Source organism: Natrialba hulunbeirensis JCM 10989 (assembly GCF_000337575.1).
GTDB classification, from domain to species: Archaea; Halobacteriota; Halobacteria; order Halobacteriales; family Natrialbaceae; genus Natrialba; species Natrialba hulunbeirensis.
Genome location: NZ_AOIM01000033.1, coordinates 1 through 46,867, shown reverse-complemented (window position 1 = coordinate 46,867; position 46,867 = coordinate 1). Strand labels below are relative to the sequence as shown.

Here is a 46,867-nt window from a genome sequence, read left to right as displayed (position 1 = left end):
GAGATGTGTATAAGAGACAGGAGTGGTCGTGGGTGTCGCCGCGGTCGAGTGTTAGCAGTCGTAGTGCTCGGGACGACGCGATGCGAGCGCGTCATCGTACGGTGTCAGCTCCTTCTTGCGCGCTCGAGTGAGGGTACACGTCGCCGTGAGCGCGTGCTCGCCGTCGACTGGTGCCGGACCAGCGAGCGGGAGCCCGTTCGGATCGAGAATAACGCTCTGGCCTTCGAACATGACGCCGCGTTCTGTGCCTGCACGGTCTGCACAGGCCACGAAGACGCGGTTCGCATTCGCGTGGGCGAGCGCCTGGTGTGCGCCGATCGTCCAGCCGCCGGGTCGGGTCCCATCCGCGGGTCCCGGAACCCAGTTAGTCGGCACGGCGACGAGGTCGACGCCTGCTTTCGCTTGCGTCACCGTCAGTTCCGGAAACCAGAGATCGTTACAGATCTGGACGCCGAGCCGGCCAAACGGCGTGTCGACGACCGTGACTTCGTCGCCGGCGGTGAACCAGCGATGCTCCTCGTTCCACAGGTGGAGCTTTCGGTAGACGGTCTCGACGCCGTCAGGCGAGACGACGAGGGCGCTGTTGTAGTATTGGACGTCTGTGTTTGTGTCTGTGTCTATATCTGCGTCTACGTCCTCGTCAGCCTCCACAGCTTCGGGAAAGCCGCCGACGATCCAGGTGTCCGTCTCGGCCGCAACGGCGGTCCACGCGTCGGCTGTTTCGCCGTCGCGCGGTTCGGCCATCGCAGCTAGTTCGGCTTCCGATTCGAAGACGTAGCCCGAGGTTGCGAGTTCGGGGAGGACGATCAGATCGGCGTCCGCGTGCTCACGGACGACTGTGACCGTGTGCTCGCGGTTGCGCTCGATCTCGCCGAACACGGGTCTCGTCTGTGCGACGACGATCTGCGCGTCGGTAGCGGCCGCCGGTTCGTCCGCGGCCAAGCCCGGTTTGGTATCCGGGTCCGCACCCGAACCCGAACCCGAACTCGCATTCGTCATTACTCCCAGATCCCTCCGGAGAAGCGGTCAATCGCCGTCATCACGACCACAGTGAGGGCGATGAAGACCACACTGGCGGCCGCGATGGTCGGCGAGTAGCCGTACCGAAGCGAGTTGAAGATCTCGATCGGAATGGTGTTGACGAGGAACAGCGACAGCAGCCAGGCGATGATGTACTCGTTCAACGAGAGGATGAACGCGAACAGCGCACCCGAGATCACGTTCGCTCGGATGAGCGGGTACGTGATGGTCCGTAGCGTTCGCAGCGACGACGCGCCGAGGTTCATCGCAGCTTCCTCGTAGGTCCGGTCGATCTCGTCTAACCCCTGTGAGACCAGGATGAACGGGAACGGCGCGTAGAAGATCCCGTGTGCGACGATGATGCTCGTCCGCGAGCCGGCGATGCCGAGCTCGAGGAAGAACACCAGGAACGCGACCCCGATGATCACCGGCGGCACGAGAATCGGCAGCACGCCGAACGTCCCGTAGATCGAACTCCACTTGTAGTCGAATCGGTCGAGGGCGAACGCGAGTCCGCCACCAATCGTCGTACTCAGAAGCGCTGCGGCCCCTGCGATGGCGAAGCTGTTGACCAGCGCAACCATCCACGATTCACTCGTGAAGAACTCGACGTACCACTGCATGGAGAACCCACCCGGCGGGAACGTCAGGAACTGTTCGGGAGTGAACGAGACGGCGATGATGATCGCGAGTGGGACGGCAATGAACGCCATCGCAGCCGCGACGTACACACGGAACGTCACCCAGATCACTGACTCGCGGGTGTTCGCGTCGACGCGGGTGACGACGGAGTCGATCGCGCTCCCGATCTGACCGGCGACGGCAGTCAGTCCGATTGCCGACGCGGCGTTACCAAAGCCGCCGCGAACCTTCGCGAGCGGGCTGGTTCCCGTCGAGCCAGCCTGCTGAGAGCCGCCGTCGGTCGCGACCTCTTCGCTCCCACCGAGGCTTCCCGCGGTGACGTTCGTCACGCGGATGAGCGCCCAGAGGAACACCATCACGACGAGGATCAGGCCGATACTCATCGCGGCGGCGAACGGGTAGTTACTCTCGCTCATGATCTGCTGTTCGATCAGCACCGGCAGCGTCCGTTCGGCGGAGCTACCGAGCAGTCGCGGCAGCACGTACGAGCCGAGCGCGAGGATGAAGACGAGCGCAGTGCCGCTCGTAATCCCGTTCTTCGAGAGGGGGAGCGTCACACGGCGGAACGTCTTCACCGACCCCGCACCGAGATTCTTCGAGGCCTCGAGTAGCTCGCCGTCGATGTTCCGAATGCTGCTGTAGAGCGTGAGGACCATGAACGGCAGGAAGACGTACACCATGCCGACGACCAGTCCCCAGTAGCCCGGATAGAACGACTGTGGCTCGGAGAGAATCCCGGTTGCAACGCCGATCGAACTCAGGACGCCGCCGGAGGCCAGAATGACCTGCCAGGCGTACGCGCGGATGACGTACGTCACCCACAGCGACGAGATAATGGTGATAAGCAGCAGGCTACGCAGCCACGGTCGGTCCATCCGTGCGAGATAGTACGCGATCGGATAGCCAAGCAGCAGCGAGAAGATGGCTGTCACGAGCGCCAGTTCGATCGTCAGCCACATCTGGCTGAGATAGAGTCCGGGCTCGATGAACGGCCAGGACGACGTAAAGTCGACACTGACGAAGCGGAGGTAGTTCTCGAACGTGAACCCGAATTCGTACTGTCCGCCGGGAATGTTCACCCAGAAGCTGAAGACGAACAGCAGACACAGCGGGATGAAGAAGACGGCGACGAGCCAGAACAGCGGATACGACAGCGCGTACCACTTTGCTCTCGCTTTCAGGCCCGCACGTCCGGAATCGCCTCCGTCTGTGGCGTCACTACCGCTTGCAGCGTCACTACTGGTCGCTGTTCCACCGTCGGCTACGAGTTCGGGGGCAGCCTCGGTGGCGGGGGTGGTGTCAGTGTCAGCGCTGGTGTCGGTATCGGAACCCATCTATGCCCCCACGAGTCGACAGTCGTCGGCCGCGACGGAGACCGCCACTCGGTCTCCGGGGCCTCGTTTGTCCATCCCACTTCGCCGAACGACGGTGATTTCGCGGCCGCTGTCGGTTTCGAGATGGAATTCGACGCTACTACCGAGGTGTCGCTTGAAGGTAATCTCTCCCTCGAAGACGGTCGTGCCACCAGCGTTCGTGCCGCCGTCTGCGCTGGCAACATCGGCGTTGCCGGCGGTCCCGTCGTCGAACCGGAACCGCTCCGGACGGATGACGACCGAGGTGTCGTCGCCGGCCGAGACGCCGTTCTGTACCACAGCCTGTATGGAGACATCGTCGCAGTCGACCATCGCATAGCCGTTCTCGACCGACGAGACGGTCCCATCGAAGATGTTGGCCGTCCCGAGGAAGTCCGCGACGAAGCGCGAGTTAGGGTCGTTGTACACCTCTTCCGGTGGGCCGACCTGCTCGAACTGACCGTCGTTCATCACGGCCAGACGGTCCGACATCGTCAGCGCCTCCTCCTGATTGTGCGTGACGAAGACGGTCGTGATGCCGATCTCCTGTTGAATGCGGCGCAGTTCGACCTGCATCTGCTCGCGCAGTTGCTTGTCGAGGCTCGCAAGCGGCTCGTCGAGCAACAGTGCTTTCGGCTGCGGTGCGAGTGCACGTGCGAGCGCGATACGCTGTTGCTGGCCGCCGGAGAGTTGGTCTGGCGTGCGGTCGCCAACACCCGGTAGTTCGACGAGTTCGAGCATCTCCTCGACGCGGGCATCGATCTCCTCGGTGGTGTAGTCGCCGTCGGCTTCCATCCCGTAGGCGATGTTCTCGTGGATGGTCATATGCGGGAACAGCGCGAAGTCCTGGAAGACCATCCCGGTATCACGCTCGTACGGTGGTGCGTCGGTCACCTCGTTCCCGTCGATGTGAACACTTCCGTCAGTTGGCGTCTCGAAACCGGCGATCGTTCGGAGGGTCGTCGTCTTCCCACAGCCAGACGGGCCGACGAGCGTCACGAACTCGCCGCTCTCGATGTCGATATCGACACCTTTGACTGCGAGAACGCCACCCGGATACCGTTTCTTTACTCCTGCAAGTGAAATTCCACTCATGAACAATTAGATTAGCTCGATTGGCTTAGCCGATGATGAACTGTTCCCAGCGCTCACTAACCCAGTCCTCTTCCTCGACGTAGAGTTCGTACTTGGGCGTGATCGCTTCGTCAGGTCCTGGCCCGGCGATCTCCTCGTAGAAGTCGTCGTCAATCTCGGAGTACTCGCGTTCGACCGTCGGACTCGTGTACAGCCCCTGTGCGAGTTCGTCCTGCACCGAAGGCTGGCTCGCGTAGTCGATGAACTCGCGCGCCTCCTCCTTGAGGTCGGACGTCTCGAGTGTGACCCAGAGCCCGGAGTCGAGGATCGATCCTTCTTGGACGAAGTTCGACTGGACCGGCGCGCCGTCGTCCTGCATGACTCGCGTAATGTCACTGTAAAGCATCCCTGCTGGCACTTCGCCGTCACGGAGTCGCTGCTGGAACTCCGCTTCGTTCTCGTACCAGAAGTTCGCCTGATCCGTGACGCCCTCGAGTTCCTCGAATACTTCCTCGACACCGTCGCGGTCGTCGAGAATGTCCTGGCCGTCGAAGTGCACTTCTGCGGTGACCTCGAGCAGGAACGAGTTCGACGCGTAGCCGAGGAGACCGAGGGTGTCCTCGTACTCCTCGTCCCAGAGCGCCTCCCAGGAATCGATTGGCTCCTCGATGACGTCCGTGTTCTGGACGAGGTTGATGTACCACGACAGCGCACCGATACTCGAGATGCCGCCGTCGGCCTCACCGACGAGGTCGTCGCTGATGTACTCGAGGTTCTCGAACTCGTCGTCGTCCCAGATGTGCCACAGATCGGAGTTCAGTCCCTGGAGGACACCGGTCTGTGCCATGATCGCGACGTCGACTGGCGCGTCGCCGGCACCGACGGCGTTCTCGTACTGCGTGAGCGCTTCTTCGGAGGTCGGTTGTGCCTCCGATTCGACGCTGATGTCGGTTTCGTCCTCGAATGGGGCGAAGAGGTCCTCGTCCATGACGTCCTGGAACACGCCGCCGTAGACCGCAACGGTTAGCGTGTCGTCCCCGCCGTCGAGCATTCCTGTACAGCCTGCGAGTCCTCCGAGGGCAGCGACACTCCCCGCTGCCGCCGTCGATCGAAGGAACGTCCGTCTCCCGTGCGTGTTTTCTGCTGGCATACAATTGCCACCTACTCCACGTATCCTTGCTATCCCTACATAAACCTTCCCACAGTGCGTGGTGACGTGTCTCTTAGCGACACTGTTTCCCATCTCTCCTGTATTGTTTTAACTGCCTCACCAACTGACGAGCCGTTCGTTACCGTCTGCGTACGACTCGCCTCACGATTGCCACATATATGTCAATTATATTTTAGGTCGTCGCGATCGTGTACCCGAGCCAGCGTTTCCCACTCCGTCGCGATCCCCTCCTCGACACAGCGGGCGATGAGACACTCGGACAGCCCGACACACGTTAGCGAGGCGAACGCCCAGCCCGGTTCATCCCAGGGAAACGGACCGGGTTCGCGCGGCCGCCGCACGTCGACCACACCGCCGAGTTGGCGGCGAGTGGCGACTGCGAGTTCGTGTGCGCGATCGTACTTCGCGAGCGGGAACTCGCGATTGTCGGCGACGAGAAGCCCTGGCTCCCCTGCAAGCGCCGAGCCGACCGTCGTGCGACGCGCCTCTATCAGCAACGATACCATGTCGACCGTTGCCCGTTCGTCCCCGATCACGTCGGTAAACCGCCTGATCGCACCGCCGTGGGCGGCCGGCTCCGGATCGTCGTAGGGGACGCTCTCCGGATCCGCGTGGTACTCGACGACACCAGTCGTCTCGAGATCCGTGTCGATCCCCTCGTTGAGCAACACGCCGTCGATCGTTACACTGGAGGGCGCGGCGATCTCGAGGAACTCCGCACCGTCGCGCTCGACCGACTCGAGTGCTGTCGTGGCTGGTCCCAGCGGTGAGTCGTCGATCGTCGCGATGATCGATTCGACGTCCGACCGGTTTGCTGCCGGCACGGTAACGGTACCGACGACGATGTCCCCCTCGTCAGTGTCTGGATCATATGTCACGTGACTTGTCAGGTCGGCGAGGCGCTCGCGGACCTGTTCGACGCGGCCACTGACGCCGCCGCGGTCGAGCTCTGCACGGCCGGCAACTGTCAGCCGCCTCCCTTTTCCACCTGCTTTCTCAGTCAATCCGCTCTCATCGAGGTCGGCGAGCGTAAGCCGGACCGTTCGCTCCGTGATCGAATAGCCGCGCTCGCGGAGATGGGTGGTTAGGTGAACGCTCCCAATTGGTTCGTGAGCCGCGAGCAAACGGAGGATATCGTACGTTCGTCGATCCGGATCGCTCGTCATCGTTCGATACCTACTGTGCGTCGGATAAATGCGTGGCGAGATCCGCGAAGGCGTCGATGTGTGTGTCGATCTCGTCGGTCGTGTGCTGGACGCTGATCGTCCACTGCTGGGAGGCGTCGTGCGGGTGAGGGATGACGCCGCGGTTGAGCATGCCGAACCAGTAGGCCTCGTGGAACTCCTCGTCGACGTGCTCCCAGTCGCGGAACGTCCGCACGCGTTCGTCCGTGAAGTACACCATTCCCTGCGAGCCTGCGGTGACGACGTAGCCGTCGATGTCGGCGTCGGCCATCACGTCGCGGTAGCCGTCCGCCAGGCGTTCGGAGAGTTCGGTGACGTGATCGTATGCGTCGTCCGTGAGGATCTCCCGCAGCGTGACGCCGACCGCGCGCAGCGAGAGCGGGTTCCCGTTGTAGGTACCGTAGTGTGCCGCACCGGTCGCGACGCCCTTCTCGAGATCCGCCGCGACCAGTTCCATGAGTTCTCGCTTGCCGCCGAACGCACCGACGGGATAGCCGCCGCCGATTGCCTTCGCGAGCGCGACCAGATCCGGCTGGACGCCGTAGTACTCGGCCCCGCCGCCGGGCGCAATCTTCGCGCCGGTCTTGACCTCGTCGAAGATCAGGACGGCACCGAACTCGTCGGCCAGTTCGCGCAGCCGGTGGAGGAAACCATCTTCCGGTTCGACGACGCCGAGATTGAAGCAGGCCGGTTCGACGAGAATCCCCGCAACCTCATCCTCGTGGGTGCGAAGCAGTCGCTCGACGCTCGCTGCGTCGTTGTACTGGGCCAGGAGGATGTTCTCGGGGACCGACTCGGGAATTCCACGGGACTCCCTGATCGGCGTTGGATTGTTGGCCGGTCCGGCCTGGTCGAGCGGCGGCATCTTGCTCACGAGCGCCGGATCGTGCGCACCGTGGTACGCGCCTTCCATCCGGATGATCTTCTCGCGGCCGGTCGCCGCCCGTGCGAGGCGCATCGAGTGCATCACCGACTCGGTGCCGCTGTTCGTAAATCGGACCTGTTCGATCGCCTCCCAGCGGTCGATGAGTGGCTGCGCCGCGAACTCGATGAGGTCGCTCGGTCGCGTGTACAGCGTCCCATCATCGATCTGCTCTTTCGTCGCTTCGGACAGTGCTGGATGCGTGTGCCCGACGAGCTGGGTCCCGTTGTTCAGCGCGAAGTCCAGGTACTCGTTCCCGTCGACGTCATGAATCGTCGTCCCCGTCGCTCGCTCGGCGTGTACGGGATACGGATCGTACGCACGATACGTGCTGCAAACGCCTGCAGGGACCAGTTCTCCCAGGTCCTCGGCAAGCGCCGCTGAGCCTGGTGTTTGCTCCTGATACTGTTCGTGCTCGCTCGCGAGTAACTCCGCGGCCGACGTGTCGGATGGTCGTTCTGGCTCGGTCATCAAATCCCGGAAATATACTTCCGGTTCTAGGGTCAACGATTCCCGTCTCAAATATAGCTTTCGGCGATGCGGCCCTCGCTCGCCGTACTCGACACGGTGTACTCGACAGTGGACTCCTCATTCGCAGCTCAGCGGCCAATTAGCACTACTGTGAGCCGATCCTGTCTGTCACTAAAACCGCTTTTTCACCTTACGCTGCCTATAACTAATCGCCGGCCATTGGTGTAGATGCGCCTCGATCACGCCGCCAACGCGTTGGTGTCGTGTACTCGAGGACGATCCGATCATCCCCCCACGATCGCCCCCATCTCACATCCCCTGACCATCGGTTGCCCCGCCCACTCCCCGCTGGTCCCTCGCTGCCCCCACTGCCCTCCCCATCCACCACCCACCACCAATCACCGACCGCCACCCCGCTGGCGCATTCGCTGTCCTCCTCCGTGCCTATTCATCACCACACTTCCACGTACCGCCACGTTGAGCGTCTCCTGACCACTGTGGTCGTCGGTACTACTGTACTACGGCGACACGACGATTGACTCGAGTACCGTTCCGTCTGGTTGGCGTAGTTCGCCGGTGAGTTTTGGGTCGTCGCCGTCGCCGTCACCGCCATCGTCACCGTTGTCCGTCTCCTCGAGAACGATAAACCCAGTCCGATTCCCACGGGGCTGGGCGTGACTGCCGGGATTCATCAGTAGACAGTCCTCGGTCTCGATCACCGTCGGCCGGTGGGTGTGGCCCGAAACGACGACGTCGGCGTCGCGCGAGCGGCCGAACATCGCGAGCCCCATCTCGCCGCCGTCGCGGCGGTGGGTGACGGCGAACCGGACGCCGCCTGCCTCGACGACGCGTGCCGTTGGGAGGCGGTCGCGAACCGCGGCGCTGTCTGCGTTGCCGTGTACTGCGAACAGCGTGTCGCACTCGCGCTGGAACGACTCGAGTGCGGCCGTACTCGTGAAGTCGCCAGCGTGGATGACGGTGTCTGCCTCGCGCGCTGCGTGCAGCGCCTCGCCGGTTAGTTCGTGGCCGCTGTTGCTGTGCGTGTCGGAAAAAATCGCGATCATACTGCACCTTCACCCGCACGCGGGACGTTCCTTTCGACTCTGTTGACGCAACCGACGCGCCCAACACACTTGTTCTCCACTCGTCTCCCGCGTCGCTCTCGTCCTCTCCTGACGCTTAGTGCTCGCCGTCGTCGTACACCGCCACGATTGTCGACCCTGGTGGCCGCTCGTTTAGCACCGCTGTCACCGTCGTCTCCGCCAGATCCACGGTGGAGTCGAGTGTTTCCCAGCCCCCGTCAGTCTCCACGGCAACGGCTACGTCCGTCGGACTCGCACCCGGCGGTAACCCTGTTGGGTCGTAATCGACTTCGATCCGCATCGCACTCACCCCGGCAAGCCCGTCCAGTCCGACCAGTTCGACCGGCTCCGCGAGCGCGTCTGCAGGGACGTCCGCCGGCGAGCAGCGCACGCTGTCGTCGACGCCAAACCCGTCCGGTACATCACTCGCGACGACGGCCGCGCGAGCGCCGCCGAACTCGAGTGCGAACTCTGCGGTGTCACTGGATCGGTATCCGGGAATGGACATGGTCGACTCGAAGAGCGGGATGTACATGGCGCTGTAGCGCGCAGGTGCTGGCTGTGGTGAGTGCTACCATTCCCTGTCTTCTCGTGTGGTGTGACCGATAGCCGTCCCTGGCTGAGACGAATCCTTTTATCGGAGCGGGAACCAATCACGTATCGTGTCCGAGACAGCCGGGTACATGCGCTTTTTCCCGTACGATCAGCCGTACGAGAACCAGCGCGAGGCCATGGACCGCATCCACAACGCGCTCGTGCGCGGGCAAAACGTCCTCTTTGAGGGAGCCTGCGGGACCGGCAAGACCCTCTCGTCGCTCGTCCCTGCCTTAGAGGTCGCCCGCGAGGAGGACAAGACGGTCGTCATCACGACCAACGTCCACCAGCAGATGCGCCAGTTCATCGCCGAAGCGCGCGCGATCACCCGCGAGGAACCCATCCGCGCCGTCGTCTTCAAGGGAAAGGGCTCGATGTGCCACATCGACGTCGGCTACGAGGAGTGTCAGACCCTGCGGGACAACACCCGCGCCGTCGTCGACGCCGAACAGGACAAACAGCAACTCGAGCGCCGCCAGCGCGAACTCCTGACGGAGAGCCAGCAGGGCGACGGCGGCGCGGCCGACGCCCGCTCTGCCGTGATGGACGAACTCGAGTCCATCGAGGAGCGCCTCGACGATCTGGAAGACCAGAACGTCTGTGACTACTACCGGAACAACCTGACCGAAGACACCGACGAGTTCTTCGGCTGGCTCTTCGAGGACGTGCGGACGCCCGACGAGATTTACGAGTACGCAGAGCAGCGCCACCTCTGTGGCTACGAACTGCTGAAGGAGGGTATCGAGGGCGTCGACCTGGTCGTCTGTAACTACCACCACCTGCTCGACTCGACCATTCGCGAGCAGTTCTTCCGCTGGCTCGGCCGCGACCCCGAGGACGTCATCGCCGTCTTCGACGAGGCCCACAACGTCGAAGATGCCGCCCGCGAACACGCCACCCGGACCTGCTCCGAGCGGACGTTCGAGTCCGCGCTGGACGAACTCGCGGACTCTGACGATCCGCGCGCCGAAGACGCCGTCAACGCCCTCTCGGCGTTTCACCGCGCGCTCGTCGAAACGTACGAGGACTCCTTTGGCTTCGGCGAGCGCGAACGCATCGGCGAAAACTGGGACGACGTTCCCATCGCGAACGAGGGCCGTCGGGACGACCTGACACTCGAGTTCCTCCAGCGCTACGAGGGTCGCGGCATTCAGGAGGACCTCGAGGCCGCGATGAAACTCGGTCAGGAACTGGATGCGGAGTACGAGGAGGCCTACCGCGAGGGTGAGACTGCGACCCGAACGGAATGTCAGACCCTGCAGGCCGCCGCCTTCGTCAGCGCGTGGATGAACGAGGGCTCGAAGGAGGGGCTGTACCCCGTCGTCTCCGTTACCCGCGACGTGGGGACGGACGAGGTCTACGGTCGCGCGGAGATCTACTCGTGTCTGCCACGGCAGGTGACGGGACAACTGTTCGAGGAGGTCTCGGCGACAGTGCTCATGAGCGCGACCTTACAGCCGTTCGACGTGACCGAGGACGTACTCGGCCTCGAGAAGCCGGTGACGATGGCCTACGGGTTGCAGTTCCCCGCGGAGAATCGCCGGACGTACGCCGTCGAGACGCCGCCGCTGTTCTCCTCGGACCGGGACGACCCTGCGGTTCAGGAGGACGTTACGGAAACCATCAACGACGCCGTTCGCATGACGCCCGGCAACACGCTCGCTTTCTTCCCGAACTACGGCGAGGCGAGCCGGTACGCGGAGCGACTCGAGTCCCAGTCCCGGTCGAACGTGACGGTCTATCTCGACGAACCGGGGCAGTCGGTCGAGGAGCTTCGACAGGAGTTCATCGCCGACGATGGGGCCGTCCTCTGTACCTCCCTGTGGGGGACGCTCGCGGAGGGTGTGAGCTTCGACGGCGACGACGCACAGACGGTGCTCGTCGTCGGCGTGCCGTACCCCCATCTGGACGACCGCGCAGAGGCGGTCCAGGAGGCCTACGACGCGGCCTTCGATGGCACCGAGACGGGCTGGCGCTACGCCGTCGAGATTCCGACCGTTCGCAAAACGAGGCAGGCGCTCGGGCGCGTCATCCGTTCGCCCGAAGATGTCGGCGTTCGCGCGCTGCTCGACAGACGCTACTCGAAGCAGGCGAAGTCGGATCTCGGCAAGTACAGCGTTAACAGCACCTTCCCGCACGAAGAACGCGAGGAACTGCTCGATATCGGGCCGGAAAAACTCAAGTTCGCGATGCTCAACTTCTACGGCGACCACGACTGCTACGACGGTGACGCGCCCGCGCCCTGAACAGTAGTGTTTCTCGCTGGCCGATCACTCGATCGTGACGTGACCCTTGCCGCCAGTCACTCGATCGTGACGTGACCCTTGCCGCCAGTCACTCGATCGTGACGTGACCCTTGCCGCCAGTCACTCGATCGTGACGTGACCCTCGCCGCCGATTAGCATGACAGCGTGGGTGCCGTCGTCCTCGACCGTCACCTCGAACGTCTCCTCGTCCTCGATCGTACGCGTCTCGACGATACCGTTCTCGGTGTGGTCGAGTCGGAAGCCGACTCCCTCACGCTCGAGATCCGAGTCGTTGTCGAGCGGAAAGACTTCCTCGACCTCGACGCTCACTGTCAGCTCTGATCCCGCGTCCGAGTCGAATTCGACCACTTCGTCCTCGCCGAGCGACGCGTCGACGCCACCGCCGAGGAGGCTGCTACAGCCCGCGAGCGGCACTGTTGCAAACAACGCCAGGATAGACCGTCGGTTCATACTCACGCAACTCGTGACCAGGGCTGAATAACTTCTGGCCGTCTTCCATCAGGCCGGCAACGACACCCGACTCACCGGGAGCTTGTACGCGCCATCCCAGAACTCGAGTTCGGTTACCGTCCAGGTCACCGGTTCGATGTCGCGCTCGGCCAGCCGCTGTGCTGTCTCGAGGTTACCACCGCGCGCGAGCGTCACGTGTGGGACGTAGTCCTCGCCCTCGAGTCCCTCGACATGGTCGAACTCAGCGAGCAACTGCTCGTGGATGGATTCGAGTCCGGGGCTCTCGACGGCGAGGTAGACGACGGGCGCAGAACCCAGTGGCGGGTCTTCGAAGTAGTCGATCCCCGTGATCTGAGCCTCGACGGCGGGCGCGCCCTCGAGTGCACGGTGGGCGCGACGCTGAAGCTGAGAGACGTGTGGGGCGTCGCCGAGTCGTTTGAGCAGACAGGAGTGGTCCTCGCGGACGGTTTCGAAGCCGACGAGGCTGGGGTAGAGCTGGTCGGCGAGCTGGCGAACGCGGCCGGGAACGGGGACGTTGACGCTATACACGCGAGTAGCCGGCTGTAGTCACGGCAGTTGCTTGAGGGTTGTGTTGGCGGTCGTGTTGTGATTCAGGCCGATCGGGATCGATCGGAGCTGACTGGAGCCGACTGGAGCTGACTGGAGCCGACCGGACCCGTGACGAGGGGACTCCTCAGAGTCGATCGAGCAGCCACAGCACGATGAGCACGAGAATTGCGAGCATGACCAGCGGCTGCAGCAGGCCGATAATGCCGCTAATCAACGCGCTAAGGACCTCGATGACGAGGAGGACGGCCACCAGGACGAGAACGATCTTCAGGAGCGTCTCGACTGCGAGCGCGCCGCGTGCGTCGTTCATACATTCGTTTTGGGCTACCAGTTTGAAAAGGACTCCGCTACCGCGGTCGGAAAGACCTATTTAGTCGGCACCGGCAGTTGTAGGTAATGGACGGAAGGGGGCTGCGGGCCCTGGTGTGCGGACTCATCGTCGTTGGGTGTGTGCTTGCCGTCGTCTGGTCCATTCCGGTCGCTGTGGTGGCGGATGCTGGATCCGGGACAACACAGGCGTTCCAGGCTGTACACGACGACGACCAGCTCGGAATACAGGGTACCGAGCACGGACAGCTGCTGGTACAGGAAAACGATGACGAGAACGGTGGGGACGATGCGGATGGGATCGGCAACGACGATGGCGAAGCCGATGACGACATCCCAGAACCGGCCGAGGTCGGCCAACTCGACAACGCAACCGACGTCCACATCAGTGTCTCGCTCTACGAAAACCGCTCGGCGATGTTCACCGTCGACTACCGGTTCGAAGACGCCGAATCCGAAGAGTGGCAACAGCTCCGAGAAGACGTCGAGGCAAATCCCGATGCGTACGTCGAGTACGAACTCGAAGACTGGGACTCGATCCGTGCCGACGGCGAGAACGAAACCGACCGCGAGATGTCGATCTCGAGTGGCTCTGTCACGACGGATACCAGTTCGACACCACAGGAGCTCGGTCACGTGACCTTCTCGTTCGAGTGGTCCTCGTTCGCCTACGTCGAACTGAATCAGATGGAGGCTGGCGACGCTCTCGTAGATTTCACCCTCGTTGAAGGGCGCTCACTGCAGGTGTTCCCACCGGAGGGCTACGTCATCAACGATGTCGAACCCACGCCTGACGACCCGCGCGAGGACTCGATCCGCTGGAACGGCGGCGAGACGGAGTTCATGGAGGGCCAGCCCTGGATCGTCATGATAGAGAACGGCGATAACGAAACGGAGCCGACCGACGCCGAGGACGGCCCTGCAATGCCGTGGCTCATCGTTGGTATCGCACTCGGCGCGCTGGCTGCTGCTGGGGCAGGTGGCTGGTGGTACAAACGCCGAAGTAAGACGGCTACGCCACCGGTTGGCGCAGCCGGCGACACCACCGACACTGACACTGGTGGGCGCCCACCAGCGTCGTCTGATCCAGCACCATCTACGGACGCCGGCGCAGCCGGGAACACCGACACCACCGAACCCGACGACCCGGTGTCGAACGGCCCACCACCCGAACTGCTGAGCAACGAAGAACGCGTCCTCCGGCTGCTCGAGACACACGGCGGGCGCATCAAACAGCAACAGGTCGTCTCGGAACTCGAGTGGACCGAGGCCAAGACGAGTCAGGTCGTCGGCGGGCTGCGCGAGGACGACGAGATCGACGTCTTCCGGATCGGCCGGGAAAACGTGCTGGCGTTGCCCGACGACGAGGACGACGAGTAGCTCCCTCCGTCACACCGCTGTTATTGTTCGCTGGTATCCTCCACATGCTGTTGTGCCTCTCGTTTAGAGAGGTGCTCGTCCTAACCGGCCGTCTCGTGCAACATTTGCCCGACACGAGGCTTTAATACGGCTCAAGTACGTACAGGTGTGCAATGACGCAGTCTGCCGGACCCGCACCTGCGTTCGCTTCCTTCGGGACCGGCGGGGCTGTCTCGCCGCGACCACGACGACCGCGACCGGGCCTTTGAGCCCATTCTATCCCTTATCCCCTCGTCCCCGACTGTTTACAAACTCGATAGGTATTTCCTATTTTCCTGGTTAGCGTCCGCTCTACTACTAATTTTCAGAACTTTAGATAGTGAAATTTAAGTACCTCCCTCGGGTTGATTCGGGTACGATATGACACGCGTTGCACTTGCGTTCTCGGGCGGACTCGACACGACTGTCTGTGTCCCGCTGCTCGAGGAAGAGTACGGATACGATGAAGTCATCGGCGTCACCGTCGACGTCGGCCAGCCAGCCTCGGAGTTCGAGGAGGCAGAAGAGACCGCCGAAGCGCTCGATCTCGACCACTACGTCGTCGACGCCAAAGCCGAGTTCGCCGACCTCTGTTTCGATAGCGTTCGCGCGAACGCGACCTATCAGGGCTACCCGCTCGGGACGGCGCTCGCACGCCCAGTAATTGCCGAGGCGATTCTCGAAGTCGCCGAAGAACAGGACTGTACCGGTATCGCCCACGGCTGTACCGGTAAGGGGAACGACCAGCTCCGTTTCGAGGCCGTCTGGCGCGACTCCGACCTGGAAGTCATCGCGCCCGTGCGTGAACTCGGCCTCACGCGCGAGTGGGAACAGGAGTACGCCGCGGAGAAAGAGCTCCCCGTCGAGGGCGGCAGCGGCGGCGACTGGTCCGTCGACACCAACCTCTGGAGTCGCTCCGTCGAGGGCGACGAACTCGAGGACCCGAGCTACGTTCCCTCGACCGAGATTTACAACTGGACGGACGAGCCGTCCGGCGAGACCGAAGAGATCGAACTCAGCTTCGAGCAGGGCTACCCCGTCGCGATCGACGGCGAGGAGTACGAACCGGTTGCGCTGATCGAGTACCTGAACGAACTCGCCGGCTCCTACGGCGTCGGCCGTACGGACTCGATGGAAGACCGCATGCTCGGCCTCAAAGTGCGCGAAAACTACGAGCACCCCGCCGCGACGACGCTGCTCAACGCCCACGAGGCGCTCGAAGGCCTCGTCCTGACCCAGGAGGAGCGCGAGTTCAAGCAGCTGATCGACCAGAAGTGGTCGAAGAAGGGCTACGAGGGCCTCGTCGATGCGCCACTCGTGGGTGCACTCGAGGGCTTCATTGCTGAGACCCAACAGCGCGTCACCGGCACGGTCACGATCCGCTTCGAGGGCGGCAAGGCTCGCCCAGTTGGTCGCGACAGCGAGTACGCCGCGTACTCGGCCGAACACGCCTCCTTCGATACGGAGACGGTCGGCAAGATTGCCCAGGAGGACGCCACTGGCGTCGCGAAGTACCACGGCTTCCAGCGCCGTCTCGCGAACTCGGTCACGACCGACGAGAGCGAGGATGAGCCGGAAGTCGAACTCGCAACGGACGGAGGCGAGGAGTAGTCATGACTGAGGAGAGTGCTCACGGCGGTGCCGGCGGAACTGATGGCGGCGACGGCGACGACGCATCGGGCGTCGTCCGACGAGACCGCTTCAGCGGCGGCCCCGCCCGGAGCTTCCTCTCCTCGCTCGCGGCCGACGAACGGATCTTCGAGGCCGACCTCGAAATCGATCGCGCGCACGTCCTCATGCTCGCGGCGCAGGAGATCGTCGACGACGAGACGGCAGGCGAGATCCTGACCGCGCTCGACGCAATCGAAGTCGAGGGCCACGGCTCGCTCCCCGACGGCGAGGACGTCCACGAGGCAATCGAGACGGCTGTCATCGACCAGGTCGGCGAGGAGGGCGGCACGATGCACACCGCGCGCTCGCGCAATGACGAGGTCGCGACCTGTATTCGCTACCGCCTGCGCGAGGACGTGCTCGACGCCATCGAGACGACGCTCGCACTTCGCGAGTCGCTCGCAGAGGTCGCCGACGCACACGCGGAGACGGTCATGCCGGGCTACACGCACCTTCAGCCCGCCCAGCCGACGACGGTCGCCCACTGGGCGCTCTCCTATGAGGGAGCCGTCCGCCGCGACACCGAACGCGTGCTCGACGCCTACGCGCGCATCAACCAGTCGCCACTCGGCGGCGCGGCGTTCGCGGGCACCACGTTCGATATCGACCGCGAGTACACGGCCGACCTGCTCGGATTCGACAGCGTCATCGAGAACTCGATGGATGCCTCCTCGAGTCGGGACTTCCTGCTCGAGACGACCCAGGCGCTATCGACGCACGCAACGACGCTGTCCGGTATCGCGGAGGATCTCATTATCTTCGCGAACCGCGGCTTCGTCGACCTCGCGGACGACTACTCCTCGACGTCGTCAATCATGCCCCAGAAGAAGAATCCCGACACGCTCGAACTCGTCCGCGCAGTCGCGGGGGACGCGGCCGGGAACGTCCAGGGGCTGACAACGACGCTCAAGGGACTCCCCCGCGCGTACAACCGCGACCTACAGCGCGCGACGACGCACGCCTGGGACGCCGTCGATTCGGTGACCGAGGCCAGTGAGGTCGCCGCGGGCGCAGTTGCGACGGCCGACTGGAACGAGGAGTTGCTCGAAGCAGAGGCCGATGCGGGCTTCTCGACTGCGACTGGTGTTGCGGATCTGCTCGCTGCGAACGGGATCCCGTTCCGTACCGCACACGAGATGGTTGCGAGCGCTGCGGAACAGGGTGCCGACTACGACGCACTCGACGCCGCCGCCGAGGACGTCCTCGGTGAACCGCTCGACACTTACGTCGACCCCGACGCCGTCGCCGACGCACTCGACCCCGCCCAGAGCGTCGCGAGCCGCGACTCCCAGGGTGGGCCGGCACCCGCTGCGGTGGCAGACCAACTCGAGTACGCTCGCGATGCGATCGGGTCCGACGAAGCGGTGCACACGGACCTCGTGGCTGACCTCGATGCGGCGCACGCGGCGCTGCGCGAGGAGGTGAACGACTATGTCTGAGTGGCTGGTGTTGTGGTCGGAGTCGTGGCTGGTGCGATCGCTGGGACTGTCGCAACTGTCGCCACTCCTGCGACTGCCGCGACCGCCGTCCCCGTCCGGGGACAATACATAATATCTGTGATATACAGAACAATATCTGCGGGAAAATAGACTTTTGGTGCCGTTAGCGTAGTGTGTGGTATTATAATTTCTCTTACAAATTCGGTGGATTTAAGGGTGTCTGGCTCCCAGGTCGAGATACAATGACAGAATGCGTCGAGTGTGGGGCCGAAGTCTCCCTGCACGACGATCTGGAAGCTGGAGAGATTGTTGACTGTACGACCTGCGGAGCCGAACTGGAAGTCGTCGACACCGCGCCGCCAGTCCTCGAGCGAGCCCCGGAGCTCGAAGAGGACTGGGGTGAGTGACCTTGCAGATAGGAATCCTCTACTCCCGGATCCGCAAGGACGAAAAGCTCCTCCTGACCGAGCTTCGCGAGCGCGGCCACGAGGTCACCAAGATCGACGTCCGCAAGCAGACGTTCGACATTAGCGAGGCCGCGGACGAGTTCGCGGACCTCGATATCGTCGTCGACCGCTGTCTCGCCACGAGCCGCAGCCTGTACGCGACGCAGTTCTTCGACGCGTACGGCATCCCCGTGGTCAACAGCCACGAGACGGCGGACGTCTGCGCGGACAAGGTCAAGAACAGCCTCGCACTCGAGAAGGCTGGCGTGCCCACGCCCGCAACGAAGGTCGCCTTCACGAAGGAAACGGCCATGGAGGCCATCGAGGAGTTCGGCTACCCCTGCGTCCTCAAACCCGTCGTGGGATCGTGGGGACGCCTGATGGCCAAGATCGACTCGCCCGACGCCGCAGAGGCCATTCTCGAGCACAAGGCGACGCTCGGTCACTACGAGCACAAGGTGTTCTACGTGCAGGAGTTCGTCGAGAAACCAGGTCGCGACATCCGTGTGCTCGCGGTCGACGGCGAGCCCGTCGCGGCAATGGTTCGCTCGTCGGACCACTGGATCACGAACGCCGCGAAAGGGGCCGAAACTGATGTCTTCGAACTCGACGACGAGGCGAAGGAACTGGTACAGAAATCCAGTGATGCGGTCGGCGGCGGGCTGCTGGGTGTCGACCTTATGGAAACAGCGGACGGGTACACTGTCCACGAGGTCAACCACACCGTCGAGTTCAAGGCGCTCAACGACGCTGTCGAGACCGACGTCGCCGGCACTGTCGTCGACTGGCTTGAGGAGAAAGCCCAGGACGCGGACGCTGGCGGAACCGAACTCGAGGTGACGTTCTGATGGCGGTCGGCACCGACGCCGATGCGAGCGCAGACGCGTCCGCCGAGACCGTCACCGCGACCGTCATCGGCGGCAGTGGTTTCACCGGCGGCGAACTCCTCAGACTACTCGCCGGCCACCCGAACGTCGAGATCGCGGAGGTCACCAGCCGCTCGAAGGCCGGCAAGAGCGTCGGCTCCGTCCACCCGCCACTTCGTGGGACGGACCTGCGCTTTACCGAACCCGAGGACCTGGAAAGCGTCGACGTTCTGTTCGCCGCGACGCCACACGGCGTTTCGATGGGACAGGTAGACGACTTCTTCGACATCGCGGATACGGTCGTGGATCTCTCGGCGGACTTCCGACTCGACACCGAGGAGCAGTACGTCGAGTGGTACGACGGCCACGACGCACCCGAGTACCTGGAGAAAGCAGAGTACGCGCTCCCCGAGATCAACCGCGAGAACCTCGCGGGCGCGGAACTCATCGCCGGCGGCGGCTGTAACGCAACCGCCACCATTCTGGGACTGTACCCACTGTTCGAGCACGACGTACTCGACGGTGGAGAACAGATCGTCGTCGACGTAAAAGTCGGCTCCTCCGAGGGCGGCGCGGGCGGCGGCGAGGCCTCGAGCCACCCCGAGCGCTCGGGCGTCGTTCGTCCCTACGCGCCGACGGGCCACCGCCACGAGGCCGAGATCGAGCAGTTCCTCGGCACCTCGGTGGCGTTCACCTGCCACGCCGTGGACATGGTCCGCGGTGCAAGCGCGACGAGTCATGTCTTCCCCAGTTCGCCCGTCTCGAAGGGCGACCTCTGGAAGGCCTATCGTGGCTGCTACGAGGAGGAACCGTTCGTCCGCATGGCCGCGGGCGGCTCCGGTGTGTATCGGTATCCGGAACCCAAGTCCGTCGCCGGCACGAACCTCGCCGAGGTCGGCTTCGAACTCGACCCCTCGAACAAACGCGTCGTCGTCTTCTCGGCAATCGACAACATGATGAAGGGCTCGGCGGGGCAGGCGGTCCACGCCGCGAACGTTGCGCTCGGCTTCGAGGAGACGGCCGGACTCGAGTTTACGGGACTGCATCCTGTGGGGGCACCATGACAACTGTCGTCAAAATCGGCGGCGCACGCGCCGTCGATCCCGAAGGGGCACTCGCGGACGTCGCCTCCTTGGTTGACGAGGGTGAGGAGGTCGTCCTCACCCACGGTGGCTCGACCGCGGTCGACGAGACACTCGAGGACCTCGGCCAGGACCCAACGTATGTCGAGACGCCCGGTGGTGTCGTCGGCCGCTTTACCGACGAAGATACCATGGACGTCTTCAAGATGGTCATGCCCGGCAAGCTCAACACCGATCTGGTCGAGAGCCTGCACAACGAGGGCGTGAACGCGGTCGGCCTCTCGGGCACTGACGGCAAACTGCTCGAGGGCAAACGCAAGTCCGCCGTCCGCGTCAAGGAGGACGGCAAGAAGAAGATTTTGCGTGGTGACCACTCCGGAACTATCGAGTCCGTGAACGCGGACCTACTCGAGACGATCCTCGCGGGCGGCTACACACCAGTTGTCTCCGTCCCTGTTCTCGGACGCGAAAAAGAGGGCGCGGAACGACGTTCCGCGGATAACTCGAGCGAGCAGGGCTCGCGAGACGGCGGGTACACGGCCGTCAATGCGGACGCCGATCGCGCGGCCGCCGCAATTGCGGGGGCACTCGAGGCCGACCTGATCGTCCTGACGGACGTCTCGGGCATCTACGAGGACCCCGACGACGAGTCGACGAAGATCGACGCAGCCGCGACGCCCGCAGAGTTCGAGACCGTCAAGACAGCCGCGGAGGGGTTCATGACGAAGAAGGTCATGGCCGCCGAGGAGGCCCTCGAGGGCGGCGCGGCCTCGGTTACGGTCGCCTCGGCGAACGCAGGCGACCCGATCACGAGCGCGCTCGCAGGCGAGGGAACGACACTCGAGCCCGGCGCGCTCGGTGACGCCGAGACAGCCGATGCGGACACGACACCAACGGAGGCAACACAATGAGCGGATTCGTCTTCTCCGAGAAACCGATCAGCATCGAATCCGGCGAGGGCGCAACGCTCACCGCCGAGAACGGCACTGAGTATCTGGATTTCGGCGCGAGCTACGCCTGTACGCCGACCGGCCACTGTCATCCGGACGTGGTCGAGGCGGTCCAGGAGCAGGCCGGCGAACTGCTGTACGTCCAGGGTTCCTATCCCGTCCAGGCGCGCGCCGATCTCCACGGGAAACTGGGGGCGCTCGCACCCGACGGCATCGAAAACGTCTGGCTCTGTAACTCCGGGACCGAGGCCAACGAGGCCGCGCTGAAGTTCGCTCGGAGTGCTACCGACGGCACGAAGATCGTCGCCGCCAAGCGCGCCTTCCACGGCCGCACCGCCGGCACGCTCTCGGCGACCTGGAAACCCAAGTACAAGAAGCCCTTCGAGCCGCTGCTCGAGGAGCACGTCGAGTTCGTCACCTACGGCGATGCAGGGGAACTCGAGTCCGCCGTCGACGACGACACCGCGGCGGTGATTCTCGAACCAATTCAGGGCGAGGGTGGCATCCATCCCGCGCCACAGACGTACCTCGAGACGGCGCGTGAGGTCACCGAGGCGACCGACACCGCACTGATCTTCGACGAGATCCAGACCGGAATCGGCCGCACGGGCGAGTTCTGGGCCTGTGAGGGCTCCGGCGTCACGCCCGACATCCTGACGACCGCGAAGGGCATCGCGAGCGGGCTCCCGATGGGTGCGACGCTCTGTGCGGACTGGATCGCCGAGGCATCGGGCCCGCACGGCTCGACGTTCTCCGGCAACCCCCTCGTTTCGGCTGCAGCGAACGCCACACTCGACGTGGTTGTCGAAGAGGATCTGCCGGGTAACGCCGCAGAAATTGGCGGCTACCTGCAGGACGAACTCGCCGCGCTCGACGTACCGATCCGGGACGTTCGCGGCGAGGGGCTCATGCTCGGCGTCGAAGTGAAACGCGGGGCGAATCGGGTGCTTCGCGATCTCGCACTCGAGCACCAGATTCTCGCGCTGCCGGCCGGTCGTTCGGTCGTTCGCCTGCTGCCGCCGCTCGTGGTCGACGAGGCGGCCGCAGAGCAGGTCGTGACGGCGCTCGCGGACGTGCTCGCGCCCGAAGCCGAGGCGCAGGCGGAGTCATGAGTTCGACGATGACGGATACAGATACCGACGCTGACTCAGATGCCGACGCCGACACCGACACCGACACCGACGCTACGGCCGTCTCGACCGACGACGCTCGCCAACTGTTGATCGACCTCGTCTCGACGCCCTCGCCCTCTGGCGAGGAGCGTGCGTCCGCCGAGTGCCTCGTCGAGTTCTTCGAAACCTACGACCGCGAGGTCTGGCTCGATGACGTCGGCAACGTGCGTGCACCGGCTGACGACTCGGTGTTACTCACCTCGCACATCGACACCGTGCCCGGTGAGATTCCAGTCGAAGTCGAGCCCGCGGATGAGGACGACATCGAAGCCGAAGTGGCCGAGGAGACCGGCGAGGACGTGCTCTGGGGCCGCGGCAGCGTCGACGCAACAGGACCGCTGGCCGCCATGGCCGCAGCCGCGGTGCACACAGGCGTCTCGTTCGTCGGCGTCGTCGGCGAGGAGACCAACTCGCGCGGCGCACGCCACCTCGTCGCGGACCGCGAGGCTCCCGACACCGTCGTCAACGGCGAACCGAGCGGAACGACGGGTATCACCCTTGGCTACCGCGGCTTCCTCTCGGGAACCTACGTCGCGACCAGCGAGTCCGGCCACACCTCTCGTCCCGAACCGAACGCGATTCAGCACGCGACGAACTGGTGGACACGCGTCGAGTCGGCGTTCGAAAATGACGAGTATCAACCCGTCTTCGAGCGCGTCACCACCAAACCCGTCGCCATCGACGGCGGCGTCACCGACGACGGCCTCTCCGTCGAGGCCACCCTCGACGCCCAACTTCGGGTCCCGCCCGCGCTCGACATCGAGACCGTCCGCGAGACTGCAGAGGCCGAACTCGAGTACGGCACCGTCTCATGGGCGGAACCGATTCCGCCGGTGATGGAGAGTCCGCGAACCGAGGTCGCTCGCGCGTTCCGCGCGGCGATTCGCAACAAGGACGGCGAGCCGCGACTCCTGCGCAAGACCGGGACCAGCGACATGAACCTTTACGCCGGCGCGTGGGAGTGTCCGATGGCGACCTACGGCCCCGGCAACTCCGACCTCGATCACGCGCCCGACGAGCGCCTCTCGCTCGCCGAATTCGACAAGTCCGTCGCGGTGCTGATCCGCGTCGCGACGACGCTTACTGGAGGTGAGGACTGATGGGAGAGACAGACGCAAACACAGATTCTAACATCGCCGACTCGCAGACGGACGCATCGCAGCCGAGACACTTCCTCGAGATCGACGACCTCTCGCACGAGGAACTGCTCACGGTTCTCGTCCGGGCGGCGGAGTTCAAGCGAGCCCAGCAGGAGGGGACGGCCCACGAGGCCCTCCCCGGCCAGACGCTCGGGATGATCTTCCAGAAGCCGAGTACGCGCACGCGCGTCTCCTTCGAGACGGGAATGACGCAACTCGGCGGCCACGCCGTCTTCCTCGGTGAGGACGACATCCAGCTCGGGCGTGGTGAACCGCTGAAGGACACCTCGCGAACGCTCTCGCGGTACGTCGACGCCGTGATGGCTCGAGTGTTCAGACACGAGAACATCGAGGTGCTCGCGGAGTACTCGTCGGTCCCGATCATCAACGGGCTGACCGACGACGCCCACCCCTGCCAGACGCTCGCGGATCTGCTGACGATTCGCGAGGAGATGGGCGGCTTCGAGGACGTGTCGGTGGCCTGGGTCGGCGACGGCAACAACGTCGGCCAGTCGTTCGTCATCGGCGCTGCGATGACCGACATGGACGTCACCGTCGCGACGCCAGAGGGCTACGGCATGGACGACGCGGTCATCGACCGGGCGCAGGAACTCGGCGGCGACCCGATGGTCACGCACGACCCCGTCGAGGCAGTCACGGACGCCGACATCATCTACACCGACGTCTGGATCAGCATGGGTCAGGAAGACGAACGCGACGTGCGCATGGACGCCTTCGAGGGCTTTCAGGTCTGTTCGGAACTGCTCGCACACGCCCCCGATGCGTCGGTGATGCACTGTCTGCCGGCCCACCGCGGCGAGGAGATCACGGACGAAGCGATCGAGAGCGACCAGTCGATCGTCTTCGACCAGGCTGAAAACCGCCTGCACGCCCAGAAGGCGCTATTGCACTGGCTACTCGAGTGACATCGTCTCTGGCACCAATTCAATCCAATCGTCGTCCTCACCGTGCAGTAAAACTGAGTTCTCGTCTTCTCGCTTCGCTCTCACAGTCGTTCCAGAATACCTGACGACGTGTCGATTGCAGTCACTGTTCGAGTCCCAGTCGTGTAGATCACATCGTCGGAAACTGCATGTGAATGATGCGTCCCATCACCGTCGATGGTCCCTTGCTGTTCGCCAGTAGCTGTTGAGAGAACAGTGACACTCCGTCCGATCGATCCAGTAATCAGTCTCTCGCCGACACAGATCGGGTCAGAATAACTGTCTCCACGTAATCCGTACTCGTCGTCGTATCGCCACTGTTCTCGTCCACTGTCTGCCTCGATAGCGAGCACGTCAAACCCAGCAGTCGCGTACACCGTGTCGTCATCGACAGCAGGTGACGTCAAGCACCCAGTCGCCTCGACAGTCCACTGCTGTGTTCCTGAGTCAGCATCTAGTGCGACAATCCCCTCCTCGACGAGTGATGCGTAAATCACGCCGTCTGCATACGTCGGACTCGCGAGTGACCGGCCACGTTGTTCGTGCCATCGTTCTTCTCCCGTCTCGCGTTCGTAGCAGTAGATTCCATCCGAGGAGGGAACGAATACGGCGTCGTCAGTCAGTACCGGAGCGAGATCGACTGCTCTGTGTTGTGCGACATCGCTGTATTCGGCGGTATCTACAGACCACTTGACGGTCCCATCACGCTGCGTAATGAGGTGTGTCTGTGCTTCTGTTCGGATCGCAATGTCGGTGCCCTGTACAGTTGGTGAAAATGGTCGACCTCCCAAAACGTCCGCTTCCCATTCGATCTCGTTTGCGGTATCGATCTTGTATACCGTCCCAGTCGACTCTGCTTCCTCATACCCGGGGACGATTAGTCCGTCGTCAAGCACGGCTGGCGTTCCCGAGACGCTACTCTCGGTTGTGATGACGGTCGAATCACTTCCATCGGCAGGAATGAACCGTAGTGCCTCCTCGTCGGCGATATACACCGTTCCATCGGCGACGACCGGTGATGTCGTCGGGCCGGGTCCAAGGTCGATCGACCACGCTGTTTCGAGAGAATCTCCAACATGGCCAGAACGGACGAAGCCCCGATTGAGCGGCCCACGCCCTGCCATTGGCCACCCGTAGTTCGAGTCGCTGTTAGCAGTACAGCCTGCGAATACTAGACAGACTCCCATACTCAGCACTGCTCGTCTGCTAACAGGCGTCATGTGTCACAGATACAACTTCTACAATCTTATTATTTGCTATCACCAACAGACATCAATTCACGGTGGTCCGTAGCTAGTCGCCGTCTGGTAGGATACCCGTTGTTGCCTGCAGGATCAATTACACACAAAGAAAGCGCCGTTACACTGCCTACTCGAGTAGGCCCGCTCCAGACCCGACCCAACTCGAGTCAACTGCTGGTTTTCTTGCCATAATGCGGTATTTCCGTCCTGGTGGTGCTGGCATCGCCGTGAACGATCAGAAATCGTTATGTATTGGAACGGAATCACGTTTGATCAGCATGTCATTCAAACTGCTACTCGCAGTGTTCATCATGCTGATCGGTCCCATGATGTTGATGGGACTCATCCTGATGTAAGGGGATTGCTTACAGATTCGGGCACGACAGCGGTGCAGCGCACGATCGCCGTCGCCACACGAGTGGCACGGGCGACCATTTTTGGAGACAGCGATCCGCGAGCAGCGCTACTCCGCGGGTTTCTGCCGTATCCACGTGCTTTTTGCCAGTCGATCCCTTCCCGTCGCACAGAACATAATGAGTCTCAGTCTCTCTGCCGACCAGCCGGCAGCGCCCGCCGACGCCGAGGACGGCGTCTGGCTCGAGTGCATCGCGTGCGGCGAGACGTTCGCGCCGTTCGCGGACGTCCGCTACACCTGTGACGAGTGTGACGGCCTGCTCGAGGTACGCTACGACGACCTGCCGACCTTCGAGGACTTCGCGGCTGCCGCGGACCCCGATCAGGGCGTCTGGCGCTACGCCGACACGCTCCCGCTCCCGGCGGGCGTCTCGATTCAGGAGGGTGCGACGCCGTTGTACGAGGTTCCTGGCCTGGAAGCCGATCTGGAACTCGAGGCGCTCCGAATCAAACACGAGGGGATGAACCCGACGGGGTCGTTCAAGGACCGCGGGATGACTGTCGGTGTCGCCGTCGCGAAGGAACTCGGCGTCGACCGGTTAGCCTGTGCCTCGACGGGCAACACGAGCGCCGCGCTCGCGGCCTACGGCTCCCGCGGCGGGATGGAGACGCTGGTGCTCCTCCCCGCGGGCAAAGTCGCCGCCGGGAAGGTCGCCCAGGCGAGCCTCCACGGCGCGCGCATTCTGGAGGTCGACGGCAACTTCGACGCCTGTCTCGACATCGTCCAGGAGTTAGCCGGGCAGGGTGAGGCCTATCTGCTGAACTCGCTGAACCCGTTCCGACTCGAGGGCCAGAAGACCATCGGACTCGAGATTCTGGAAGGGTTCCTCGCGGACTACGACACGGTTCCGGACCGGATCGTGCTCCCAGTCGGCAACGCCGGCAACACGTCGGCGCTGTACAAGGCCTTCCGCGAACTCGTGCAGGCGGGGGCACTCGAGACGGACGAAGTCCCGAAGCTGGTCGGCGTACAGGCCGAGGGCGCGGCCCCGATGGTCGAAGCGATCGAGAACGGCGCGGACGAGGTCCGCCGCTGGGACGACGTGGAGACGCGCGCGACGGCGATCCGAATCGGGAACCCGGTCAACGCACCGAAGGCGCTGCCGGGGATCCGGGAAACCGGCGGCACCGCGATTTCGGTTACCGACGAGGAGATCACCGAGGCCCAACGCGATCTCGCGGGCGAGGGCATCGGTGTCGAGCCGGCCTCTGCAGCCTCCGTCGCGGGTCTCCGGAAGTTGCGGGCGGAGGGCATCGTCACCGAAGACGAGCGCGTCGCCTGCCTGACGACGGGTCACCTGCTCAAGGACCCCGACGCGGCGGCCGCTGCGGGTCGGGAGCCAGAGCCGGTGCCGGCTGACACCGCGGGTGTTCTCGAGCACCTCTGAGTGAGGTCCCGCTGAATCAGTCGAGCGAGGGCGTACTCGAGTCCCGTCGAATTGAACACCGCTCGCTCGATCGGTGGTGTTCGAAACCGAAGGCCGTTAAACCCGTCTGACGCCCGACTGACTGACGCTTTTGTGGGTGTACGGTGTAGGTGTGTGTCGCCCATGTCCGTCGAGCATCGTTCCCACTCCCGTGCCCGTGACCGCTCCGTCGTCGTCAGTTTTTCGTGTGATTCCGAGACCGCCGCCGTCGCTGAGGCGGCTACCGATACCGATGCCGATACTGATACCCCAACCCACACGGACACCGACACTGAAACCGACGCCACGAGAGCTACTCGTACCGCCCGCACAGACACCCAGTCCCAACTCTCTGCTCAGACTACGTCACCGATCACTGCGAGATTCGTTGGAACGAACGCGACGCGACCGACGCCCGCCCGGCTCGAACGCACTCGCCTCCGCGCACAGATCGCTACACTCCAGACCGAACTCGAGTCGCGCACCGACCAGCAACAGGAACTCATCACGCAGTACGAGCGGCTTCTCGAGGCGCAGCAGGATGCGGCGAAGGGCGGGGACGAGGATGAAACTACGGGAGACAGCACAGCGGACAGCGGGTCAGTGCTCAAACGGTTGGGGACTGGGAACGGACGTAGACGTACTCGAGTAATTCGAATTCGTCGCCGGATCGAACAGTGGTGGCGGCAGCTTCGTCGGTAGTCGGTAACGCCGTCGTCGGGCCTCTCCGTCATGATTGCCCGTTTCGTACGGGTTGGTGCTTAGTCGGAGAGCCCGGTCGGTTCCGAGCCGGCTCCGTCCTCCACCACACTCGGCGTCTCGTCTGCCTCGGCAGTCAGCTCGTGGACGTACTCGAGGAAGTTCTCGAAGACCAGTTTCGCCTCGCAAGCGGCCGCGTAGTTCTCGTCGGTGATCTCTGCGAGGACGGCGTCGCGCCGATCCGTATCTATATCCTTGCGACGGACGAGTTCGCGGGCGGTCTTCTGGTCGTACTCGGGGTGGAACTGGACGCCAAAGACGCGGTCCTTGCGGAAGCCGTGGTTCGAGTAGTGGTTCTCGGCGAGTGGCGTCGCGCCGGGTGGGAGTGCCGAGACCTCGTCAGCGTGGCTAGTGAAGGCCGTGAACGATTGGGAGATGCCCTCGAACAGCCGCGAGTCGCCGTGGTGTTCGATTTCGCTGTAGCCGACCTCGTAGGACCCCATATCCTCGACGGTGCCGCCGAGCACGTCGGCCAGTAGCTGGTGACCCCAACAGATACCAAGCGCGGGCAAGTCTCGACTGAGCGCCTCGTTAACCCACTCCTTCGTGGCATCGATCCACTCCTCATCCCAGTACACAGACGATCGCGAGCCAGTGACGACGAGTGCGTCGAACTCGAAGTGCGTTGGAAGCTCGCCGTCCGTGACATCGAACTCGGCCAGGGAGGCGTCGAGTTCGCGCCGGAAGTTTCGCGTCGTGTTCGCGTCCTCGTGAGCCGCGTTCAGGACGGCGATGCGGACGTAACTCATCTATCGCCACTGTGGTCGCAGCAGGGAAAATCCTTCTGCACTGTGTTGGTCTTGCCACGATCGCTGACGCGCCACGCTGGCGGCCGACCACACTTTTCCTCGCCCAGTCGCGACCCACAGCGAACACCAAGCGTGGCTCCCGGAGGCCGAAACCATAACGGTACCGCGCCGTCCACACCCACCATCGACCGTGTCACTCGCGTTCATCTCGGCGACGGGGCCCGACCTCCTCCGGCTCCTCGCCCTTCCCGTCTTCGCCTGGACCGCCGTTCGCGACATCAAAACGAGGCGCGTCTCGAGTACCGTCTGGATTCCGCTCACCGTTCTCGGCGCGATCTTACTCGTCTGGGACGGCTGGCTCGCTTGGCACGCGGGCCCCGTCGGCTGGTCCCACCAGTTCATCTACGAGTTCGTCGTGCCGGCGACGGTGAGTCTGGGGCTCGTCGTCCCGATCGCGTACCTGTTCTGGTGGTTCGGCGGCTTCGGCGGTGCCGACGCGAAGGCGTTGCTCGTGCTCGCCCTGTTGTTCCCGACGCTGCCGTCGTACGCCATCGGCTCGTGGTCGTTCCCGCTTGTCGACACACCGATCGGGACGTTCTCGTTCACGATCCTGACGAACGCCGTCATCGTCGCGCTTGCGATCCCGCTCCTGCTGGCGATCCGAAACGCCGCGTCGGGTCGGATTCGCCGGGAGATGTTCCTCGGTTGGCCGATTTCCTGGGAACGACTCCCCGAGACACCCGGGTGGTTGATGGAGGAGCCAAACGGCACCACCAGCCGCGGACTCGACCTCGACGCCCTGCGGATGTACCTCCGCTGGCGAGGGTGCACACTCGAGGAACTCCGCGCAGAACCCGGATACTACCGGGACCCGAAAACGCTTCCTGCGGAGCCGAACCCGCCGACTGACGGTGCGGTTACGGTCGAAACGGACGGCGGCGTCGGTGGGGCGGCAGCTGAGACGGAAGACGTCGACGCTACTGAGCGCTCCCCACCAGAACCGAACGAAGACGTACCGTCCGAGACGACTACGGACGACCCCTGGGGAGCCGACGCCTTCCTCGAGGACATTGAGGGGACAGCGTACGGCACGACACCCGACCAGCTGCGCGCCGGACTCGATACGATCACGACGAAGGAGGCGGTCTGGATCTCACCCGGCACGCCGTTTCTGGTGCCGATCTTCCTCGGCATGCTGCTCGCAGTGCTCTACGGTGATCTGCTGTTCGGCGTACTCGGCCTCTTCTAATCGCCCGGTCGTGGTGAATCGCCATTGGTCGTCGGGTTTGCCCAGCCCACAGCATGTTCGAGTTACATCGATCCGCGCGTTATGCGTGTGATCATGGAACGAAACTTGCAATACTTGATGAGCGGTCTCACGATTTCTTCACTCATCTTCTCGCGTCATTGCTGCCAACCGTGTCCGAAGGCGATCCTTCCCCAGAGGGTCCTCCGCTGATTATCCACATCCAGTCGCTCGGTGGATCGTGTTTCGACTATCGTTCGGAAGGTTGATATGACGATCGTCCCTCCGCTCGACTGAGCGATGATCGACGGGCGACGAGCGAACGAGGATGATCTTCGGGAGTTCGCTCCAATACTCGTCGGGAACGCGTTGCCGATCGTGGGGATCGTCTGGTTCGACCTGTTGCATACGCTCGTCTTCGTACTGTACCTGTTCGAGATACTAACGCTGGTCGTCGTCTACTGTGGCTGTGCGCTGTTTGCCCAGCAGGAGATGCAGACCGAGGATCGGGACGTCACCCCTGTCGTCGTCGGGTCCGACGACGGCTATCTGAGTTCCCTGCCAACGGTTCCGCTCCCTGGACCGTTACCGCGGGTCTACCTGCGGAGTCTGCGCGTGATCGTGCCGTCGTTGCTGGTCGCCGGCTTTCTCTTCGTCGCAATCGGTGACACACTCGTCGGCGGACACGAGGCACACGACACCTTCCCGGCGTGGCTCTCGGCGTTTCGAGAGCCAGCCGTGTTCGGAACCGCGCTGACGATCGTCGGCTCCCATCTCGTCTACGTCTACCGAAACTACTTCCGTCCACGTCGATATACGGACCTGTCTCCCGTAACGGTCCTTGAGTATCCGGTTCGCCTGCTTCTGGTGCTCGTTCCCGGGGTAATCGGGTTGTTCCTGACGTTCGTTATTGTCGGTCTGTTCACGTTGGCGGTGGCGTCACAGTCGGCTGCGGACCGAATCGGGCTGGCGACGCTCATCGGCGGGTTCTTCCTTCTCTTGACCGTCCTCGAGTGGGCCCAACACCGAGCCGAACGAGCGGCCGACCCCGACGGATTCGCCGCGTGGCTGGTTCCACTGGCGCTTCGCTCGAAGTGGGGCGAGAGAGGTGCTCAAGAGTGAGCGTCTGCAGGATGGTCGAGCCAACGACACGACCGTCCCGGTGAAGCGAGAGATTTTGGACGTGAACCATCCGCCGTTTTCCGCTTCACCTCCCTCGTTGTGCCGGCTCAACTCGGTACTGTATGGCGATTTACCAAAGCCAATCGTTCAGGAGTTAGTAGTACACCCGTTCGACCACCGGCACCAGCGCCGTCCAGAAGACGACGAACGCAGCGCCAACGGCGATGATCCCGAGCCACAGCAGTTCGGTTCCGCCACTCCCGCCGATTGTGTCGCCCGCGCCTGTCGCTCCACTCGCTCCACCCGCCCCAGCCGCACCACTTTCTGCCCCCGGGATCCCACTCGCAAGCGCCACGAACGTCCCCACGAACAACCCGATACAGATGCAGACGCTGGCTAACTCGAGTACCGCTGGAATAGAGATCGGCAACTCGCGGATGCGAGTCCGAAGCCGGTCGAGGGTGCTCATCTGTGCCGAGAGTTACGCCGGAGTGAGAAAAGGGTCACGGGCGGCGGGTGTGTGACTGTGGTGCTGATCTGCTGTTTGCTGCTCGCGGGTTGCTGTTGTCTTTCGAACCCACTCGAGTTACGTGAGGAGTCAATCTGATTCGGTTCGAACCGTCGATCTGATCCGATTCAGGCCTCGGACTCGATACCTGCCGCAATCTCGTCGAGTTCGTCGTCGTCGAGATCGGGCGCCTCGCCCGCGACAGCGTGGATAGGGCCGCCACCGTCGCCCTCGAAGCGCGGGACGATGTGACAGTGGACGTGCGGGACCTCCTGGCCGGCTTCCTCGCCGTTGTTGAACGCGACGGTCGTCGCATCCGCGTCGACAGCGTCCTCGACGGCGGGAACCATCCGGTGGATTGTGTCGTAGAGATCCGTTGCAACGTCCGCGGGAACGTCGTTCAGCCGTTCGTACTCGTCTTTCGGGATCACGAGCGTGTGTCCCGGTGCCAGCGGATTGGCGTCGAGGAAGGCGACCGTAGTCTCGTCTTCGTACACGATTCGGGCGGGAATCTCTCCCTCGACGATCTGGGTGAAGATCGTGCTCATACGCCACTGTGTGTCGGCTCGCGGTAAGAAGGTTACCGCTGGTCGGGGCGGCTCGTTGGTCGGACCGTCTCGAGTACCGAACTGTGTCGCTGTCTCCGGAACAGGTAACTATGAACCGTGCCTATCGCTCACGTACTGCCATGAGCGATCGAAACGAGACGCCGCTGCAACGACTGTTTCGTGCCGAGCGGCAGTTCCACGCGATGGCACCGATCAAGGACATCTACAGCAAACTCTTCCTCAGAACCCTGCTCTGGTTCGCGTTCTTCACGTTCGTCTATTTCATGGTCACGGGGTCGGTCTGACCGACCGAGCGGTGCCGAGCCGCGATCGCTGACCCCGCCAGATTTCCTACGCTGATCCATCGCGCTCGCCGCACTCGACGCACTCGACGCATTCGTCCACCACCTCCCGAATCGCCGCGAGGTACTCCTCCGGCTCGTACCCTAACCGGCCGATCCACACGTCCTGATACGAGGGGTGCAGGATCGGCACGAGCCACGTCTCGAGTTGCTCACAGCGAACCGGCTCAAGTACCATCTCGATGAAGCCGTCCAGCTCTTGGTCCTCGGCTGCCAGCACCGATTTCGTCGCGTGTTTCCCCGTCGCGAGCAACACGGCCGGCTCGAGCGTCTCAACCTCGGTGACGAGGTGGGTACGGCAGTTCGTACGCTCTGCTGGTGTAGGTTCGCGGTTATCCGGGAGCTCCTCGGTAGCCGAGGTCTCGGTGCTCGCGACTTCACCGCTCGCTGTCGTGGCGCGTGAATCCTCGTTCGAGGGGAAGCATTTCACCGCGTTGGTGTAGTAGGCGTCGTCCCCGTAGCCGATTCGCTCGACCATGCGACGGATGCGTCGACCGGAGTGACGTGAGGTGTAGGCCTTGCCGGTCCAGTTGCCACCCTGCCAGTCGTCGGCGTCGGGGTTGCCGGAGCCTGGTGCTTCGCCGATGACAAGCACGTCGGCGTCGAGCGGACCGGTTCCCCACGAGATGCAGGTGCGGTGTTCAGCGAGTGCCGGACACCGCTGGCAGTCCGGTTCGATGACGTTTCGGGAGTCGGGGAATGGCGGGTCAGGGGCGGGCACGATCTGTTCCGAGGTTGGGTTTCAACGAGTATAGGCGGGCCGGATCAGCAATCTAACTGATTTCGACCGCGATCTGTTGCTCGCGGGAACAAGTTTACCTTTCTCGGGTGTCTTACCGGACTCAATGGCTTCAGAACTGCTTGCAGAATCACTGTCACTGCTGTTATACACCGTTGCTGCCGGCGCACTCACGATTGCTGGCGCTGCTGCCGAGTACGCGAGTCTGCAGCACTTCGGCTCGGGGGAGACGATGGTGGCGCTGTGGCTCGCCGCGATCGGCGGGATCATGCTCTACGCAGGCGTTTACGGACTCGGCTATCAGAAGGTTCTCCGTGGGGTCCGAGGACAGTAGACCGGGTACCGATTGCGCTAGCTCGCGTTAGCGAGGACAACTGCGTCGTAAACGAGTTTGACCACCAGTGCGAGCGTCCCGACGAACGCGAGTATCGCGCCGACGAGGACGGCGAGCATGGAGAGGAGGTCGTCGAGTCCGCGTACGACACCCGAAAACTCGATCCAGTTCGTCGACCCGACGCCCGTCCAGATCATCCACCAGCCGACAGCCACGACGACGGCGAGTTTCGCTACTTCGCGGTCGAGGAGCAATCCGATCGCATCGCGAGCCGAGAGCATTCCTGTGTCCCTGTTCGATCCCTGACCGATAGGCGTGTCGAACCGTCGGCGTCGCGTTCGTTCTCGCGGGAGGCCCACGACGCCGGTGCCGTTCTGCGTCATCACATCCTGCGTCATCACGTCCTTACACCGCGAGCGATTCTGGCACTCTGACATCCGGATGCCCGCCCAGTCATCCAGTTGCTGACTGGCCAGCCAGTCGCTGACCTGCAATATCGATTCCTCTTTACCATCCCAGGCAATTACGTGAGGTATGAGCAGGTTTAGCGAGGTCGACGACCAGTACGACCCCGATGCCGTCGAGCAACGGGTGTTCGACTACTGGGACGACGTCGATGCCTACGAGCAAACTGTCGAGCATCGATCGGACGGTGAATCGTTCTTCTTCGTCGACGGCCCGCCGTACACGTCGGGTTCGGCACACATGGGGACCACCTGGAACAAGTCCCTCAAGGACGTCTACATCCGCTTCCACCGAATGCAGGGCTACGACGTCACTGACCGACCGGGCTACGACATGCACGGGCTCCCGATCGAGACTCGCGTCGAGGGCCAACTCGGCTTCGAGAACAAGAAGGACATCGAGGAGTACGGCGAGGAGAACTTCATCGAGGCCTGCAAGGAGTACGCAGACGAGCAACTCGAGGGCCTCCAGTCTGACTTCCAGGACTTCGGCGTCTGGATGGACTGGGAGAATCCCTACCGGACGGTCAGCCCCGAGTACATGGAGGCGGCCTGGTGGGGCTTCTCGAAGGCTGCAGAGCGCGGCTTAGTCGAGAAAGGCCATCGCTCAATCTCGCAGTGTCCGCGCTGTGAGACGGCAATCGCGAACAACGAGGTCGAGTACGAGGATGTCGAGGACCCCTCGATCTACGTGAAGTTCGATCTCGAAGATCGCGAGGGCTCGATCGTCATCTGGACGACGACGCCGTGGACCATCCCGGCGAACACCTTCGTCGCGGTCGACAAGGAGGGCGACTACGTCGGCGTCCGCGCGGAGAAAGAGGGCGAGGAGGAACTGCTGTACGTCGCCGAGGCCAAACACGAGAACGTGCTGAAGACCGGCCGATACGATGACTACGAGGTCGTCGAGGAGGTATCCGGCGAGGAGATGATCGGCTGGTCCTATGACCACCCGCTCGCCGAGGAAGTCCCAGACAACGTCGATGCCGACGGTTCCCACGAGGTCTACGCCGCCGATTACGTCGACACGCACGGCGACGGTACCGGCCTCGTCCACTCCGCACCGGGTCACGGTGAGGAGGACTTCGAGCGCGGAACGGAACTCGGCTTCCCGATCTTCTGTCCCGTCGACGGCGACGGTGTCTACACCGAGGAAGCCGGCAAGTACGAAGGCGAGTTCGTCAAGGACGCAGATCCAGAGATCACGGCCGATCTCGAGGACAACGGCGCGCTGCTCGCCTCCGAGACGGTCACCCACAGCTATGGTCACTGCTGGCGCTGTGATACGGGCATCATCCAGATCGTCACCGACCAGTGGTTCATCACGATCACGGACGTGAAAGACGAGCTCCTCGAGAACATCGAGGACAGCCAGTGGCACCCCGACTGGGCGCGGGACAACCGCTTCCGCGACTTCGTCGAGGAGGCTCCCGACTGGAACGTCTCCCGACAGCGCTACTGGGGTATTCCGCTGCCCGTCTGGACGCCAGAGGATCGGGACGACGATGAGGACATGATCGTCATCGGCGACCGCGAGGAACTCGTCGAGCGCGTCGATCAGGACATCGAGTACGACAGCGTCGACCTGCACAAGGACACCGTCGACGACCTCACCATCACCGAGGACGGCACGACCTACACCCGCGTTCCCGACGTGTTCGACGTCTGGCTCGACTCCTCGGTTGCCTCCTGGGGTACCCTGAACTACCCCTCGGACGACAGCCAGTTCGACGAACTCTGGCCCGCCGACTTCATCCTCGAGGCCCACGACCAGACACGCGGCTGGTTCTGGTCACAGCTCGGCATGGGAACCGCCGCACTCGGCGAGATTCCATACGAAGAGGTCCTTATGCACGGCCACGCGCTCATGCCCGACGGCCGCGCAATGTCCAAGTCCAAGGACATCCTGATCGACCCCCACGAGGCCATCGACCGCCACGGCCGGGACGTGATGCGCGCGTTCTTGCTGTCGAACAACCCGCAGGGCGACGACATGCGCTTCTCCTGGGACGGCATGCAGACCATGGAGAACCACCTGCGGACCCTCTGGAACGTCTTCCGCTTCCCGCTGCCGTACATGCGGCTCGATGATTTCGATCCGCAGGCGACGACCGTCGAAGACGTTGCGGAGGATCTCGAACTCATCGACGAATGGGTGCTCGCCCGCCTGCAGTCCACCAAGGACGAGATGACTGCACACTTCGAAGAGCGCCGTCAGGACAAAGCGCTCAACGCGCTCATCGACTTCGTCGTCGAGGACGTCTCTCGATTCTACGTGCAGGCCGTCCGCGAGCGTATGTGGGAAGAGGAGGACAGCGCCTCCAAGGAAGCCGCCTACGCGACCATCTACCGCGTGCTCCGCGAAACCGTCGCGCTGCTCGCTCCCTACGCGCCGTTCATCAGCGAGGAAATCTACGGCACGCTCACCGGCGACGCCGAACACGACACCGTCCACATGTGCGACTGGCCCGAAGTCGACGAAGCGTTCGTCGACGAGCAACTCGAGGAGGACGTCGCACTCCTGCGCGCCATCGAGGAAGCCGGTGCGAACGCTCGCCAGCAGGCCGGCCGCAAACTGCGCTGGCCCGTCCCGCGCGTCGTCGTCGCAGCCGACGACCAGCGCGTCGTCGAAGCCGTCGAGCGCCACACCCCACTGCTCGAGGATCGCCTCAACGCCCGCGAGATCGAACTCGTCTCGCCCGACGACCGCTGGGGTGAACTCAACTACAGCGCCGAAGCAGACATGAGCGAACTCGGACCGACGTTCGGCGACCGCGCCGGCCAGGTCATGAACGCGCTCAACGAGGCCCGGATCGACGACCCGACACTCGAGTCGATCGCAGCGGCCGTGGAGGACGTACTCGAGTCCGGTGAGGAAATCACCGAGGAGATGGTTTCGTTCGTCACCCAGACGCCGGAGGGTGTCGCCGGTACGGCCTTCGGGCTGAACGGCGACGACCGCGGGGTTGCGTACGTCGACGCCTCGCTCACTGATGATATCGAGAGCGAGGGCTACGCTCGCGAGGTTATCCGCCGGGTGCAGGAGATGCGCAAGGACCTCGACTTAGATGTCGAGGAGCGCATCGCGCTGGAACTCACGATCGAAGACGACCGCGTTGCCTCGCTGGTCGACGAGCGCGCGGACCTGATCCGCGAGGAGGTTCGTGCGGACGAGTTCGGTGGCGACGTTGTCGACGATGGCCACCGCAAGGAGTGGGAGGTTGAAGGCGTGGCGATGGAGATTGCGATCGAGTCGTTGGCAACGCCGGAAGCGTCTGAATAAGCGCCGCTTCGCTTCGCGAAGCGGTATTTTTGGCCTCTTGCTGAGCGAAGCGAAGCAAGGTCAGCGAGAGCTTTGCTCTCGCCAGACAGATTTTTGCGCGAGTGGTTGCGAACGTAGAGAGCGACCCGAGCGGAAAAAGGTGGATGCCGAGATCGCGATCGAGTCGCTGGCGGCCGCTGAGGCATCCGAGTAATCACCGCCGAGTGGTTCGAGGCGGTACTTTTGGTCTCTTATCTTCGCGTCTGCACCGTACTCGAGAAGTGAGTCGAGCTGAGCGTAAAGCCGCGGGGGTGGTTACGTGCGGTCCGCCATCAGTTGCGGTCAGTTCTCGTCGTCTTCTGAATCAGGGCGCTCGTCGTCGCTGTCGTGAGTGTCACTTTCGTTGTCGGCGTCGTCATCGTCGGTCTCATTGTCATCGTCAGTGGCGGTACCGTCGCTGCCGTCCTCCTCATCGTCTGTTTGCTCGTCGGGTTCGTCATCGGCGTCCTCGGCCGCGTCACCGGGTTCGATCTCCTCGACGCTAACATCGTTTCCGTTCACGCCGCTCTTCGATATCACGGGCGTCAGATTGTACCCGTTGTCGGGGCCGCGTTTGACTACGTTGATGTCGAACACGAATTCGACGGGTTCGTCGGCTCGAATCTCGAACGAACTGGTGATCTGGAGCTTTTCGCTGGGAACTGTCACATCGACCTCCTCGCCGTCGACGATACCGTTGGTCTCTTCGACGAACAGTTCGATTTTTTCGTAGCTCCCGGCTGATAGCTCACCATCGAAGACACCGATTGCTTTGTCGCCAACGACCTCCGTCAGATCGACGGTTGCACCGTCGAGGTCGAGAATGTAGAAGCCTTCTCGGCGTTCACTTCCGTCGATGTCGGTATCTGTGTCGGTGTCGGTGTCCGTACCGGCGTCACTCTCACCGCCAGTACTCCCATCATCGCCGCCCTCCGTCTCGTCGTCATTACCGTCGCCAGCGGCTGTTTCACCGTCGTTCTCTCCATCCCTGTCTCCATCCGGTTCCGTTCCGTCCGTATCCGTTTCTTCCTCGCTCGCACCGTCTTCTGTGTCTTCTTCCCCGTCAGCATCGCTCTCTTCTTCGGCTCCACCGTCGAAGATACGTGCCTTGTTGAAAGAAACGTCCAACCGCTCGAAATCACCGATATCGGCTGGCATGTCGCTAATGAGGAGCCGGAATGATCCCGTCTCGGAAGTCGAACTATCCGTCGTTCCGGTCGCCTCCTCCCCTTCCTCTCGCTCCGCTTCGCCGTCGGACATGCAGCCAGCGAGCAGGGTCGTTCCAGCTCCGCCGGCGGCGGCGATAACCGTCCGCCGTCCGACGGCATCTGTCTGCCGGTCAGTTGTACTCGAGTCGTCTCGCGTCGGCTGCCTGGAAGTCATTACTGCGACCATGGTACGAACCGGATGTAAGCAGAGGTGACCGTTCGTCGTTTCAGAACGGTTTACAATCGTTTTTCTCGGACTGTCTTCGTGTTTAGACTGCCATTTTATTCGATAGCTGATGGGTCTGGCCTGCTAGGTACCTGTTACAGTTCTGCTGCGATCGACGGCGCAACCGAGACGGCGCTCTGCTGGCGTTCGATCGTGTCCGTGCCGTAGATCGCTTCGACGCCGGCCTGCGAGAGCTTCGTGACCGCGTTGCTCGCGAGTAGCGGGTGGACGCACGTGACGAAGACGCGGCCGACGCCACGCTCTTGCAGGACCCCGACGGCTTCGCTCATCGTCGATCCCGTCGCGATAATGTCGTCCGCGACGACGACGTCGCGGCCTGTGACATCCACGTCACTCGGCGTGATCTCGACCTCCGTGCCGGAGTGGCGCACCTTCTCGAAGTAGTCCGTCTCGCCTGAACCGTCACCGTAGGCGTCTCGAACCGTCTCGGCGAGGTCGATCGCACCCGCGTCGGGCGAGAGGAAGACCGGATCCGTGAGGTCGTCGGGCAGCGGCTCCGCGAGGCGGTCAGCCGCGTCGATGGCCGTCGCCGTCGGTTCGAAGAACTCACAGACTGCTTCCTCGTGTGGGGTGACGGTGAGGACGCGATCGGTGGTACTCGAGATGGCCCGCGCGACAGCGCGAGCCGAAATCGGGTGGCCGGCGTCGAAGGCCTTGTCCTGGCGGGCGTAGCCCATGTAGGGGAGGACGGTGACGACCTCCGAGACGCCGGCTTCGCGGGCGGCGTCCTGGAGCTGGAGCAGTTCGAGGTGGGCGTCGCTCGAGATGGTGGAGGCGACGATGATGGCGCGGTCGGTTTTGGTGTTGGTGTTGATGTCCTCGCCGCCTTTGCCGGAGTCGCCGCCGCTGTCGGCCAGGTCGGGGACGGCAGCGAGCAGTTCCCCATCCGGAAACCGGTCGTACTCGGCTCTGGCGAGTGGTTCCTCGAGTTCGCGTGCGAGCGCGGCGGCGAGCGCCTGTGAGGCGGCTCCGCTGATGATCATACTCGACACCACAGGATGGGGCGTAAACCAGTTTTCGTTCCTGTCCGTGACGGGCCGCTCTCGGACGCGTCTCGGGAGCTACTCGTCGCCCTCGTCAAAATCGGCGTCGCCGTCGCCACACGGCCCGCTGTTCGTATCGGCGTGGGTCGTCAGCTCACCGTTGCGGTTGATCGTCACCAGCAGGTTGAGACAGTCCGGTTCGTTCCAGGACATGGCGGTATCCTGGACCGGGTCGCCGTCGTCGAGTCGCAGAATCACGCGGAACTCGCCCGCGTCGTCGTCCCAGTCGCGGTCGAGGGTTGCGCCGTCGCCGGCACTCAACTCGTGGGTCGACCAGTGTTCGATTTCGCCGTCGAACTCGAGTATGACGTTGACCGTGTGGTCGTTTCCGCTCAGGTTTTCGACGGCGATGTCGCCGAGGACGGTGCTGCCGGGGTCGTCTGTGTTGGTCCCGTCCCCGTTCCCGTCTCCGTTCCCGTTCTCATCGCTCGGCCCGGTGTCGTCCTCGTCTTCCGTTCCGTCCGTCTCGTCGTCACCGTTCGGGTCGTCTTCGTTCGCGCTGCTAGAACAGCCGGCGATCGCTCCTGTCAGTGCGGTGCCGCCGAGTGCCAGGAGCCGGCGGCGCGGAAGGTCGCTCATGTGCTGGACCCAGACAGTCACGGATAGTCAAGCTTCCGCTAGATCTGCCGATCGGTTTTGGCTACCGTTGTTGTCCTGTCTCCGGACCAACTCGTCTTAGTCAGGGCGGACGGCGAGCCCCGTCACACCGGTGACGCCGACCGACCGCTGTCGCCACCCATCCGGTGCGGTAGCCTCACCTGGTTCGGTCGTCGAGACGAGGACGGTGCCGCTTTCGGTGACGGCATAGACTGATTCGAGAGCTGTCGCTGCCTCCTGTGCCGGCGCCGTTCGCGGGCCGTAGCCGACGTCGACGATGGGGTCGCTGACTTGTTCGATCGTCACTCGCTCCCAGTTGCCGTTCGAAAACGCGTACACGTCTGTTTCTGCCGGCTCCGCGGTCGTCGTCTCTGCAGCCGTTTCTGCCGTACTCGCCGCTGTGACTCCCGCAGTAACAGCATGTGCACGCGACAGCCGCCCCGGTTCAGCCTGTGGATCTGCTGTCACCGTCTCGAAGGTCCCTTCGAGAACTTTCATCCAGCCGTTCCCAAGCCTGTAGAGCCCGTCCGCCGTCGCCGCGAGCGGCACCGCTGCCGCCGACACGTCGACGACATCCGTCAGGCCGGCGTGCTCGAGTACCCGCGCTCCGTCTGTCTCGCGAAACCGGTAGACGCCGGCGTCGGTCGCGAGCAGGTCGCCGTCGATCGCGCGGACCGAAGTGGGGGTGCGGCGCTCGTCTCGCCCGCCGCTGTTGCTCGGACCGAACTCGAGTTCCTGCCAGTCGCTGTCTCGGCAGGCGTCTTGTCCGTCGTCGCCGCGCTCGTACTTCAGGAAGCGGACGGTACCATCGGGATCAGCGGCGAGGATCGTCGATCCCGTGACGCCGATCGCGGTTGCGGGTCCGAAGCCGGTGTCTGTCAGGGTAAATTCGCTACCTGCGTTGTCGCCGACCGACCCGTGGGCGTTGTCTTCCACGCGAACGTCCTCGTCAGTTGCAACGACGACGCGGCCGGCCTGAGTCGACGCGATATCTCGCGTGTCACAGCGCGCACAGAGGCTGAACTCGCCGACAGTATCGCCGGCGATGCGGACGCGGACGACACCGATCGAACTCGCGACGTAGGCCTGGACCGCGCCGCCACGGTCGCCGAAGACGCGTTTTTCCTCGATAGAGTCCATACGTCTGGATTGGATGGCTGGGCCGAAAGCGTTCCGCTGGTGTCGTGTGCTGTTGCTCGCTCACACTGCGTCGTTGCTCCGGAATCCCTTTGGGTGGTCCCGTCAGACTAGCGACCGATGGAAGTCTTCGGATCGAGCGGGACACGTGGCGTCGCCAACGAGGAGTTGACGCCGGCGTTCGTCCTGCGGGTTGCCAAAGCGGCGGGCACGGCCTGGCAGGTGGACCGGGTCGCAATCGCTCGCGACACCCGCTACACGGGACGGATGCTGGCCGATGCGGCAGCGAGCGGACTGACGAGTACAGGTACCGACGTCGATCGATTGGGGATCATCTCGACGCCGGGCGCGCAGGGGTATGCCGAGCGTGAGGGCATCCCCGTCATCGTCGTCACCGCCTCACACAATCCGCCCCAGTACAACGGCATCAAACTCGTCGGCAGCGACGGCGTCGAACTCGCCGTCACCGACCTCGAAGCCATCGAGGAGACGCTGCTCGCGGGCGAGTTCGCTGTCGCCCCGTGGGATGAAACCGGTCGCGTCCGCGAGATCGACGGTGTTCGCGACGCATACATCGACGAGTTGCTCGCCGCATCGGACCGCGAGACGATCGCCGACGCCGACCTGACCGTCGCTCTCGACCCCGGTCACGGCGCCGGCACGCTCACTAGCCCCGAGTTCTTCCGCGAACTCGGCTGTCGCGTCCTCACGGTCAACAGCCAGCCCGACGGCAAGTTCCCTGGCCGTGACCCCGAACCAGTCCCCGACAACCTCGGGGATCTGGGCCGTCTCGTCCGGACGACCGACGCCGACATCGGTATCGCCCACGACGGCGACGCCGACCGCGCCATCTTCTTCGACGAACACGGCGAGTTCGTCTCCGGCGACGCAGCACTGGCCGCCCTCGCTGCAGCGGAACTCGAGTCCGGTGAGACCACGGTGTCTGCAGTCAACGTCTCTCAACGACTCGTCGACGTGGTGACCAACGTGGGGGCCGACCTCGAACTCACGCCGATCGGGTCGACGAACATCATCACGCGAATCGAGGAACTCGAGGCCACCGGCGAGCACGTTCCGATCGCTGGCGAGGGCAACGGCGGTATCTTCTTCCCGGATTACCGGCTCTCCCGAGACGGGGCCTACACGGCAGCCCGGTTCCTCGAGTTGGTTGCTGAACAGCCGGTAAGTGAAATCGTTGGGCCGTACGACGGCTATGCGAATATTCGGCGTAATATCAAGTACGAGTCGACCGCTGAACGCGATGCGATGCTCGATGCGGCGGCGAACCATGCCCATGCAGCGGATGCGGAGCTGAACACGCGAGACGGCTACCGTCTCGATCACGGCGATGCCTGGGTGCTTGCTCGCCCGTCGGGAACGGAGCCACTGGTTCGGGTCTACGCCGAAGCCCGCGACGCGGATCGAGCGACCCAACTGGTCGACGAGATGTACGAGACACTCGCCGAGGCGAAGGTCGACTCCTAATTGCGTCTCGACGCCCTGTCCGCTTTGAGCTGGTTGGTCGATAAGACGGCACCGTGAAATTGCGCGTGGCGGTCCGTCCAGTAGCGAGTAGTGGATCTTCTCTCGACTGGTGGGTTGGTGTCCCACGGACAGACGCAAAAACGGAACCGGAACCGGAAACGAAGCCGGAACGGCAAACCGCGAGAGTGTTTAAATGACGCGGTTCTGCAGGTAGTCGAGGTGCTTTGCGTTGTAGACGATCTTGACCTCCTCAGTCTCGGCGGAACCGATGCAGGTCAGGCGGACGTTCTTCTCTTCGACCTCTTCGTCCGAGAGGATCTGCTGCATGTCCATCTGGATTTCGCCTTCCGTGACGATGGCTGCGCAGTTTGCACAGGCGCCGGCGCGGCACGAGAAGGGCCAGTCGTAGCCCTGTGCCTCGGCGGCTTCCAGGATGTATTCGCCCTCGTTGACCTCGAGGGTGCCGTAGTCTTCGTCGCCGAAGTCGGCGTCTGCAGCTTTCTCGAAGAGGTCATCGTCATCCATTTCCCAACCCTGGTCGTCCAGCACTTCGTAGTTGAGGTATTCTACCGTGGGCATCAACCGGCGTTTCGAGTCCCGTACTGGTATACCTTGCTGTTCCGTTCTCAATGGTCTTTTACGCAAAACCGGTTTTGCAGACCGTTCGTCCGTAAGAGGGATCGGTCTGGAGTCGTCTCGCGTACGTCGTTCGTACCCTCCGATTGCTACCCACGATCGATGAACGTTGGCCACGAAAGGGGATGGATGTGTGCTGCGTGCTGCGTGCTGAACGAGGAATGGACGTCCGGTCTGTGTTCGTGTGCAGCGTGTGTCGTGTGCGATCTGTGTTCGTGTGTGGCGTGTGTCGTATGCGCTGTCTGTCCGGGACCTGTACTGTCGATCCGACTGAGAGTCGCTATACCTCCTGGTTGTGGTGGTTGGTCAGTTACGACCACCGTTCTACTGATCGATATATTCGGTATCTTTATCACCTAGTCAACCACGATAAAAATCGTGGTTTACGAAACTGGTAATCGAACGGTCGACGACGCAGTCCGTCGCGTACTCGATGGGGTGCGCCTCGATCGAACCGACGGACTCGCCTTGCTCGCTCAGCCCGTGGAGGCGCTTGCGGCTGGTGCTGACCTCGTTCGTCGACACTGTTCCGACGGGACGGTCGACGCTTGCAGCATCGTCAACGCGAAGGCGGGCAACTGTGCCGAAGACTGTGGCTTCTGTGCCCAGTCGGCTCACTTCGACACTGGTATCGACACCTACAGCTTCCTCGATCCCGAAGAGATACTCGAAGCCGCAAACCGTGCCGAGGCCGACGGTGCACAGCGGTTTGGCATCGTCGTTGCCGAAAAGGGCGTCTCGAAGGCTGCCCGCCCCGACGAGTGGGCCGATGTTATCCGAGCCATTCGCCTCGTTCGCGACGAGACGTCCGTCGCCGTTGACGCTTCGCTCGGGATACTAACACGGGAGGAAGCAACCGATCTCGCGGCCGAGGGCGTCAATCACTACAACCACAACATCGAGACCTCCCGACGATACTTCCCCGAGATCATCGGGAGCCATACGTTCGAGGATCGACTTCACACACTCCACCGCGCCAAGGAGGCAGGGATGGACCTCTGTGCCGGCGTTATTCTCGGTATGGGCGAATCGCCGGCCGACCGAGTCGACGCGGCTATCGAACTCCAGGAGATCGGCATCTCCTCGCTCCCGGTCAACGTCCTCAATCCCATCGACGGGACGCCATTGGGCGAGCGCGACCAGCCGGCTATTTCGACGACCGAACTCATCAAGACCATCGCTGTCTACCGGTTTCTCCACCCCACAGCACGAGTTCGACTCACCGGTGGCCGCGAGGTCGCCCTCGAGAAAGCCGACCAACACCTCCCCTTCGAAGCAGGTGCCGACGGGATTCTAACAGGTGATTACCTCACCACAACTGGACAGACACCTGGTGACGACCTCGAGATCATCCAACGCGCCGGATTAGAGCCCAACCGTACGATAAACGACTTCGATCCAGCAGCGGTCACGGCCCGGCACGAAACCGCGGAGTCGGATCCGGAGCCAGCAGTGAGCACGACGCCAACAGATTCGGGCGAGTAACCAACAGACGATTGCGACACTGAGACACCCCACAAATTCCGCATGCACGATATTCGATTCGCCGTTCTTGGAACCGGTGGCATCGGCAGACGAACACTCGAGTACGCGACGGTAAAAGACGGACTGACACCCGTTGCTGCGTGTGATCGCCACGGCGTTGCGATCGATCACGAGGGGCTCGACGTGAGTGAACTGCTCGCGGCGACGGCGTCGCAGACCACGGATGACGGATCGAGTACTGCAGGCACTACGTCGGTCACCCACTCCCGCGAGGGAAGCGGTGTTGCGGCCTCGTCACAGGCTGAGCGGACGGAGACGCCGATCGACGATATCATCGCTGCGGCTGATCGTATCGATGCGGTGGTGATCGCGGTCCCGAACCTCGAACACGACTTCATCCCGCGTATCGCCGATCGATTTGCGGCGGCGGGGTACAAGGGAGTGCTCGTCGACGTGCTGAAACGCTCTCGCGTTATTGGCATGCTCGAGGACCGCCGCGACATGTTCGTCGACACTGGCATCACCTTCATTTGTGGCGCAGGCGCGACGCCCGGCCTGTTGACCGGTGCAGCCGCGCTCGCAGCCCAGTCGTTCGTCGACATCGAAGCAGTCGATATCTGGTGGGGTGTCGGTCTCAAGTCCGGCTACGAGGACAACCGCGGGACCGTCCGGGAAGATATCGCTCACCTCGACGGCTACGACCTCGAAACTGCCCGCCAACTGTCCGACGAGGAGATAGCGCGTGTGATCGACGATCACGACGGCCGCCTCGAGTTCACGGACATGGAACACGCCGACGACGTGCTCCTCGAACGGGCAGGGATCTGTGACGCCGAGGACGTGACGGTCGGCGGGATTCTCGACGTGCGATCGGACGAGAAGCCGACGACCACGACGGTGAGCGTGACCGGGACGACCTTCGACGGTGAACGGGGCACCAACACGTTCCAGCTCGACGACGCCACCAGCATGGAGGCAAACGTCAACGGTCCGGCACTCGGCTATCTGAAGGCTGGCGTTCGGCGGAACCGGAACGGCGAGTACGGCGTCTTCGGCCCGGCAGCGTTGCTGCCCGAATTCTAAGATGGCGCTGCAGAATTCTCGTGGGTTCGACCTCGAGGCACGCCTTCAGGAGCGAGAGCGGGCGGGTCTCCGTCGTGATCTCACACCGGTCGGGAGTGTCGCGTCTCGTGCTCGTGTCGCTGCTGACCCAAAGGGCGAGCCTGCCGATTTCGCGACGGCACAGGAACAGGTGCTCTTCTCCTCGAACGATTATCTCGGATTGGCCGGCAATCCGGCGGTCGTCGACGCTGCAGCCCGCGGTGCTCGCGATGTCGGAGCGGGTGCCGGCGCGTCACGACTCGTCGTGGGCGACACGCCAGCCCACCGGTCACTCGAGCGCACCCTCGCAGCGGAGAAGAACGCGGAGCGAGCGCTCGTGTTTTCGTCGGGCTACGCGGCGAACGTCGGAACGATCACCGCGCTGTCGCCGGACGTCATCTTCTCCGATGCGTACAACCATGCGAGCATTATCGACGGCGCACGCCTCTCGGGAGCGGCTATCGAAGTCTACAACCTGTCTCTTATACACATCTCTGATGGC

At 63.2% G+C, this 46,867-nt stretch carries 44 protein-coding genes; 22 read left to right on the top strand and 22 right to left on the bottom strand.

The window, feature by feature from the left end:
• Positions 1-51: 51 nt before the first annotated feature.
• The 8 genes from C483_RS10110 to C483_RS10075 all read right to left on the bottom strand — a co-directional run bounded on the left by C483_RS10110 (position 52) and on the right by C483_RS10075 (position 9,426).
• Positions 52-999, bottom strand: a complete 948-nt coding sequence (locus C483_RS10110) for a nitrilase family protein (protein ID WP_006653261.1) — start codon at positions 997-999, stop codon at positions 52-54.
• Complete coding sequence (locus C483_RS10105) at positions 999-2,996, bottom strand: ABC transporter permease subunit (RefSeq protein WP_006653260.1); 1,998 nt, start codon at positions 2,994-2,996, stop codon at positions 999-1,001. The genes C483_RS10110 and C483_RS10105 overlap by 1 nt, the downstream gene beginning before the upstream one ends.
• On the bottom strand, positions 2,997-4,109 hold the full coding sequence (locus tag C483_RS10100; protein WP_006653259.1) for an ABC transporter ATP-binding protein: 1,113 nt from the start codon (positions 4,107-4,109) through the stop codon (positions 2,997-2,999).
• Positions 4,110-4,134: 25 nt separating this feature from the next.
• On the bottom strand, positions 4,135-5,238 hold the full coding sequence (locus C483_RS10095; RefSeq protein ID WP_006653258.1) for an ABC transporter substrate-binding protein: 1,104 nt from the start codon (positions 5,236-5,238) through the stop codon (positions 4,135-4,137).
• 182 nt (positions 5,239-5,420) lie between these two features.
• A complete protein-coding gene (locus C483_RS10090; RefSeq protein WP_006653257.1) occupies positions 5,421-6,425 on the bottom strand; it encodes a DUF128 domain-containing protein in 1,005 nt (334 codons plus the stop codon).
• Positions 6,426-6,435: 10 nt separating this feature from the next.
• Positions 6,436-7,836: an aspartate aminotransferase family protein gene (locus C483_RS10085; protein ID WP_006653256.1), complete on the bottom strand. Its 1,401-nt coding sequence runs from the start codon at positions 7,834-7,836 to the stop codon at positions 6,436-6,438.
• 518 nt (positions 7,837-8,354) lie between these two features.
• Positions 8,355-8,900 carry a metallophosphoesterase gene (locus C483_RS10080; RefSeq protein WP_006653255.1) on the bottom strand — a complete coding sequence of 182 codons (546 nt, stop codon included), beginning with the start codon at positions 8,898-8,900 and terminating at the stop codon, positions 8,355-8,357.
• A 115-nt stretch (positions 8,901-9,015) separates the two neighbouring features.
• Positions 9,016-9,426, bottom strand: a complete 411-nt coding sequence (locus tag C483_RS10075; protein WP_049912561.1) for a hypothetical protein — start codon at positions 9,424-9,426, stop codon at positions 9,016-9,018.
• 175 nt (positions 9,427-9,601) lie between these two features.
• Between C483_RS10075 and C483_RS10070 the strand changes: the two genes are divergently transcribed.
• A complete protein-coding gene (locus C483_RS10070) occupies positions 9,602-11,758 on the top strand; it encodes an ATP-dependent DNA helicase (protein WP_006653253.1) in 2,157 nt (718 codons plus the stop codon).
• 120 nt (positions 11,759-11,878) lie between these two features.
• Here C483_RS10070 and C483_RS10065 read toward each other — a convergent pair whose 3' ends face one another.
• From C483_RS10065 to C483_RS10055, 3 genes are all read right to left on the bottom strand, one after another.
• Complete coding sequence (locus C483_RS10065) at positions 11,879-12,229, bottom strand: hypothetical protein (protein ID WP_006653252.1); 351 nt, start codon at positions 12,227-12,229, stop codon at positions 11,879-11,881.
• Positions 12,230-12,277: 48 nt separating this feature from the next.
• On the bottom strand, positions 12,278-12,778 hold the full coding sequence (locus C483_RS10060; protein WP_006653251.1) for a 2'-5' RNA ligase family protein: 501 nt from the start codon (positions 12,776-12,778) through the stop codon (positions 12,278-12,280).
• 145 nt (positions 12,779-12,923) lie between these two features.
• Positions 12,924-13,109: a DUF7554 family protein gene (locus C483_RS10055; protein ID WP_006653250.1), complete on the bottom strand. Its 186-nt coding sequence runs from the start codon at positions 13,107-13,109 to the stop codon at positions 12,924-12,926.
• Between the two features lie 86 nt (positions 13,110-13,195).
• Between C483_RS10055 and C483_RS10050 the strand changes: the two genes are divergently transcribed.
• The 10 genes from C483_RS10050 to argF all read left to right on the top strand — a co-directional run bounded on the left by C483_RS10050 (position 13,196) and on the right by argF (position 24,215).
• On the top strand, positions 13,196-14,506 hold the full coding sequence (locus tag C483_RS10050) for a helix-turn-helix transcriptional regulator (protein ID WP_049912547.1): 1,311 nt from the start codon (positions 13,196-13,198) through the stop codon (positions 14,504-14,506).
• 399 nt (positions 14,507-14,905) lie between these two features.
• Entirely contained in the window at positions 14,906-16,135 is a 1,230-nt protein-coding gene (locus C483_RS10045; RefSeq protein ID WP_006653248.1) for an argininosuccinate synthase, read from the top strand.
• Between the two features lie 2 nt (positions 16,136-16,137).
• Complete coding sequence (gene argH / locus C483_RS10040; RefSeq protein ID WP_006653247.1) at positions 16,138-17,634, top strand: argininosuccinate lyase; 1,497 nt, start codon at positions 16,138-16,140, stop codon at positions 17,632-17,634.
• Positions 17,635-17,876: 242 nt separating this feature from the next.
• Positions 17,877-18,041, top strand: coding sequence for a lysine biosynthesis protein LysW (lysW, locus tag C483_RS10035; protein ID WP_006653246.1), 165 nt, complete (start codon positions 17,877-17,879; stop codon positions 18,039-18,041).
• On the top strand, positions 18,038-18,928 hold the full coding sequence (gene lysX, locus C483_RS10030; RefSeq protein ID WP_006653245.1) for a lysine biosynthesis protein LysX: 891 nt from the start codon (positions 18,038-18,040) through the stop codon (positions 18,926-18,928). The genes lysW and lysX overlap by 4 nt, the downstream gene beginning before the upstream one ends.
• Positions 18,928-20,010 carry an N-acetyl-gamma-glutamyl-phosphate reductase gene (argC, locus tag C483_RS10025; protein WP_006653244.1) on the top strand — a complete coding sequence of 361 codons (1,083 nt, stop codon included), beginning with the start codon at positions 18,928-18,930 and terminating at the stop codon, positions 20,008-20,010. Before lysX ends, argC begins: the two co-directional genes overlap by 1 nt.
• Positions 20,007-20,939, top strand: coding sequence for an acetylglutamate/acetylaminoadipate kinase (locus C483_RS10020; RefSeq protein WP_006653243.1), 933 nt, complete (start codon positions 20,007-20,009; stop codon positions 20,937-20,939). Before argC ends, C483_RS10020 begins: the two co-directional genes overlap by 4 nt.
• Complete coding sequence (locus C483_RS10015; protein WP_006653242.1) at positions 20,936-22,090, top strand: aspartate aminotransferase family protein; 1,155 nt, start codon at positions 20,936-20,938, stop codon at positions 22,088-22,090. Before C483_RS10020 ends, C483_RS10015 begins: the two co-directional genes overlap by 4 nt.
• On the top strand, positions 22,087-23,250 hold the full coding sequence (locus C483_RS10010; RefSeq protein WP_006653241.1) for a [LysW]-lysine hydrolase: 1,164 nt from the start codon (positions 22,087-22,089) through the stop codon (positions 23,248-23,250). The genes C483_RS10015 and C483_RS10010 overlap by 4 nt, the downstream gene beginning before the upstream one ends.
• Complete coding sequence (gene argF, locus C483_RS10005) at positions 23,250-24,215, top strand: ornithine carbamoyltransferase (RefSeq protein WP_006653240.1); 966 nt, start codon at positions 23,250-23,252, stop codon at positions 24,213-24,215. The genes C483_RS10010 and argF overlap by 1 nt, the downstream gene beginning before the upstream one ends.
• 80 nt (positions 24,216-24,295) lie before the next feature.
• Here the strand turns inward: argF and C483_RS10000 are convergent, their stop codons facing one another.
• Positions 24,296-25,357, bottom strand: a complete 1,062-nt coding sequence (locus C483_RS10000; RefSeq protein WP_006653239.1) for a PQQ-binding-like beta-propeller repeat protein — start codon at positions 25,355-25,357, stop codon at positions 24,296-24,298.
• Positions 25,358-26,007: 650 nt separating this feature from the next.
• Here C483_RS10000 and thrC point away from each other — a divergent pair.
• Both thrC and C483_RS09990 read left to right on the top strand, forming a co-directional pair.
• Positions 26,008-27,276 (top strand): threonine synthase, encoded by a 1,269-nt coding sequence (gene thrC, locus C483_RS09995; RefSeq protein ID WP_006653238.1) that lies wholly within the window; start codon positions 26,008-26,010, stop codon positions 27,274-27,276.
• 162 nt (positions 27,277-27,438) lie between these two features.
• Positions 27,439-27,996, top strand: a complete 558-nt coding sequence (locus C483_RS09990; RefSeq protein WP_006653237.1) for a hypothetical protein — start codon at positions 27,439-27,441, stop codon at positions 27,994-27,996.
• Positions 27,997-28,055: 59 nt separating this feature from the next.
• Here C483_RS09990 and C483_RS09985 read toward each other — a convergent pair whose 3' ends face one another.
• The gene (locus C483_RS09985) at positions 28,056-28,802 is read right to left on the bottom strand and encodes a type 1 glutamine amidotransferase (RefSeq protein WP_006653236.1); all 747 of its coding nucleotides are present in this window, start codon (positions 28,800-28,802) and stop codon (positions 28,056-28,058) included.
• A gap of 190 nt (positions 28,803-28,992) precedes the next feature.
• On the opposite strand from C483_RS09985, the gene C483_RS09980 reads away from it, so the two are divergent.
• Both C483_RS09980 and C483_RS09975 read left to right on the top strand, forming a co-directional pair.
• Positions 28,993-30,051, top strand: coding sequence for an A24 family peptidase C-terminal domain-containing protein (locus C483_RS09980; protein WP_006653235.1), 1,059 nt, complete (start codon positions 28,993-28,995; stop codon positions 30,049-30,051).
• A gap of 297 nt (positions 30,052-30,348) precedes the next feature.
• Entirely contained in the window at positions 30,349-31,170 is an 822-nt protein-coding gene (locus C483_RS09975) for a DUF6498-containing protein (RefSeq protein ID WP_006653234.1), read from the top strand.
• Between the two features lie 154 nt (positions 31,171-31,324).
• Here the strand turns inward: C483_RS09975 and C483_RS09970 are convergent, their stop codons facing one another.
• Positions 31,325-31,639 carry a hypothetical protein gene (locus tag C483_RS09970; RefSeq protein WP_006653233.1) on the bottom strand — a complete coding sequence of 105 codons (315 nt, stop codon included), beginning with the start codon at positions 31,637-31,639 and terminating at the stop codon, positions 31,325-31,327.
• A 167-nt stretch (positions 31,640-31,806) separates the two neighbouring features.
• A complete protein-coding gene (locus C483_RS09965) occupies positions 31,807-32,226 on the bottom strand; it encodes an HIT family protein (RefSeq protein WP_006653232.1) in 420 nt (139 codons plus the stop codon).
• A 140-nt stretch (positions 32,227-32,366) separates the two neighbouring features.
• Between C483_RS09965 and C483_RS20435 the strand changes: the two genes are divergently transcribed.
• Positions 32,367-32,531 carry a hypothetical protein gene (locus tag C483_RS20435; protein ID WP_006653231.1) on the top strand — a complete coding sequence of 55 codons (165 nt, stop codon included), beginning with the start codon at positions 32,367-32,369 and terminating at the stop codon, positions 32,529-32,531.
• Positions 32,532-32,577: 46 nt separating this feature from the next.
• Here the strand turns inward: C483_RS20435 and C483_RS09960 are convergent, their stop codons facing one another.
• On the bottom strand, positions 32,578-33,309 hold the full coding sequence (locus tag C483_RS09960) for a uracil-DNA glycosylase (protein ID WP_006653230.1): 732 nt from the start codon (positions 33,307-33,309) through the stop codon (positions 32,578-32,580).
• A gap of 124 nt (positions 33,310-33,433) precedes the next feature.
• On the opposite strand from C483_RS09960, the gene C483_RS09955 reads away from it, so the two are divergent.
• Positions 33,434-33,661, top strand: a complete 228-nt coding sequence (locus C483_RS09955; RefSeq protein WP_006653229.1) for a hypothetical protein — start codon at positions 33,434-33,436, stop codon at positions 33,659-33,661.
• A 17-nt stretch (positions 33,662-33,678) separates the two neighbouring features.
• Here the strand turns inward: C483_RS09955 and C483_RS20865 are convergent, their stop codons facing one another.
• Positions 33,679-34,155, bottom strand: a complete 477-nt coding sequence (locus tag C483_RS20865) for a hypothetical protein (RefSeq protein ID WP_241431503.1) — start codon at positions 34,153-34,155, stop codon at positions 33,679-33,681.
• Positions 34,156-34,195: 40 nt separating this feature from the next.
• On the opposite strand from C483_RS20865, the gene ileS reads away from it, so the two are divergent.
• On the top strand, positions 34,196-37,408 hold the full coding sequence (gene ileS / locus C483_RS09945; RefSeq protein WP_006653227.1) for an isoleucine--tRNA ligase: 3,213 nt from the start codon (positions 34,196-34,198) through the stop codon (positions 37,406-37,408).
• Positions 37,409-37,729: 321 nt separating this feature from the next.
• Here ileS and C483_RS09940 read toward each other — a convergent pair whose 3' ends face one another.
• The 4 genes from C483_RS09940 to C483_RS09925 all read right to left on the bottom strand — a co-directional run bounded on the left by C483_RS09940 (position 37,730) and on the right by C483_RS09925 (position 41,661).
• Entirely contained in the window at positions 37,730-38,809 is a 1,080-nt protein-coding gene (locus C483_RS09940; protein ID WP_006653226.1) for a DUF4382 domain-containing protein, read from the bottom strand.
• 146 nt (positions 38,810-38,955) lie between these two features.
• Positions 38,956-39,864: a ribose-phosphate diphosphokinase gene (gene prs, locus C483_RS09935; protein WP_006653225.1), complete on the bottom strand. Its 909-nt coding sequence runs from the start codon at positions 39,862-39,864 to the stop codon at positions 38,956-38,958.
• A gap of 78 nt (positions 39,865-39,942) precedes the next feature.
• Positions 39,943-40,503 (bottom strand): hypothetical protein, encoded by a 561-nt coding sequence (locus C483_RS09930; protein WP_006653224.1) that lies wholly within the window; start codon positions 40,501-40,503, stop codon positions 39,943-39,945.
• 96 nt (positions 40,504-40,599) lie between these two features.
• Complete coding sequence (locus C483_RS09925; RefSeq protein WP_006653223.1) at positions 40,600-41,661, bottom strand: HVO_0234 family beta-propeller protein; 1,062 nt, start codon at positions 41,659-41,661, stop codon at positions 40,600-40,602.
• Between the two features lie 117 nt (positions 41,662-41,778).
• On the opposite strand from C483_RS09925, the gene glmM reads away from it, so the two are divergent.
• Positions 41,779-43,143 (top strand): phosphoglucosamine mutase, encoded by a 1,365-nt coding sequence (gene glmM, locus C483_RS09920; protein WP_006653222.1) that lies wholly within the window; start codon positions 41,779-41,781, stop codon positions 43,141-43,143.
• Between the two features lie 189 nt (positions 43,144-43,332).
• Here the strand turns inward: glmM and fer are convergent, their stop codons facing one another.
• On the bottom strand, positions 43,333-43,722 hold the full coding sequence (fer, locus tag C483_RS09915; protein ID WP_006653221.1) for a ferredoxin Fer: 390 nt from the start codon (positions 43,720-43,722) through the stop codon (positions 43,333-43,335).
• A gap of 435 nt (positions 43,723-44,157) precedes the next feature.
• Here fer and bioB point away from each other — a divergent pair, with 435 nt between their 5' ends.
• The 3 genes from bioB to C483_RS09900 all read left to right on the top strand — a co-directional run.
• Positions 44,158-45,264: a biotin synthase BioB gene (gene bioB / locus C483_RS09910; protein WP_006653220.1), complete on the top strand. Its 1,107-nt coding sequence runs from the start codon at positions 44,158-44,160 to the stop codon at positions 45,262-45,264.
• Between the two features lie 42 nt (positions 45,265-45,306).
• A complete protein-coding gene (locus tag C483_RS09905; protein WP_006653219.1) occupies positions 45,307-46,347 on the top strand; it encodes a hypothetical protein in 1,041 nt (346 codons plus the stop codon).
• A 1-nt stretch (position 46,348) separates the two neighbouring features.
• A partial coding sequence (locus C483_RS09900) for an aminotransferase class I/II-fold pyridoxal phosphate-dependent enzyme (protein WP_006653218.1) occupies positions 46,349-46,867 on the top strand: 519 nt, incomplete at its 3' end.

Excerpts from the sequence above, each read along its gene's own strand:
- C483_RS10085 (WP_006653256.1), bottom strand. The coding sequence starts at position 7,836 with ATGACCGAGCCAGAACGACCATCCGACACGTCGGCCGCGGAGTTACTC.
- lysW (WP_006653246.1), top strand. The coding sequence starts at position 17,877 with ATGACAGAATGCGTCGAGTGTGGGGCCGAAGTCTCCCTGCACGACGAT.
- prs (WP_006653225.1), bottom strand. The coding sequence starts at position 39,864 with ATGATCATCAGCGGAGCCGCCTCACAGGCGCTCGCCGCCGCGCTCGCA.
- C483_RS09975 (WP_006653234.1), top strand. The coding sequence starts at position 30,349 with ATGATCGACGGGCGACGAGCGAACGAGGATGATCTTCGGGAGTTCGCT.
- C483_RS10080 (WP_006653255.1), bottom strand. The coding sequence starts at position 8,900 with ATGATCGCGATTTTTTCCGACACGCACAGCAACAGCGGCCACGAACTA.
- C483_RS09930 (WP_006653224.1), bottom strand. The coding sequence starts at position 40,503 with ATGAGCGACCTTCCGCGCCGCCGGCTCCTGGCACTCGGCGGCACCGCA.
- C483_RS10015 (WP_006653242.1), top strand. The coding sequence starts at position 20,936 with ATGAGCGGATTCGTCTTCTCCGAGAAACCGATCAGCATCGAATCCGGC.
- thrC (WP_006653238.1), top strand. The coding sequence starts at position 26,008 with ATGAGTCTCAGTCTCTCTGCCGACCAGCCGGCAGCGCCCGCCGACGCC.
- C483_RS09925 (WP_006653223.1), bottom strand. The coding sequence starts at position 41,661 with ATGGACTCTATCGAGGAAAAACGCGTCTTCGGCGACCGTGGCGGCGCG.
- C483_RS10075 (WP_049912561.1), bottom strand. The coding sequence starts at position 9,426 with ATGTCCATTCCCGGATACCGATCCAGTGACACCGCAGAGTTCGCACTC.
- C483_RS09955 (WP_006653229.1), top strand. The coding sequence starts at position 33,434 with ATGGCTTCAGAACTGCTTGCAGAATCACTGTCACTGCTGTTATACACC.
- C483_RS10065 (WP_006653252.1), bottom strand. The coding sequence starts at position 12,229 with ATGAACCGACGGTCTATCCTGGCGTTGTTTGCAACAGTGCCGCTCGCG.
- C483_RS09940 (WP_006653226.1), bottom strand. The coding sequence starts at position 38,809 with ATGACTTCCAGGCAGCCGACGCGAGACGACTCGAGTACAACTGACCGG.
- C483_RS09965 (WP_006653232.1), bottom strand. The coding sequence starts at position 32,226 with ATGAGCACGATCTTCACCCAGATCGTCGAGGGAGAGATTCCCGCCCGA.
- C483_RS09990 (WP_006653237.1), top strand. The coding sequence starts at position 27,439 with ATGTCCGTCGAGCATCGTTCCCACTCCCGTGCCCGTGACCGCTCCGTC.
- C483_RS10100 (WP_006653259.1), bottom strand. The coding sequence starts at position 4,109 with ATGAGTGGAATTTCACTTGCAGGAGTAAAGAAACGGTATCCGGGTGGC.
- C483_RS10070 (WP_006653253.1), top strand. The coding sequence starts at position 9,602 with ATGCGCTTTTTCCCGTACGATCAGCCGTACGAGAACCAGCGCGAGGCC.
- C483_RS10110 (WP_006653261.1), bottom strand. The coding sequence starts at position 999 with ATGACGAATGCGAGTTCGGGTTCGGGTTCGGGTGCGGACCCGGATACC.
- glmM (WP_006653222.1), top strand. The coding sequence starts at position 41,779 with ATGGAAGTCTTCGGATCGAGCGGGACACGTGGCGTCGCCAACGAGGAG.
- argH (WP_006653247.1), top strand. The coding sequence starts at position 16,138 with ATGACTGAGGAGAGTGCTCACGGCGGTGCCGGCGGAACTGATGGCGGC.
- fer (WP_006653221.1), bottom strand. The coding sequence starts at position 43,722 with ATGCCCACGGTAGAATACCTCAACTACGAAGTGCTGGACGACCAGGGT.
- C483_RS10045 (WP_006653248.1), top strand. The coding sequence starts at position 14,906 with ATGACACGCGTTGCACTTGCGTTCTCGGGCGGACTCGACACGACTGTC.
- C483_RS10055 (WP_006653250.1), bottom strand. The coding sequence starts at position 13,109 with ATGAACGACGCACGCGGCGCGCTCGCAGTCGAGACGCTCCTGAAGATC.
- C483_RS10020 (WP_006653243.1), top strand. The coding sequence starts at position 20,007 with ATGACAACTGTCGTCAAAATCGGCGGCGCACGCGCCGTCGATCCCGAA.
- ileS (WP_006653227.1), top strand. The coding sequence starts at position 34,196 with ATGAGCAGGTTTAGCGAGGTCGACGACCAGTACGACCCCGATGCCGTC.
- argC (WP_006653244.1), top strand. The coding sequence starts at position 18,928 with ATGGCGGTCGGCACCGACGCCGATGCGAGCGCAGACGCGTCCGCCGAG.
- C483_RS09970 (WP_006653233.1), bottom strand. The coding sequence starts at position 31,639 with ATGAGCACCCTCGACCGGCTTCGGACTCGCATCCGCGAGTTGCCGATC.
- C483_RS10095 (WP_006653258.1), bottom strand. The coding sequence starts at position 5,238 with ATGCCAGCAGAAAACACGCACGGGAGACGGACGTTCCTTCGATCGACG.
- C483_RS09985 (WP_006653236.1), bottom strand. The coding sequence starts at position 28,802 with ATGAGTTACGTCCGCATCGCCGTCCTGAACGCGGCTCACGAGGACGCG.
- C483_RS10010 (WP_006653241.1), top strand. The coding sequence starts at position 22,087 with ATGAGTTCGACGATGACGGATACAGATACCGACGCTGACTCAGATGCC.
- argF (WP_006653240.1), top strand. The coding sequence starts at position 23,250 with ATGGGAGAGACAGACGCAAACACAGATTCTAACATCGCCGACTCGCAG.
- C483_RS20435 (WP_006653231.1), top strand. The coding sequence starts at position 32,367 with ATGAGCGATCGAAACGAGACGCCGCTGCAACGACTGTTTCGTGCCGAG.
- C483_RS10090 (WP_006653257.1), bottom strand. The coding sequence starts at position 6,425 with ATGACGAGCGATCCGGATCGACGAACGTACGATATCCTCCGTTTGCTC.
- C483_RS09905 (WP_006653219.1), top strand. The coding sequence starts at position 45,307 with ATGCACGATATTCGATTCGCCGTTCTTGGAACCGGTGGCATCGGCAGA.
- C483_RS10000 (WP_006653239.1), bottom strand. The coding sequence starts at position 25,357 with ATGGCAGGGCGTGGGCCGCTCAATCGGGGCTTCGTCCGTTCTGGCCAT.
- C483_RS10105 (WP_006653260.1), bottom strand. The coding sequence starts at position 2,996 with ATGGGTTCCGATACCGACACCAGCGCTGACACTGACACCACCCCCGCC.
- C483_RS10050 (WP_049912547.1), top strand. The coding sequence starts at position 13,196 with ATGGACGGAAGGGGGCTGCGGGCCCTGGTGTGCGGACTCATCGTCGTT.